This window comes from Gilliamella sp. wkB308 (assembly GCF_001690185.1).
Lineage (GTDB): Bacteria > Pseudomonadota > Gammaproteobacteria > Enterobacterales > Orbaceae > Gilliamella > Gilliamella apicola_I.
The window spans coordinates 230,685-288,355 of sequence record NZ_LZGN01000038.1 but is presented as its reverse complement, the minus strand read 5'-3'; the positions used below and the strand labels follow the sequence as shown (position 1 = coordinate 288,355).

Annotated in this window: 43 protein-coding genes (1 of these 43 only partly in view); 18 read left to right on the top strand and 25 right to left on the bottom strand. The window is 34.2% G+C overall.

Translation table 11 applies throughout. The annotated features are described in order from the left end of the window. Positions 1 to 891, bottom strand: the 5' portion of a protein-coding gene (pmbA, locus tag A9G10_RS09210; RefSeq protein ID WP_065559245.1) for a metalloprotease PmbA. The gene continues 462 nt to the left of window position 1, outside the view; only the first 891 of its 1,353 coding nucleotides appear in the window; its start codon is at positions 889 to 891; its stop codon lies beyond the left edge, outside the window. An 84-nt stretch (positions 892 to 975) separates the two neighbouring features. Between pmbA and yjgA the strand changes: the two genes are divergently transcribed. The 3 genes from yjgA (at position 976) to cspE (ending at position 3,052) form a co-directional block, all read left to right on the top strand. Further along, a complete protein-coding gene (gene yjgA, locus A9G10_RS09205; RefSeq protein ID WP_065559244.1) occupies positions 976 to 1,509 on the top strand; it encodes a ribosome biogenesis factor YjgA in 534 nt (177 codons plus the stop codon). 72 nt (positions 1,510 to 1,581) lie between these two features. Next, a complete protein-coding gene (gene ppa, locus A9G10_RS09200; RefSeq protein WP_065559243.1) occupies positions 1,582 to 2,109 on the top strand; it encodes an inorganic diphosphatase in 528 nt (175 codons plus the stop codon). Between the two features lie 733 nt (positions 2,110 to 2,842). Continuing rightward, entirely contained in the window at positions 2,843 to 3,052 is a 210-nt protein-coding gene (gene cspE / locus A9G10_RS09195) for a transcription antiterminator/RNA stability regulator CspE (protein WP_065559242.1), read from the top strand. A gap of 134 nt (positions 3,053 to 3,186) precedes the next feature. Here cspE and gapA read toward each other — a convergent pair whose 3' ends face one another. The 4 genes from gapA to A9G10_RS09175 form a co-directional block, all read right to left on the bottom strand. Continuing rightward, positions 3,187 to 4,185, bottom strand: a complete 999-nt coding sequence (gapA, locus tag A9G10_RS09190; RefSeq protein WP_065559241.1) for a glyceraldehyde-3-phosphate dehydrogenase — start codon at positions 4,183 to 4,185, stop codon at positions 3,187 to 3,189. 395 nt (positions 4,186 to 4,580) lie between these two features. Next, complete coding sequence (locus A9G10_RS09185; RefSeq protein ID WP_065559240.1) at positions 4,581 to 5,966, bottom strand: hypothetical protein; 1,386 nt, start codon at positions 5,964 to 5,966, stop codon at positions 4,581 to 4,583. 463 nt (positions 5,967 to 6,429) lie between these two features. After that, a complete protein-coding gene (locus A9G10_RS09180) occupies positions 6,430 to 9,051 on the bottom strand; it encodes a DEAD/DEAH box helicase family protein (protein WP_065559239.1) in 2,622 nt (873 codons plus the stop codon). Continuing rightward, positions 9,051 to 11,039: a site-specific DNA-methyltransferase gene (locus tag A9G10_RS09175; RefSeq protein ID WP_065559238.1), complete on the bottom strand. Its 1,989-nt coding sequence runs from the start codon at positions 11,037 to 11,039 to the stop codon at positions 9,051 to 9,053. The genes A9G10_RS09180 and A9G10_RS09175 overlap by 1 nt, the downstream gene beginning before the upstream one ends. 1,007 nt (positions 11,040 to 12,046) lie before the next feature. Between A9G10_RS09175 and mutS the strand changes: the two genes are divergently transcribed. Then, complete coding sequence (gene mutS, locus A9G10_RS09170) at positions 12,047 to 14,605, top strand: DNA mismatch repair protein MutS (RefSeq protein WP_065559237.1); 2,559 nt, start codon at positions 12,047 to 12,049, stop codon at positions 14,603 to 14,605. A 118-nt stretch (positions 14,606 to 14,723) separates the two neighbouring features. Here the strand turns inward: mutS and dld are convergent, their stop codons facing one another. Beyond that, positions 14,724 to 16,421: a D-lactate dehydrogenase gene (dld, locus tag A9G10_RS09165; RefSeq protein ID WP_065559236.1), complete on the bottom strand. Its 1,698-nt coding sequence runs from the start codon at positions 16,419 to 16,421 to the stop codon at positions 14,724 to 14,726. A gap of 374 nt (positions 16,422 to 16,795) precedes the next feature. Further along, entirely contained in the window at positions 16,796 to 17,755 is a 960-nt protein-coding gene (rlmF, locus tag A9G10_RS09160) for a 23S rRNA (adenine(1618)-N(6))-methyltransferase RlmF (protein WP_065559235.1), read from the bottom strand. Between the two features lie 231 nt (positions 17,756 to 17,986). Here rlmF and A9G10_RS09155 point away from each other — a divergent pair, with 231 nt between their 5' ends. Both A9G10_RS09155 and A9G10_RS09150 read left to right on the top strand, forming a co-directional pair. Then, positions 17,987 to 19,408, top strand: a complete 1,422-nt coding sequence (locus A9G10_RS09155; protein WP_065559234.1) for a sodium:proton antiporter — start codon at positions 17,987 to 17,989, stop codon at positions 19,406 to 19,408. Positions 19,409 to 19,932: 524 nt separating this feature from the next. After that, positions 19,933 to 23,391 (top strand): autotransporter outer membrane beta-barrel domain-containing protein, encoded by a 3,459-nt coding sequence (locus A9G10_RS09150; protein WP_065559233.1) that lies wholly within the window; start codon positions 19,933 to 19,935, stop codon positions 23,389 to 23,391. Between the two features lie 371 nt (positions 23,392 to 23,762). Here the strand turns inward: A9G10_RS09150 and A9G10_RS09145 are convergent, their stop codons facing one another. Beyond that, positions 23,763 to 26,309, bottom strand: coding sequence for an autotransporter family protein (locus A9G10_RS09145; protein ID WP_179855828.1), 2,547 nt, complete (start codon positions 26,307 to 26,309; stop codon positions 23,763 to 23,765). Positions 26,310 to 27,202: 893 nt separating this feature from the next. Between A9G10_RS09145 and asd the strand changes: the two genes are divergently transcribed. Together asd and mscM are read left to right on the top strand one after the other, a co-directional pair. Further along, complete coding sequence (gene asd / locus A9G10_RS12620) at positions 27,203 to 28,051, top strand: archaetidylserine decarboxylase (protein WP_065559231.1); 849 nt, start codon at positions 27,203 to 27,205, stop codon at positions 28,049 to 28,051. 4 nt (positions 28,052 to 28,055) lie between these two features. Continuing rightward, positions 28,056 to 30,665: a miniconductance mechanosensitive channel MscM gene (gene mscM, locus A9G10_RS09135; protein ID WP_065559230.1), complete on the top strand. Its 2,610-nt coding sequence runs from the start codon at positions 28,056 to 28,058 to the stop codon at positions 30,663 to 30,665. On the opposite strand, the gene A9G10_RS09130 is transcribed toward mscM, so the two are convergent. Beyond that, entirely contained in the window at positions 30,662 to 31,192 is a 531-nt protein-coding gene (locus tag A9G10_RS09130; RefSeq protein WP_065559490.1) for a DedA family protein, read from the bottom strand. The genes mscM and A9G10_RS09130 overlap by 4 nt on opposite strands. Positions 31,193 to 31,399: 207 nt before the next feature. Here A9G10_RS09130 and fdhD point away from each other — a divergent pair, with 207 nt between their 5' ends. From fdhD to A9G10_RS09110, 4 genes are all read left to right on the top strand, one after another. Continuing rightward, positions 31,400 to 32,206, top strand: a complete 807-nt coding sequence (gene fdhD, locus A9G10_RS09125) for a formate dehydrogenase accessory sulfurtransferase FdhD (RefSeq protein WP_065559229.1) — start codon at positions 31,400 to 31,402, stop codon at positions 32,204 to 32,206. 245 nt (positions 32,207 to 32,451) lie between these two features. Then, positions 32,452 to 33,270, top strand: a complete 819-nt coding sequence (locus A9G10_RS09120) for a purine-nucleoside phosphorylase (protein ID WP_065559228.1) — start codon at positions 32,452 to 32,454, stop codon at positions 33,268 to 33,270. A 55-nt stretch (positions 33,271 to 33,325) separates the two neighbouring features. Then, complete coding sequence (locus A9G10_RS09115) at positions 33,326 to 34,564, top strand: nucleoside permease (protein ID WP_065559227.1); 1,239 nt, start codon at positions 33,326 to 33,328, stop codon at positions 34,562 to 34,564. A gap of 188 nt (positions 34,565 to 34,752) precedes the next feature. Further along, entirely contained in the window at positions 34,753 to 35,658 is a 906-nt protein-coding gene (locus A9G10_RS09110) for an EamA family transporter (RefSeq protein ID WP_065559226.1), read from the top strand. Between the two features lie 64 nt (positions 35,659 to 35,722). Here the strand turns inward: A9G10_RS09110 and dsdC are convergent, their stop codons facing one another. Beyond that, positions 35,723 to 36,658 (bottom strand): DNA-binding transcriptional regulator DsdC, encoded by a 936-nt coding sequence (gene dsdC, locus A9G10_RS09105; protein WP_065559225.1) that lies wholly within the window; start codon positions 36,656 to 36,658, stop codon positions 35,723 to 35,725. Between the two features lie 698 nt (positions 36,659 to 37,356). On the opposite strand from dsdC, the gene A9G10_RS09100 reads away from it, so the two are divergent. After that, positions 37,357 to 37,776: a hypothetical protein gene (locus tag A9G10_RS09100; protein WP_065559224.1), complete on the top strand. Its 420-nt coding sequence runs from the start codon at positions 37,357 to 37,359 to the stop codon at positions 37,774 to 37,776. A 347-nt stretch (positions 37,777 to 38,123) separates the two neighbouring features. Continuing rightward, entirely contained in the window at positions 38,124 to 38,603 is a 480-nt protein-coding gene (locus tag A9G10_RS09095) for a hypothetical protein (protein ID WP_065559223.1), read from the top strand. Positions 38,604 to 38,711: 108 nt separating this feature from the next. Here the strand turns inward: A9G10_RS09095 and amtB are convergent, their stop codons facing one another. From amtB to A9G10_RS09050, 9 genes are all read right to left on the bottom strand, one after another. Further along, positions 38,712 to 39,992, bottom strand: coding sequence for an ammonium transporter AmtB (gene amtB / locus A9G10_RS09090; protein WP_065559222.1), 1,281 nt, complete (start codon positions 39,990 to 39,992; stop codon positions 38,712 to 38,714). A 14-nt stretch (positions 39,993 to 40,006) separates the two neighbouring features. Further along, on the bottom strand, positions 40,007 to 40,345 hold the full coding sequence (glnK, locus tag A9G10_RS09085) for a P-II family nitrogen regulator (protein WP_065559221.1): 339 nt from the start codon (positions 40,343 to 40,345) through the stop codon (positions 40,007 to 40,009). A 263-nt stretch (positions 40,346 to 40,608) separates the two neighbouring features. Next, entirely contained in the window at positions 40,609 to 42,105 is a 1,497-nt protein-coding gene (gene dgt, locus A9G10_RS09080) for a dGTPase (protein ID WP_143425991.1), read from the bottom strand. An 18-nt stretch (positions 42,106 to 42,123) separates the two neighbouring features. Further along, the gene (purK, locus tag A9G10_RS09075) at positions 42,124 to 43,188 is read right to left on the bottom strand and encodes a 5-(carboxyamino)imidazole ribonucleotide synthase (protein WP_065559489.1); all 1,065 of its coding nucleotides are present in this window, start codon (positions 43,186 to 43,188) and stop codon (positions 42,124 to 42,126) included. Between the two features lie 7 nt (positions 43,189 to 43,195). Then, on the bottom strand, positions 43,196 to 43,696 hold the full coding sequence (gene purE, locus A9G10_RS09070) for a 5-(carboxyamino)imidazole ribonucleotide mutase (protein ID WP_065559219.1): 501 nt from the start codon (positions 43,694 to 43,696) through the stop codon (positions 43,196 to 43,198). A 145-nt stretch (positions 43,697 to 43,841) separates the two neighbouring features. After that, a complete protein-coding gene (locus A9G10_RS09065; RefSeq protein WP_065559218.1) occupies positions 43,842 to 44,192 on the bottom strand; it encodes a RidA family protein in 351 nt (116 codons plus the stop codon). Positions 44,193 to 44,217: 25 nt separating this feature from the next. Then, the gene (gene uvrB, locus A9G10_RS09060; RefSeq protein WP_065559217.1) at positions 44,218 to 46,221 is read right to left on the bottom strand and encodes an excinuclease ABC subunit UvrB; all 2,004 of its coding nucleotides are present in this window, start codon (positions 46,219 to 46,221) and stop codon (positions 44,218 to 44,220) included. A 395-nt stretch (positions 46,222 to 46,616) separates the two neighbouring features. Beyond that, on the bottom strand, positions 46,617 to 48,077 hold the full coding sequence (gene modF / locus A9G10_RS09055) for a molybdate ABC transporter ATP-binding protein ModF (protein WP_065559216.1): 1,461 nt from the start codon (positions 48,075 to 48,077) through the stop codon (positions 46,617 to 46,619). A gap of 22 nt (positions 48,078 to 48,099) precedes the next feature. Continuing rightward, positions 48,100 to 48,918, bottom strand: a complete 819-nt coding sequence (locus tag A9G10_RS09050) for a TOBE domain-containing protein (protein WP_143425990.1) — start codon at positions 48,916 to 48,918, stop codon at positions 48,100 to 48,102. Positions 48,919 to 49,212: 294 nt separating this feature from the next. On the opposite strand from A9G10_RS09050, the gene modA reads away from it, so the two are divergent. Genes modA through modC form a run of 3 tightly spaced genes read left to right on the top strand, consistent with a single transcriptional unit; the run spans position 49,213 to position 51,366 of the window. Then, entirely contained in the window at positions 49,213 to 49,977 is a 765-nt protein-coding gene (gene modA, locus A9G10_RS09045; RefSeq protein ID WP_065559215.1) for a molybdate ABC transporter substrate-binding protein, read from the top strand. A gap of 12 nt (positions 49,978 to 49,989) precedes the next feature. Next, on the top strand, positions 49,990 to 50,679 hold the full coding sequence (gene modB / locus A9G10_RS09040) for a molybdate ABC transporter permease subunit (RefSeq protein ID WP_065559214.1): 690 nt from the start codon (positions 49,990 to 49,992) through the stop codon (positions 50,677 to 50,679). A 6-nt stretch (positions 50,680 to 50,685) separates the two neighbouring features. Further along, on the top strand, positions 50,686 to 51,366 hold the full coding sequence (modC, locus tag A9G10_RS09035) for a molybdenum ABC transporter ATP-binding protein (protein WP_065559213.1): 681 nt from the start codon (positions 50,686 to 50,688) through the stop codon (positions 51,364 to 51,366). On the opposite strand, the gene A9G10_RS09030 is transcribed toward modC, so the two are convergent. The 4 genes from A9G10_RS09030 to A9G10_RS09015 form a co-directional block, all read right to left on the bottom strand. Continuing rightward, positions 51,345 to 52,097 (bottom strand): UDP-2,3-diacylglucosamine diphosphatase, encoded by a 753-nt coding sequence (locus A9G10_RS09030; protein ID WP_065559212.1) that lies wholly within the window; start codon positions 52,095 to 52,097, stop codon positions 51,345 to 51,347. The two genes, modC and A9G10_RS09030, sit on opposite strands and share 22 nt — an antisense overlap. After that, positions 52,090 to 52,581 (bottom strand): peptidylprolyl isomerase B, encoded by a 492-nt coding sequence (gene ppiB, locus A9G10_RS09025; protein WP_065559211.1) that lies wholly within the window; start codon positions 52,579 to 52,581, stop codon positions 52,090 to 52,092. The genes A9G10_RS09030 and ppiB overlap by 8 nt, the downstream gene beginning before the upstream one ends. A gap of 75 nt (positions 52,582 to 52,656) precedes the next feature. Next, entirely contained in the window at positions 52,657 to 53,508 is an 852-nt protein-coding gene (gene folD, locus A9G10_RS09020) for a bifunctional methylenetetrahydrofolate dehydrogenase/methenyltetrahydrofolate cyclohydrolase FolD (protein ID WP_065559210.1), read from the bottom strand. Positions 53,509 to 53,577: 69 nt separating this feature from the next. Then, the gene (locus tag A9G10_RS09015) at positions 53,578 to 54,267 is read right to left on the bottom strand and encodes a DUF2884 family protein (protein WP_065559209.1); all 690 of its coding nucleotides are present in this window, start codon (positions 54,265 to 54,267) and stop codon (positions 53,578 to 53,580) included. A gap of 380 nt (positions 54,268 to 54,647) precedes the next feature. On the opposite strand from A9G10_RS09015, the gene A9G10_RS09010 reads away from it, so the two are divergent. Next, positions 54,648 to 54,914, top strand: a complete 267-nt coding sequence (locus A9G10_RS09010) for a GrxA family glutaredoxin (RefSeq protein ID WP_065559208.1) — start codon at positions 54,648 to 54,650, stop codon at positions 54,912 to 54,914. A 60-nt stretch (positions 54,915 to 54,974) separates the two neighbouring features. On the opposite strand, the gene tsaB is transcribed toward A9G10_RS09010, so the two are convergent. Next, positions 54,975 to 55,658, bottom strand: coding sequence for a tRNA (adenosine(37)-N6)-threonylcarbamoyltransferase complex dimerization subunit type 1 TsaB (gene tsaB, locus A9G10_RS09005; RefSeq protein WP_065559207.1), 684 nt, complete (start codon positions 55,656 to 55,658; stop codon positions 54,975 to 54,977). Between the two features lie 30 nt (positions 55,659 to 55,688). Beyond that, a complete protein-coding gene (locus tag A9G10_RS09000; protein ID WP_065559206.1) occupies positions 55,689 to 57,593 on the bottom strand; it encodes an ATP-dependent DNA helicase in 1,905 nt (634 codons plus the stop codon). Between the last annotated feature and the right edge of the window lie 78 nt (positions 57,594 to 57,671).

Here is a 57,671-nt window from a genome sequence, read left to right as displayed (position 1 = left end):
TTTTAAAATATGTGGATCTTCAAAAATAGTTAGCCATGAAGGAAATATCTGTTTACCCACGCTATCAAGTAAAAATGATGATTTGCGATAGATTGCACCACCACTAATTGCACCCACTAAGTGCCTTATTAATCCAACGGCAACTTCTGCACTAAAAAGAACGGGTACTTGCATGGTAGAAATTTGTGTAGCCCCTAGATGAGCAATTGTTCTTTCTGCTGCTTGCTGCCCAACCCAACTAGGGGATTTGAGTGCATTAATATCACGCGATGAAGTGTAAGCATAGTTACGTTCCATTTTTCCTGCCTGTTCAGCAATCGCTGTACAAGACAACGAATGAGAACTTGCACAGTAGCCTTGTAACATACCAAGACTATTGCCATAGACATACACACCATATTTACTACTAAAATAACCGCCGTCACTACTCATAATGTCAGCATTGGCAAGGGCTGCTAGCTCAGCTTGTTTTGCCTGCTCAATAGCCTTATCCACGTCTAAATCACTGGGATAAAAAAGATCTAAATCAGGGGGATTCAATGCCATCTGATCGAAGTCACCTAAGCCAGAGCAAGGATCAGCCGAAGTATATTGCATAATATTAATTGCCATATCGATAGCTTGATTTATTGCATGTGGCGATAGATCATTAGTTGATGCATTTCCTTTGCGTTGATCTTTATATACGGTTATAGATAATGCGCCATCACTATTAAATTCAACATTTTCGGTCTCCCCTTGTCGAGTACTTACCCCAATACCAGTTGCTTGGTTAATTGAAACTTCAACTGAATCGACACGAGGTTTAGCCAGTTCAATAGCTTGAGCAACAATATTTGATAACTTATCTTGTTGTCTTTGGGCATCTTTTTTAATCTGTTCAATACTCATTTTATTATTTTCTACAATTCTGCTAGTGATACGTTATAATAAGCCAGAATTCAATTTTAGTTAACTATTAACAAAAGAAATCCTATGAATAACCCTAAAGATTTAATCATTGACCAAGAATTTGATACTGATATGGATGATGAAATTATTTATGTCAGTAAAAGTGAAATCAAACGAGATGCCGAAATTTTAAAAAAAATGGGCGTAGAATTGGTCAATTTAAGCAAAAATGAACTGACTAAAATCCCCCTTGATGAAGATTTACTTTATGCTATCGAACTTGCTCAAAAAATCAAAAAAGAGGGATATCGAAGACAAATACAATATATTGGCAAATTGCTTCGTAGCCGTAATATCGATCCTATCACGCAAGCATTAGACAAGCTTAAAAACCGTCATAACCAACAAGTTGCCTTATTTCATAAACTTGAAAAGTTACGCGACGAATTGATTGAATCAGGTGATGCAGAAAACATTATCGAACTCTTTCCTATGGCTGACAGACAACAACTACGTACACTTGCTCGTCAGGCTAAAAAAGAACGAGAATCCAACAAACCACCAAAAACAGCCAAACAGATTTTTCAATACTTAAAAGAATTGAGCAACGCCGAATAATCTTTATAATGTTCGCACATTTCTTATCAGAAACAATATTGTAAATTATTAACCAAGATAGAGGATACAAAAATGGGACTTTTAAATGTACCAGCAGGTAAAGAATTACCGGATGATATTTATGTAGTAATTGAAATTCCAGCAAATTCGGATCCAATTAAATATGAAGTAGACAAAGATACAGGTGCAGTTTTTGTTGACCGTTTTATGGCAACAGCAATGTTTTATCCATGTAACTATGGTTATATTAATAACACATTATCGCTTGATGGCGATCCTGTTGACGTTTTAGTTCCAACACCGTATCCCTTACAACCTGGTTCAGTGATTCGTTGCCGACCTGTTGGGGTGCTAAAAATGACTGATGAAGCAGGTCAAGATGCGAAATTGGTTGCCGTGCCACATACTAAATTATCTAAAGAGTATGATCACATTAAAGATGTGGATGATTTACCTGAATTACTAAAATCTCAAATTAAACACTTTTTCGAACAATACAAAGCATTAGAAAAAGGTAAATGGGTAAAAGTTGACGGTTGGGAAAATGCCGATGCAGCTCGCAAAGAAATTATTGAATCTTTTGAGAGAGCTAAAAAATAATTAATATTTGCTATCAATTTTCATAATTATTGTTAATTAAAAGCTATAAGTCTTTACTTATAGCTTTTATTTTTAAATAAAGAATAGCAGAAATCAATTAAATCAATAACAATACCTTTTTAAAAGATGAGATGAAAAATCAGTGATATCCAATTTAGTGCTATTTAGCTTAGATAATTTACGATGGCAATCTTATCTCAATAGGGCAAGTTGCAAGCCATACATGACATAAATGACATAATTAACTACATTGTGATTCCCATTTTTAACAGTAAGTTGTAAACCTACAGATAAAACGTATGTAAACGTTTGATATAAAGAAACGATAAAACTATGTATTTAAAAGAAACCTAAAAGTAATCGTTAATACTAATTTTTAAATTTACATCTTACATGCCTTAATCGGCTTAAATAATCTTTACTTTCGAAATAAATTTAAATCAAAAACCCTTCAATAATTTGCTATTTATCAAATTTAACCATTATATCTAAAAATATTATAAAAAACTTCATCCTAAGATGAAAAAATTGTCATTAATTTCTTGCTTTCGATTATAAATTATGCGGTAATAGTAACAGACTTATGACGCAATATTTTTTTATGAAAACGTTTAACAATTAGGGGGTGTTTTTAACACATCATCTTAGTTTGTCGGTTGATTAATCTGTATTGCGTAAAAGTCTATACGTGCCTTAAAGGCAAAATATTAATTATTGTTAGGATATCTAGTAAATGAATAAGAAAACAGGCCAAGTAAAATGGTTTAACGAGAGTAAAGGTTTTGGATTTATCACACCAACCGATGGGAGCAAAGACGTATTTGTTCACTTTTCAGCTATCTCGGGTGAAGGTTTTAAAACGCTAGCTGAAGGTCAACAAGTCGAATTTGCTATTCAAGATAGCCCTCGCGGACCAGCGGCATCAGAAGTTGTCGTAATCTAATTAATATCGTAGTATATATATTAGTGAAAACGCTCATTTTTAAAAAATGAGCGTTTTTATTTTGTAAAGCTGAAAGATTTTAGCGAAAAAAAAGTGACCACTGGGTCACTTTTTAGAAAACTAAAAATTAGTCATTATTTTTTAGATACAACCGCAATTAAATCTAAAACTTTATTTGAATAACCAACTTCGTTGTCATACCAAGAAACTAATTTAACGAAAGTATCGCTAATTTGGATACCCGCTTTTGCATCAAATACAGAAGTACAAACTTCACCTAAGAAATCAGTTGAAACAACATCATCTTCAGTATAACCAAGAACGCCTTTCATTGGGCCTTCTGAAGCTGCTTTGATCACTTTACAGATATCTTCATATTTAGCAGGTTTTGCTAAACGAGCAGTTAAGTCAACAACAGAAACATCTGGAGTTGGAACGCGGAAAGCCATACCAGTTAATTTACCGTTTAATTCAGGAATAACTTTACCTACTGCTTTAGCTGCACCAGTTGATGAAGGGATGATGTTTTGTGCTGCACCACGACCACCACGCCAATCTTTGTGAGATGGACCATCTACCGTTTTTTGAGTAGCAGTAGTTGCATGAACAGTTGTCATTAAACCTTCAACGATACCGAAATTATCATTGATTACTTTCGCTAAAGGCGCAAGACAGTTAGTGGTACATGATGCGTTAGATACGATATCTTGACCAGCATAATCTTTATCATTAACACCCATAACAAACATAGGTGTGCTATCTTTAGAAGGACCAGTTAAAACAACTTTTTTAGCACCCGCTTGGATGTGTTTACGAGCAGTTGCATCATCTAAGAATAAACCTGTTGCTTCAGCAACAACATCAACACCCACTTCGTTCCATTTTAAGTTTGCAGGATCTCTTTCAGCTGTAACGCGGATTGTTTTACCGTTAACGATTAATTTACCATCTTTAACTTCAACAGTACCGTCAAAACGACCGTGAGTTGAATCATATTTAAGCATGTACGCCATATACTCAACATCTAATAAATCATTGATAGCAACGATTTCAATATCAGAACGTTTTTGTGCAGCACGGAAAACAATACGACCAATACGGCCAAATCCATTAATACCTACTTTGATTGTCATAAAAATTACCTTCTTTATTTGTGTTAAATGATAAAATAACTAACAGTAAACTACCAAATTTTTAAGGTTTATTCAAGCTGATTCAGAATAATTGGCAAGAATAAATTAAAATGAAAATCATCTTAATAATCATAGGATATAGGTTAGTTATATTTTATATAAGACTGTGATTGAATTGAGCAATGACAATGATAATTTTAAACTAAATTGTCAGACTTAAATTGATCATAATTAAGGTGCTCAATATCAGATAATCGCACGATTACATTTAATAAATTAAAAGGTATCAATTAATCCATAGCAAACGTTAAGTTACACTAAAAGACGATTAAAATAAAAAAATCCCACATTATCAATTTTGTGGGATTATATTTTGGGGTGATAATTAACAATTATTATAAAGAACTCATCTTATCAATAAATTGTTTTAAATGGTTTCTGATATCCTCACCTTGCGTATAATGTGCTTCAGATTTTAACGTTGATTTGGATTTCCACTCGCCTGCTTGTGAGTTATGAAATTTACTTGGAACATCGCCCGAATAGATATAATCCGTTTTAGAAGAGATGGCTTCGCTTATCAAACGTTTAGAATTAGTGATTTCTCCTGTTATTTCAATATCAGTAGTAAAAATGTATTTTTTCGAATTAGTGATAGTCTTTAAGTTAAATTTTTGCTCTTTATAAATTGGCACTTTAATTTTATTACCCTTATCATCGGTTTTTTCGCTCATTCTTTCTACATATTTTTCTGTTTTAACTTCATTTTTTTCATACGGTTTCATATGAATATAGTCAGATTTGGCATTAATCTCTATAATGATATTAGCTTGTGAACTATGATTAACAAAGTATATATAATCAGCGTTAAAAACCTGTTTTACCCAGCTAAGATAGTCGGAATCTTTAACATACACATTAACGCGTCCCTTTAATTTACAACGACTCGCTCTAGCGCTGGCATCACGGTATGAACCGAACTGTTCATATGCTGAATTGGCTGCCTCATAATATTTAGCCGCTTCACGATAAGTTTCGCGTTTATAAGCTATTTTTTCAAGTGACGAGGCTTTTTCATAATACTCTTTTGCTAGCGCAGTAACATGTTTCCTTTTATTATCTTCATAGAGTTTAAAACTATCTTTATATTCGCCTATTGGCTTATAAACTTCCCAAGCTTTAAGATATTCTAGGGATGCTTCATGATAACTACCCTGTTGCGAAAATGTTTTACCTAAATCATAGTGGTGTTTTGCTTCAATATCCAGATGTTGCTTTTTAGCATTTTTATATAAAGTAAAAATATCTTTGTATCTATACCGTTCTGAACCTTTTAAATATAAGTCAGCTTTTATTTTGTAACTTTCACTATCCGTACCTTTTATCGAATTACCATAATCGTAATACTCTTTAGCAATAAGTTGATCTAATTTACTCACTGGATATTTATCGTTAAAAAATGCAACAGTTTGACTATAAAAACGATTAACTAACATTAAACTGATTTTTCGAAGCGATTCATAACTATCAATACGTGCTTGATAATCAGTGTTATCACTATTAATAATGATTGTCTCGTAATGTTTCATCACATTACTGACCACCCCCCGTAATTTTTCGGCACTTTCCTCATTAAATTTTGCTTCGCCTTTTTCACCAATTGTAGCCGTTAATAAACTAATACTTTCTACATATTTCCCTTCGTTATAAGCTTGATCAGCCGTACGAACATGGCAAGCAGTTAAACAAAACACTAACAAAATCGCTAAAACTATCCGCATATTACTTCCTTTCTCTATTTATTAATTAATTATCAGACAGTTAGAATAAAAACAGTTTGATTAAGTGATCTTATGAAAAAAATTAACCTTATTTTTTTCATTTAATGCTAAATTTTTAAAACAAAATTATAGGCTAACTTGATATACGATTTTATATCATTTTAGGTAAAGAGATTTCAGATTTTTTATTATATAAAACAATATGTTGGTTTATTTGTAAGGTGTTAGTGAAGTGAGTTAAAAAATTGATCAAGAAAGTTTATACGAGCGTATATTATTGGTGCGTTTGTGTGAATAAATTGATTTTTATATTTTTTTGAAATAAAGTGATTGTAATTTTTTTATAAAATAAAATCATTCATGAAATCTAAAATAGATGAGCTTTAAGTGCGGACATATTTAATTAATTATTTAGATATTAAAGCGTTAATTTAATAACGCTTTTAAAATAAAAAGGAATAGATCAAAGTAATATATTATCTTCTAATGGTTCTCCATCATATAATTTACTTGAAAAGTCATTAATAAACATGTCGCGTTGACTGTCTGCAAAGAACTTAATACCAATTAAGCGTATATTATTTTCGCCTTCTAAATAAATGATATTTTCTGAATTAATCTTTTCAAGCATACCTTCTTTCCATTTATCATCAAGCAATCTATCATCGCCTTTTGGCTCTAAAAATACTTGATAATAAGCATCCTCATTTTTACTTTTCATCAATAAGATAAAATCAGGCATAAAGCCTCTTACGCCATCAAATTCAGTTAGTTTTAATCGTGATGATTTTTCATCATTACGAATCAGATAAATGTCATCATACTTCACCCTTAATTTACTCATAAACTTATCGAGTAAATTTATCAAACGATGCTCCAATTGGTTTACAATCATCTTATCAAATACATACCACGTTTTACCTGTTGAATTTTCAGTTGTGATACGTTGATTAACAATAATTGAAGGGTCAATATATAAACTGTAATCCGTAATAACTTTTTTCAATGGTTGACTGATAAACTCATATGTACCTTTATATTTACGGTAGTTACGGCGAATATTATCTGCAATTTTACTTAATACGTTTTCCAAACAAATAAGTTTTTCTTTACTGGAAAGATTATCAATGCTTAATGATTGTGGTAGTTTAATATCGATGCTGACTTTCCCTAAATAATTATCGCTTAAAATAAACTCTTCCATACTTGTAAGCTTTGGGAAGTAGTATTGAAGATTGTTGAATGTATAAAAATTTTGTCTTGCCATCGCTTTAAAGAAATAGCGTTTATCAAGTTGTAATGACTCAAGTTTAGAAAGAACATTTGAATCATCATCATTTAATGCGCTTAGCGATGTCTCGTTAAAGGTTTTGTACTCTTCTTCAAAATGTGTTTCTAATGAATAAGATTTCCATGAACGCTTTTCACCTGTAATTTCTTCTACCTTATTATAGTAAAGCTTACCATATTGATAGACATGTGATTTTTTGAAGCTTTCTTTAAGTTTTGCGTGCTCAATAATACCATTACCATCTGATTGCGCAATAATATCAGCTTGCTCAAGCGAAGCATGTAAAACTTTTATATAGGATGGCTCATTAATCGTATGGTAATGAAGTTGTTCAAGAATAGATAAATCATGATTGCTAATGTCAAAACGCCGTTTATAACTTTTCTCATCTTGGTAGATAAACGGAAAGTATCGCGCTCCACGACCGATTAACTGCGCTTCACTGTCAGTATTGGTTTTGGTTGTTGATGCTTTTTCACTGATTCGAACGATGTCATACAGGTTTAGTACGTCCCACCCTTCATTTACTTTTGCAACTGCAAATACAGCACGAATAGGATTATCAATTTGTTCAAGCGTATTGAGTAAGACAGGCTGCTCTTCCATTAAATCAGTTTTATTGACATTCAGAATATTCATGTCATTAAAATCATCTTTTATCATATCAATGATAGTGATTAAGTCATCCTTATTATAACGCGCAATAACTTTATGCCATATGCTTGTTGCTGAGCTCAATTGTGACCTTTTATTGGTTAAATGATGAGTTATTGTCTCTGGTGTTAAACTATCAATAATTTGTATAAACTCTTCTTGTTTAGCTTTTGAAGTAGCAATTTGGTTAGATTTAAATAAAATAACAGGTTTAAACCCTGTGATATTATTATCTAACGCAATAAGTTTACGATATTGGCTTAGTAATACCGCATCGAGCATTTTTTCGTTATCGTTTTGATTCGCTTCAAGTAGCATTACACGTTTAGAATAACCATCATTCATAAACTGCTTTAAATCATATTGATAAATAATTTTATTTTTATATTTTTGGTTTATCTCTTTATTATCTAAGTTAATCGTTGCAGTAAATTCAAATAAACGGTTTTTAGGCTGTAACGCAAGCAATTTATCAATTGTTCTTTCCCAGGTTAACTCCTCGTTTTCAGATGAGTTTTTAGCTTTACCTTTTGCTTTGGTTTCAGCATTAAAATGGTGTGCTTCATCACCTAGTAATACTAGCGGAATCTCTTTTAAATCATCATAGGTAACACTGTTTTCTTTGTAGTGATTTAATTCATCATGAATTTTATGAATCGTTGATAATTTAAGATAAATAGTATTTTTGTTCGGTATGTTTGGAAACGTATCAACGGCTTCAATATGGATTTGATTACCTTCTATTTCAATTGATGAGTTAAAAAGGTATTTAGATGATAAACCATTAAGTAAATTCTCTTTAGTTTTTTGAATAATCGCATCGGTATGCACAAAAAAAATGAAATTTTGATAGCCATACTCTTTATACATATAAAGTATTGTTGCTGCCATCACCATTGTTTTACCTGCGCCTGTTGCCATATTAAACAACAAATGTTTATAAAGGCTATTGGCATTAGGATTATGCTGAGCATAGTGTAAATATCGCAGTGATTCTTCTTGATAAGCTCTTAGCGTGTCTTTCAAGTTATTCTTAATATAACTAGGCACTTGATAGGATTCAGAAAAAAGCCCTAATTCATCAACTTTTTTAAACTGATGAAAAAGCAAATCTCTTTGCTGTTTTATTGCTTTTGCCATTATTCACCTTTTCCATAAAAACAACGTGTAAAGGCTTTATCTTGCTCAGATACATTTAGATTTTCATCATTCATATCATCAGCATTTACATAAAGTTGATTTTTATCAAGCAATTCAATTAACAGGCGTTTTTGTTCCTCAAGCGTTAAATCCTTAAACGTCACCAATTCACCAATACCATCAACTTCATAAGCATCACTTAAAATTTTATCGAGTTCAACTTGGTAATTTAAATGCGCCGTTTGTTTCATGACTTCAAATAACTTAGTTAATTCATCATAGCTTTTAGCTGATTGTATCTGATGAATATAAGTGTAATTTAACTCTTTTAGCTCCGCATAAACAAAGCTACCTCCTCCCTGCCAATTAACATTTTTGGATATTCCACCTTGCTCGCATTCAATCACTTTTTGTAATCTATGCACAGTAATATCATTAATATAATCCATCTGCTCAATACCAATATAACGTCTTCCCATTTTATGTGCTACTGCCGCGGTAGTGCCACTACCTAGATGGAAGTCTAAAACAATATCTTTTTTGCTCGAAGATATTTCTATTATTCTCTTCAATAACCGCTCTGGTTTTTTCCCTTGATTTAATATTACCTGCCCTTCATTTGCTATACCTTCCCACGCAATATCAGTCCAAATATTTGTAAGCGGTGAAGATGCTGCTAACTCATTATCGATTTGAACGATATTTTTTGAATAAAATATTATTTGTTGTCCATTTAAAATATACACATCATCGATTCCATTACGAATCAGATGAAAAATTTGATCTTTATTTTTTAAAGATTCTTTTTTTAAAGCTACAATATCAGAACCAGCTTTTTTATCATTAATACTCGCAAGTCTTGTAATTCTATGAGCATTTTTTATGATAAATTTATTAAATGTTTCCAGAGTTTTGTCCGGTCTGATATTTGTTTTATTAGAAGAGCTTTGGTCATAAGCCTCGTATAAAGAACTAAATTTCCAATCTGTAAAATGATCATCTGGGTTAATTATCCAACGGTTATATGCGTAATCAGGATTTCGTTTAACTCTAACTCTATTTTCAGTAAAGTTTTTTTTGTTTTTTGCATACCACAAAATATATTCAGATGCTTTAAATACGCCCGGATTAATAGTACTAAACGCTGACGGAGATCTTGCTTCTATCGTTATTCTATTAATAAAATTTTCTGCTATAAATAAATTATCTAAGATAATTTTTAAATAATCACTTTCATTGTCATCACAATGCACAAAAATAGCACCATCATCACTCAATAATTCCCTTGCTACTTCTAACCTATTTTTCATAAAGGTAAGCCATGTGGAATGATTAAAACGATCATTATATTTAAAGCTATCATTGCCTGTATTATATGGCGGATCGATATAAATAAGTTTTACTTTGCCTGCATAACGTTCTTTTAGTGAATGTAATGCGACTAAATTATTACCTTTAATGATCAGATTATCTTCATTACTAAAGTCCGTAATATTTTCTTCTACGCCGTCGTTACTGTAACGTTTAACATTAGTGAGTACCTTTGGAGAAAATAATCTATCTATCTCATCACGCGCGATAATTTCGTTGTAGTAAACTTCATTTTTACCTTGCTCTTCCCTTGTCATTCCGCCTTCAAGCACGCAATCTTTGAACGGAAAATCAAGCACAACATCACTATTATAATTGAGATATTTACCTTCACTGGTCAGCCCAATACTATTACGGTATTTTGTAAAACTATCCGCCCAATACTCTTTATATTGAAGTAAATTCGTCAAGGCATGAAAATCAAAAATTAATACGCCATCAATTTCTGTACTGTACAATGATTTTATTTTAGCATTGCTAATTAAAGCTTTTATTAAATCAGGTTTTCTTTCTTTAATATCGTGAATGACCTTTGATCTTTGTAAGACTTCGTCGACCCAATACTCAGGAAAAGCTTTTAATACTTGATTAAGCTGCTTAATTAATTCTGTTTGCATAACTTTTAAACGATCTACGTATAATAAGACAATATTTAATTGTACATAAATTTAAATCCTAACACTAAACTTTTTTTAATGTGGCTGTTGAAGGAGTCTGCATTCCAATAAAATAGACAACATAAAATTTTTTAGTAAGACTATATAGTAATATATCTTACTTAATGGGCATTGATTTAGAGCAATATTTTTTATATTTCATTTTAGCTTTAAGAAGAATGTTCCCAGTTAACAGATATATTTAAATTAACTCCATCATGCTCAACAGAACAGTACAAACTCAGATTAATCAATATAGTACTACTTTCTATGCCTTAATTAACATGAGCTAATATTTTATTTCTTTTTTAACTGTTTTGTTTGAGCTTCTGATTAAAAAAGTATGTCTAACTGCGTTTACATTTGAAATGATACAAACCTATCATTTATTGACCTTATTAAAATATACATTAAATAACTGTTCAATTGATAATCTAATTTTTTTTATACGTTTTTTATAATTTTTAAACAACCTTATTGTATTATAAAAATAATATCTTACCTCAAATACTTTTCTTTTTTCTGGTTAAACAAACATACCCTAGTTAAAATATTAAATAGCATCAATAGTAATACTGGTTTATCGTGAACTTTATATCGTAATAACTTCCTTTTTTTTCCTTCAAGCCATTTTTTTATATTACTTACTTTAAATTCATATTTTAAATATCATAAATAGGTTATTCTTAAAATTGTAATTATTACAAACGAAAATCTGCCATTTTAGTCTCAATTTTAAAAACTGAAACATACCTTCTTCTCTATCACCTCATTTTCAATACAGCCTATAAAGTGATACAATCATTTAATATTAAACAATGCCTAATACAATAATAAGTTTCACCGATTTTTAGGGTTTTAAGACAGTTACCTTGTTACTTAAAAGCAAAATTAAAAATTATGCGATAAGTGAGTAAGAGTAGATATATAGTAATTGCCTGAGTTTTAGATAAAAAAGAATTGATAATATGACCGAATACGACAACTTCACCGACCACACGCCAATGATGCGACAATACCTAAAATTGAAAGCAGAAAATCCGGATATTTTACTGTTTTATCGTATGGGTGATTTTTATGAGATGTTTTATGATGATGCTAAACGGGCTTCGCAACTTCTTGATATCTCGTTAACTAAAAGAGGTTCTTCAAATGGTGAACCTATCCCAATGGCAGGTGTGCCTTATCATGCGGTTGAAAGTTATTTAGCAAAACTCATTGCGTTGGGTGAGTCGGTTGCTATTTGTGAGCAGATTGGCGATCCTGCTACCAGTAAAGGGCCTGTTGAGCGTAAGGTTGTTCGTATAGTCACCCCTGGCACAGTAAGTGATGAATTACTTTTAGAAGATCGAAAAGATAATTTGCTGGCTTCTATTTGGCAGCACAAAAATCATTTTGGTTATGCAACTCTTGATATCAGTTCTGGTCGTTTTTTTGTTTTCGAATGCGATAACGTTGAAGCAATGCAAGCAGAACTACAGCGGACAAATCCGGTTGAACTTCTTTATCCTGAAGATTTCGAATCCATGTCATTAATTGACAATCGTAATGGCTTAAGACGACGCCCATTGTGGGACTTCGATCTTGAAACAGCGAAACAACAGCTTAAGTTACAATTTGGCACGAATGATTTAGTCGGGTTTGGGGTTGAGGATTGTTGTTATGCATTGTCTGCCGCAGGTTGTTTGTTACAATATGTTAAAGATACTCAGCGCACAGCTCTTCCCCATATTCGCTCTATCATTAAAGAGTCAGCGTATGATTTTGTTGTTTTAGATGCGGCTACTCGCCGAAACTTAGAAATCACCGAAAATTTGTGTGGTGGCACTGAAAATACGGTTGCCGATATATTAGACAAAACACAAACTGCTATGGGAAGCCGAATGTTAAAACGTTGGTTACATTCGCCTATCCGTAATGTGGTTATTTTGCAAAATAGACAGGAAGCCATTAGTGAATTACAACAAGATCTTGGAGATATACAACCGATCTTAAAGCAAATTGGTGATCTGGAACGCATTTTAGCCAGACTAGCGTTAAGAACGGCACGTCCACGTGATTTTGCTCGTTTACGTGATGCTTATAATGTATTGCCAGAATTACAACAATTTTTAAGTCATCACTCGTCACCTTATTTAATTGCGTTACGAGCTAAAATCAATCAGTTTGATCAGATAGCCGATCTTTTAAATCAAGCTATTGTTGAAGCCCCTCCCGTTATTATTCGTGATGGAGGAGTCATTGCAACTGGCTATAATGCCGAATTAGATGAACTTCGTAATCTTGCTGACGGTGCAACTAATTATCTGGAACAACTCGAGATTCGTGAGCGTGAAACGCTAGGTATCGATACCTTAAAAGTAGGATTTAATGCGGTACATGGTTACTATATTCAAATCAGTCGAGGGCAAAGCCATTTAGCGCCGATTCACTATACCAGACGGCAAACATTGAAGAATGTTGAACGTTATATTATTCCAGAATTAAAAGAATATGAAGATAAAGTGTTAACCTCTAAAGGTCGGGCATTAGCTTTAGAAAAACAACTTTACGATCAACTTTTTGAGTTACTATTGCCTGATTTGGCTAATATGCAAATGAGTGCTGATGCAATAGCTGAACTTGATGTACTAACTAACCTTGCTGAACGTGCTTTAACACTTAACTATCAGCGCCCGACATTATCTAATAGTGCCGGAATTGAAATCAAAGATGGTCGACATGTCGTTATAGAACAAGTATTAAAAACACCATTTATTGCAAACTCGCTTTTGCTATCACCAAACCGAAGAATGCTTATTATTACGGGCCCCAATATGGGCGGGAAAAGCACCTATATGCGTCAAGCCGCATTGATTGTTTTACTGACTTATATTGGTAGTTTTGTTCCTGCTTCTAAAGCGGTAATTGGACCTGTTGATCGCATATTTACGCGAATAGGTGCATCAGACGATTTAGCATCCGGGCGTTCTACTTTTATGGTTGAAATGACCGAAACAGCCAATATTATGCATAACGCAACTGAACAAAGTTTGGTACTTATGGATGAAATTGGTCGAGGCACCTCGACCTATGATGGACTTTCATTGGCTTGGGCATGTGCAGAAAATCTAGCTAATCACATTAAGGCGATGACCCTATTTGCTACTCATTACTTTGAATTAACTCAACTACCTGAACATATGCAAGGCGTCTATAACATCCATTTTGATGCTATTGAACATGATAATACCGTTGCATTTATTCATGAAGTTTCTGAAGGTGCAGCAAGCAAAAGTTTCGGTATCGCCGTTGCGGGTTTAGCTGGTGTGCCTAAAACGGTTTTAAAACGGGCTAAACAGAAATTAAAAGAGCTTGAAATAATTTCAAAACAGACAGCGAACAGCCATGTTGATAGCTCGCAACTTTCGTTTGAAACTGAGCCAGAACCGTCTGAAGTTGAAGAGGCTTTAAAACGTATAGATCCTGATGCATTAACACCGAAACAGGCATTAGAAATGTTATATCAATTAAAAAAATTACTCTGATATACAAATGATTTTCAAGGCGATATATTAATCTATTTATTGAATATTATGATTATTTAGTCCTATAAATATAACACCGCCAGTTTATCAATACTGGCGGTTTTCATTCAAGATCAAATTACTGCCAGTATTTCTTTTTCGATGTTTTACCAATACCCGGATTGAGGCTATTAGTTGGATCTAATTGCTGATAGAATTTTTTCAAATCAGCGTTAGCTTGATATAAATGACCAACATTATGTTCAGCAGGATATTGTGCACCACGCTGATCTAGAATGGTCAACATCTCTTCTTTCACTTTGTGGCAATCTGTTCCTTTTTTGGCGATATAATCTTGGTGAAAAACAGAACAGAAGAAATGCCCATAATATAATTTATGAATAAAATGCTGACTTATATCTTCCGGTAATGTTTCAAACCAATCTTTATCATTACGTCGTAAAGCAATATCAAGTGCAACCAAATCTTCAACCGTATCCGAATGGACACTACGATAAACAGTTGCAGCACCAGCTGTCGCAAAACGATGCAACATCGCCGCTTCTGCTTCTTTCTCATTACAATGAAAATAGTCGCTTTGTTTGTTTTGAAAAAATGTTTGCAAAAAAGCCTGAGCTTCCGCTATGCCATCATCTGCCATTTTTAAAATCAGATGATGTTCGAAACGATCACGATAATCACGAATAGATTTAGGTAAGTGGTTAGGAAGTAATTTACTCACAAACACCGCAAATCGATCTGAAAAATTATTCGGGAAGAATGGAATTTTTGTACTGACACGATCAACGAAATTTTTAAATGCATATAAGCGAGGAATCACATTTGTTCCTAATTTTTGTATGGCTAAATAGATATGTTTACCATATACAGCGGCGATATCAAATGCATCACGATGAATATATTCACCCGATACCGGCAAATTTTTAAAGTGAGCTAAAATATGACGTCGAATTTCATCAAGATCATCAGTATTATTTGTTCCGATATAAAATACAGCACTATTTTTTTCGAGTGGAAACGTATCTAATCGTACAGCAAATACCATTAACCGACCTGCACTGCCCGAAGCTTCGTAATGTCTAGTTGGATCGGCATTAAAACGCGCTGGTGTATCGGCATCAATTTCACGAACATGATCGCAATAGTGATGATCGTGTCCTAAACCTGCATCATGATTAATATCTTTTTCAGTATAAGTATGATTTTGAAGATTTTGCAAGATCGTCTCTGGATCGTCACCTAATTCAATCCCTAAATGGTTAACCAGATGCAGTTGTCCGTGATCATCTAATTGAGCAAATACTGCCATTTGTGTATAGGCAGGTCCATGCTGGATTAAGGCACCACCAGAATTATTACATACCCCACCCATAACGGAGGCGCCGATACAGGATGAACCGATTACCGAATGCGGCCCACGATTATATTTTTTCAACTCTTTTTCAAGTTTAAATAGCGTACTGCCTGGCAAACAAACTACTTGTTCACCATTTTCAATCACTTGAATACCTTCAAGTCGACGAGTACTAACAATCACTACAGGTCTATCATAATCATTACCGTCAGGTGTAGAACCGCCGGTTAATCCTGTATTTGCCGATTGAGTAATCACAATGACATCAGCTTCAACACATGCTTTTAAAACTTGCCACTGTTCAACTAAAGTACCGGGTAACACCACTGCAATAGCATCACCTTCCCCAAAACGAATACCTTTACGGTAAAGTAATGTACGGGAAGGATCAGTTAATGTGTGCTTATTACCCACAATACTTTTTAACTTCTCAATCAGTTCTGCCGTCGTATTCTTACTCATATTATCTTCCTTATACCAAAATGGATATCGCTTCAGTATTGATTATATTATAACCATTACCGTTTATTGCAAAGCGATTTAATTATCGTTAATTTTTTATAAGAAAAATAATAATTTTTAGTTATAACAAAGAATTATATAATTAATCAATACACATTTTTTAATATTAAACATTGATTACATATCATTTTTTATTAATGTAAAAATAGCATGTTGATTAAACATCTGATTACATAAAACAAGAAAAGGTCAATTAACAATAAAAAATTATTAGATGGTATTGGCAAGACAATCAATCATGGCATAGGGTGATTAATCACTTGCTTTTGTAGTACTTAAATAGCTGTCTGCTGTTAGAAACATTTTACTAAACACTAATAATTTGCTAGAAACTGTTGACGTTCCGCTTTATTAAAGTAAGTCCATGCTACAAAACGGCTAATTTTTTGTCCTTGTGACATAGGCACAATTTTTGTCTCAATAGCTTTAGCGTCTTTTAAGTGTTTTCTAATTACTGGTAATGACTCTTTTTTTGAAACTAACGTCGTAAACCATAAACATTGTGTTTTATAATTGGCACTCTCTTTTATCATATTACTGATAAATGTACTTTCACCACCTTGACACCATAACTCCATATGTTGCCCACCAAAATTCAGTACTGCTTTTTGTTTTGAATCACCTAATTTTCCTAGATTTTTGAGTTTTTTCTGGCTACTGGCTAAGGCAGCTTGCGCTGATGCATGAAAAGGAGGATTACAAAGGGTAAGCATATAAAACTCTTTAGGTTGAATAATCCCATCAAAAATCGCCAAGCGATTTTTTTGCAATCGACATTGAACAGATCCCTTGAGTAACAAATTAGCCTTTGTGATCAATGATGCTACTTTGATGGCTGTTGGATTGATATCACTGCCCACAAATGACCAACCATATTCAGCCCGACCAATGATAGGATAGATCATATTGGCTCCCATACCAATATCCAGCACATGAACTTTTTTACCCGTCATCATAATATGTTGATTATCTTCTGCCAGCAAATCGGCTAAATAATGCATATAATCGGCTCGTCCGGGTATTGGTGGACACAAATAATCGCTAGGAATATCCCAATAGGAGAGTTGATAATATGTCAATAACAGTGCTTTATTTAACATTCTGACAGCATCAGGATCAGCAAAATCAATCGATAAATTTCCATATTGATTTCGTTTAACAAAAGCTGAAAATTCTGGCACAGCTTTAATTAATTGTGCAAAGTCATATCCATGGCGATGTTTATTGCGAATATGTAAAGGCGATGCGTTAACAGTTGATGATCGGTTTGGCATGTTTGTTCCAGAAATGTGTACTATTATCTATTATAATAGCGTTTTGCAGTGAGAAAAATACAAACATGATGAATTAGGCATCATTCACATAGATTTCTAGCAAATTGCAACTATTAACATAGCAAATATTCAAACTTTTCAGCACAGTAACGGATACAACAATCAGCAATCATTATTACCTTTGAAATATTTGTTATAATAGATGATAAATAAATAATTAAAATAGATCTAATGAAACCATTGATTAAGATATCACTCACACCACTGCTTATATTAACATTCATCCCTTTCGACTTGTACGCTGATGATTTTAGTGGTCAACATTTATCGCTGATTTGGGGAATTCCATTTGTTGGAATTTTGTTATCGATAGCATTGTTGCCATTATTGACCCCTCAAATCTGGCATCATCATTACGGTAAGATCACCATTTTATGGACGTTGCTTTTTATGGGATCAGCATGTTATTTTTTTGGGTGGCAATCAACTCTTGAGCTAACTACTCATGCAATATTCGCTGAATATCTTCCTTTTATTCTGTTATTGCTAGCGCTGTTTACCGTATCAGGTGGTATTTTAATTAAAAGTGAAATAGTCAGTACTCCAAAATTAAATGTATGCTTATTAGCTGTGGGTACTTTATTAGCTTCCATCATGGGAACAACTGGTGCTGCCATGCTAATGATACGACCACTTATCCGAGCAAATCGCAATCGAAAACAAGCCGTTCACATTATTATTTTCTTCATTTTTTTAGTGGCTAATATAGGAGGAGGATTGACACCACTTGGTGATCCGCCACTATTTATCGGTTTTTTAAAAGGTGTCGATTTTTTCTGGACAATGAGCCATATGTTATTACCGGTATTGTTAACCTCAACATTATTACTCACGATTTTTTATTTCATTGACCGCCACTATTTCCAATTACAGTATGGAAAGCAACATTCAGCCACAATGCCCCAAAATAACAGTTCTATAAAGTTTTATGGATTACATAATGTGTTACTGTTAATCCTGATTATTGCGATGGTTTTATTATCTGGAATATGGCATTCTTCTATAGAGATAACACTATTTGGAACACATCTTAGTTTGCCTAACCTTGTTCGAGATGGCGTTTTTATCATTATCACCCTAATTTCTATTTGCATAACCCCAAAACCCGTTCGCGCAGCTAATGAGTTTAATTGGCAACCTATTATAGAAGTGGCTAAACTATTCATTGGTATATTTATTACAATTGTACCGGTTCTTGCAATTTTGAAAGCTGGCAGTCACGGCGCACTATCCCCACTTGTTTCATTAGTTAATAATCCACAAGCGCAACCCGTTAATAGCATGTACTTTTGGCTTTCCGGGCTCCTATCAGGCTTTTTAGACAATGCACCAACTTACCTCGTCTTTTTTAATTTAGCATCGGGTGATGCAACAACATTAATGATGTCGCTTGAAAAGACCTTATTAGCCGTATCTATGGGTTCTGTTTTTATGGGGGCTTTAAGCTATATTGGTAATGCACCTAACTTTATGGTTAAAAGTATTGCAACTCAAAATCAAATCGAGATGCCTAGTTTTTTTGGGTATATGAAATGGTCAATTAGCATATTAATCCCTGTTTTTATTGTTAATAATTTATTATTTTTTATTTGACAACGTAAAAATGGAATTGGACTAGTCTGTGACATCAGTTGAATTTTGCCTGTTAATAAATCCTAAAAGAACTTTAAATATTTCTTTTTCAACAAGTGAAAACACTTCACTTAATTTTATTTTATCGGGATTAGCATTATTTTTTAATGTTAACCCGATGCTTTATCAGAATAAAATTAACCTCTAATCACGGGTTGAAATGCACACTTACACATTTTAACAAAAGTTTAATTTTTGATTTTGATCACTAATTGTGCTGATCAAATTATGATCATAAAAAGATGATTTTTATATATACATATTAATCAAATAATAATAGAATTAACCGCCTTTAACGAGTTGCTGACAATAAAATCAATTTAGATACATAATTCACATCAAATTATTATTTAAATGTAAATATTGTTAGGATAATTTTTACGTAACCCGTCAAAGACAAGTAATAAGATCTAATTATAACAAAAAACTTTGTTGACATGATTTCTAACAAAGTTGACTAAGAAATACCTTAAAAGGATGAAAATATGAATAAAGTTTACAAAATAGTCTGGCACACATCTAAACGACAATGGGTTGTTGTTTCAGAGCTGGCAAAAAAAGGAAAAACCAAAAGTACAAAACTTTTAGCCGTAACAGCATTGGCATCGCTGTCAGCTAATGTATTAGCTGGTCCTTGTTCAATTAATGCTCAAAACCAAATAAATGTCAATGGTAGTAACTGTGAACTAACTGATGATAGCTATAAGGGCATAGAAACTAAAGGGCAAGATAATAAAGTCATTACTGTTGATAACGGCGGTAACCTGATTTTTAATCCAACTAGCGGTAAAGTTTCCATTACCAGTCAAAACCAAAATCATGCTTTAGTAATTGGGACGACAGAGCCTTATCCTAAACAGAACCCTATAAATAACCGTCCAAATTTAGGCGGAAAAGTAACTGTTAAAGGTGATTTAACAATTAATCTTAACGGTCAAACGTTACCACCCGATGATACGAAAAAACAATACCGACCAAGTAGTATTCTATTAGGGGAAAATAGTGAATTAGTGGTTAATGGTAATTTAAACATCAATCACACCGATTTCTGGCCCGACAAAAATGATCAGTCACAAACAGAATTTGAAACTGGAGCTCCAATTGATGTATCTCTTAATAAAGCCAATTCATCAAAATTGACTGTTAAGGGTGTAACGACTATAAAATCGAATGGTGACGGTATTCGTAATGGTTCTGAATTGAATAGTACTCAATTGGGCGGAATCCTTAATTTTGAGAAAAACGTCGATATTCAAGCAAATTATGTCGGTTTAAAAAACAGTGCAGGTACGACAACTTTTCATGAAAATTTAAATATTGATGTAAAAGAAGGAAAAGGTATAGCTCAAACTTCTGGTTCGATTTTTATCAAAGGTGATTTGGATGTCGTATCAAACAAATTGGGGAATACTGGCCATAATTCCATAGATATCTATGGTGGCGAGATGAAAGTTGATGGTATAACGAAGATTGAATCCTATGGTACAGGAAATCAACGCTATGCATCTGCAACCTCATTATATGTATCTGGACAAGGGAAAGTGTCTTTGGGTTCTGAACTTATTGCAACAACCAATAGTACCAATGCCAATAATACGGATACAGGTAATGGTGATGTCATAAAACTACAAGATCAGGGTGAAATTAATCTAGCGGACAAAACAACACTTACTGCAAAAGACTCTGGTAATGGTATAACCATGGGGGGGCAAGGTAAATTAAACCTAAACCGAGAAACCACTATTTTCACCGAAAAGGGCGATGGTATCAACATTAATGGTGGCACAATCAATAGTGATAAAGCCGTTCAATTAACCATCAGCTCTAATGCTAATAATGGTAATTTAATTAAAGTCCGAAGCGGTAATGTCAGCTTAGCCAAAAATACTACACTTAATGCTAAACATTCTACTCACGGCATAAATGTAGAAGACGGTACAGTTAATCTGAATAAGCAAACAACTATCACTACACAATCGGGCAACGGTATTTATCTTAGCGGAGGTAACATCATTGCCGCAGATGATTCACAATTAGACATAACCACGACAGGAGCAAGCGCCATTTATCAAACAGGTGGAAATTTAATATTAAAAAATACAAATATTAAATCCCCGCAAGGTTATAACGCTATTATTCTTGATGGTGGTTCACTATCTAATTTAGGTAAATTGACTATTGAATCAGTGACGGATACGGCAGCGTTACATAGTACTGTCGAATCTGGCAAAAAAGCGGTATTTAATAATGCAGGAACATTAGATACCAGTAAAATTGATAACATTCAATCTATTGTTAGTCATGATAAAACAGGTACGTTAGAAATTAACAATGCGAAAACGGGTGTATTAAATGCTAACAATGGTAATCTTTTTACCAACACATCTACGGGAACTATCGTCGTTAATAATGCAGGTAATTTATATGGCAAGATAGAAACCGGAAATGGTAGCATTAATTTAAATAACTCAGGGCTTTGGGAAATCACTGAACATTCTACTCTCACCAATGTCAAAAATGCCGGAACCATTCACTTCAAACACCCAACATCTCTTAACCGCAGCGCAAACGAATTCTATTCTATTGATATTGCCGGTGATTATGTTGGTGATCAAGGTACAGTGAAAATGCATACTGTATGGAATGCTTCAGACGACCAAAATGATAGTAGCAACAAGTCAGATGTTTTAAATATTAGTGGAACAGCCAAAGGGACAACGACCATCGTTCCATTATCTGCTGATGGTACAGAACGCATTATTGATGGTAATGTGAAGCAAATTGAAAAAAGTTTGAATAGTGTCATAGTTGTAAATGTCGCTAATAGCGGATCAGAAGTTGCCTTTACCGGTAAAGCTCAAACGACCGGATTGACAGAAGTTCAGTTAGCTAAACGTACCGTCGATAATCATGATGAATACTTTTGGACGATGAAAGCAAGAACCAAGTCACTTGTCGAAACCAATAAAACTATTTATGCCGATCCAATTGCGGCTTATGCACTTATGCCAAGTGTCAACTTTGAACAAGGATACACAACGTTAGCTAATTTAAGGGAGCGTCGTGGAGATATCTATTGCCTGGACTGTGCTACTGACGATAGTCAAAATACTTGGGTTCGAATTTTTGGTAAACATCAAAAACAAGATGGTGAACATCGCCTCAATTTTGAGACTAATATCTATGGTTTTCAAATTGGGCACGACTTCGCCATCACATCGTTGGAAAATAATGGTCTGAATTTATTTGGTGGTTATCTGTCTTACAACAGAGCTAAAACTGATTTTTCTGATAAATATCGGACTAAAGACGGTATTCTTATCAGTAACAAAAAAACAGGGAAAGGCGAATCAGACAACTTCAGCTTGGGTATTACTAATACCTACTATACCGGTACTGGCACTTATATTGACTTAGTTGGACAATTATCTTATCTACGCAACAAATATAATGCTCGCACAGGTAAAAATCCATCCACCCAAGATGGTTGGGGTGTAGCGCTATCGGCTGAAGCAGGTCATTCAATTCCATTAAGTGGAACGAATTGGTCTATTGAACCTCAAGCACAATTGACATATCAATATTTGAAACTTGACAGTTTTAATGATCATATTCGCCATGTCGATCAAAATAATCCTGATACATTACGTGGTCGTGTTGGTGTCATGTTTGCTTATAATGCAACAGATACAGAAAGCCAAAAAACGTCAGTTTATGGTATCGTAAATATCTTGCATGATTTCTTTAACCCTGATGATGTGAAAATTGGACGTGATAAGCTTAGCGAGAAGTTCAATAAAACTTGGGGAGAAATTGGTTTAGGTTTAAGTATTCCAATCACTACCCAAAGTGAACTTTATGGTGATGTCCGCTACGAACACAATTTTGGTGGTAGTAAACATCAAAGTTTTCGTGGTAACATCGGTTTAAAAATAAACTGGTAATCATCATCAATCTATTCTGCCATATAAAAGTCATGTTGAATTTATGTGGCAGAATATTCAACACTTAATTTTCTATAATTAATTGAACCAAGATTAGCCTTAAAAATGGCTTAGTGACGTCATCAAAATTGGTTAACAATAACCAATAATGACAGACAAAACGATGTGATATTAAAAATAGTCGATTTAACCTAATTCATAGGCTATACAATCGGTAAGAGTAATCTATTTATACTGTTGCTTAGGATATAAAGGGAAAAAGACAAATTTAGCGGTGTTAGATCGTTTTGAATTTTACTTTACAGGATCGTACAACATTATAAAACCAATGATGTACGATCCTTTTTATTATTAACCGTTAATATTCAATTCTACCAACGGATCATCATTCCAACATTCCCTGATAGACCTTGACGATGAGTGCTACCAAAGTTATGTTCATATCGAACATCACTATACAGATTCATGTTGGTCACTATAGGTAACTGCATACCGATACCCATTTCTCCCCAAGTTCGTGCAAACTTTTCGTTGATATGATTACGACCGATATTGGTTTTTTCTGGATTTACGAAATCATGCCATAAATTTCCGATAACATAAAAAGATTTGCGTTGACTAAATTGGTTATCATCATGATAGGATAACTTTAAGCCTAAACGACTACGTAAACCGTCTTGTCCATTTTGATCAACATGACGAATACCATCTTTAAATTTTCTTAAATTGATATGTTGGTAAATCAATTGTGCTTGTGGTTCTATTGACCAATTTTTATCAAACACTGAAATAGCGTGCCCAACTTCAGCAGAAACGGCAGCAGCCCAACCATGTTGACTATCTGGGTTATGGCTATTTTTAGCATGATACTTATTTGTTAAATAAGATAATTGACCCACTAAATCTAAGTAACTCCCACCTTGAGTATAGTAAGTATTAGTTAAACCTAAACTAAAACTTTCTGATTTACCATTACCTGTTTTTTTATCATGCGTGATAACGCCATCTTTTGCATGATATTTATCTGAAAAATCAGTATTGGCATTACTATAAGCAAAATAAGCACCCAACATCATGACATCTTGACTATCTGTCTGTTTAACAAAAAAATCATGACCAATTTGTAGACCATAAATATTTGTATCAAGATTTAAACGTTGTTTACCATCTTGTTTATGATGTTTTCCAAAAAAACGTCCCCAAGAATGATTTCCATTGACTTCACTACAATCATAACAAGTTATGTCACCTCGACGTTCTCTGAAGCTGGCAATACTTGAATACCCTTGTTCTAAATTGACACGTGGCATCAATGTATAACCTGACACCGGATTTGCGTAAATTAACTTATCAAATTTAGCATTTCGAGCATCTTTGCTTGATTTCGAATTAGCAGCCATAGTCCAAAAGTATTCATCACCACTCTCTGTTGTGCGTTTGGCTAATTGAAACTCAACAACGCCATTCGTTTTTGCTGTGCCGCTAAAGGCTTTTTCGTTATTACTTTCGGCAACATAAATGACAGGCGTTGTATTTATCACTTTAGTGATTGATTTTATATCACCATCAATAATATTTTCTTTACCATCATTAGAAACAGGAACAACAACGGTATGCCCTTTAGCTGAACCGGCAATTTTTATTGTATCAGATTGAATATTCTTATCGCTTTCATTATCAGCAGCGCCCCATACAGTATGCATTTTCACGATACCATTATTTCCAACATAATCACCCTTCACATCCATAATATGAAATTCAGTTGGCGATTTATGAACAAATGAAATGAGACCTGAATTAATGACATTATTTAAATTTGAGTCGCCATTAATATACCATTGACCACTATTATCAAGATTAATAATACCTACATTCGCATCCATTGTTCCGCTAAGTTTACCTGCATTATTAATATTAATCGTACCTGGCGTGATATTTTTAAATAATGAACCTTTATCAAAAGAAAGATCCCCATTATTGCTGTTATTCACAATAAACGTTCCTGTTCCTTCATGAATAAACATATGTTCAATTGATGTCGAATCGGGATCTGCTTTAAGTGTTCCATTATTGTTGAATGTTGTCGTATCATCACCCATGACAGCTGCATGGACTATTGATACATCATTATTTGAATTTAAGGTGATAATACCATTATTCGTTAAGGTTCCGTACCATAAATGAATACCCTTTCCTGCGGTTGTAATTGTCGTATTTTTATTTAATGTTAGATTGCCAGAATATTTTTCATTTCCATCTTTGTTGCCTAGGCTGATTCCAATACCACTAACTTGACTGTTATTAATGATTAAATCATTATTAAAGGTGATATTTCCCCCATTACGTATCGCATCTGCTCCATCAGTGTTAAACGTTGCAACACCATTGACCGTTACCACATTGTTATCTTTTACAACTTCCAGTGGTGCGCCAGTCGGGGTTTTTTTAGTTATCGTTAAATCACCTTTAACTAATAGAGTACCTTTATTGTACATATAAATACCACGAGAAACCTTATTACCCGTAATAATTTCCAAATCACCATTAAATATTGTTGTCCCGCCTTCTACTTGAGGTCCGCCATTACCGCCACCTATCGCTAGCGTGTGATTACTTGAATAAGAAGGGCTTATCATTTTTACCTTATCAGCAGTAAATATTGCTGTTGTATTTTCACCCTCAATGCGTGATAAATTAGTACCATAGTAATCACCATTTGAAAATTCACATGTTGAACCTTGGTTAGCATACGCTTTGTTACCAGCATAGCAATCAGCATAAGAAAAATAGGGAGTACCCATTAATGCTGTTAATACTAATATTTTTTTAAATTTTGATTTTCCATGTCGTAATACTTCCGAAGTCATAATCCAACGTTGTAGTGCAACATTCCATTTTAATCTATATTTTTGATCCATATTTAAAACAACTCTCATTTAATCCCATCAATTAATTTTATGTAAAACACAAAATTTCCATCTTGCCTTAAGCTTATTTATATATCGGTCAGAACACTTAAATTCTTTATGTTTTTTTTCAACTTACCCCTTAAAATTATAACCATTTGACTGATTTTGATTTTTTAATTTTCACTGAATAATACATTACCTATTTTTACTTATATGATAATTTTAACTCCAATAAAAATTTAATTAATATTGTGAAAAATGAATTATTAATTAATGACAACTTAATATCCAAATTTTATATGCTATAAAAAATATTTACTTTTTTTATAAATAGAATTTAATATCAAACTTCAATAATTGTAAATAATTATTTATTTATGTTTAGATTGTGTTAATTCATTAACAATTATCGAATTTAGATATTCACAAAAATTTCCAAAAATCATTTTATAAAAGATGAGTTGTTTATATTGAGGCATGTCAAAATGAGGTTGCAGTTGAGTTTATAATAAAAATTGCAGTCTTTTTTATTACTAAACTATGAACGCAAAAAAAGGCGTTTTTAAAAGCATCAACTAAATTAACATGAATATTTTAACCTTTTAACTTTTAACTATTTCATCAATAACTGTTTTAAATTGATAGCGAATTTATCCAAAATTCCTAAACATTCATTAGCAAATTTTTATTTAAATGCATAATAGTTCGTCCTGCTTGAGGCTTTAAATAAAACATCTGTTTAAGTCAATTATGTTTTCTTAATCCATTCAAAAACGATCATTTTATTACTCATAATAAAGCGAATAAACGATCATGCATCAGTTTTGGTTTTAGTTCGTTTTATACTTTCCTAATAATTATTGTTATAATGACCTATTTTTACAATAATTTGAGAGTGACTTATGTTAAATCAGCTTAAAGCAATTATTCAGTATCTTCTTCCAAAACAGTTTTTAACAATTATCTTTGGATGGTTAGCCAAAAAACAGTTAGGAAAAGTCACAACATGGATGATCAAAGGCTTTTGTAAGTTATATCGAGTCGACTTAAGTGAAGCAAAGCTCACTAATGCAGCAGACTATAAAACATTTAATGATTTTTTTGCGCGGAAATTAAAAGAAGATGCTCGCGAAATTGATACGGCTGATAATTCAATTATTATGCCTGCCGATGGTGTGTTAAGCCAATTTGGTACAATTCAAGATAGCCAATTATTACAAGCAAAAGGACATTTTTATTCACTGGAATCCTTGGTTGCTTGTCATCCTGATATGATTAAGTACTTCCAAAATGGATCTTATGCCACCACCTATCTATCGCCAAAAAATTACCACCGTTTTCATATGCCATGTGACGGTACATTACGCGAGATGATCTATGTGCCTGGTTCACTTTTTTCAGTCAGTAAAGCCACAACAGAAAGCATTCCGAATATTTTCGCGCGTAATGAACGTGTTATATGCCTTTTTGAAACAGAATTGGGGCCAATGGCACAAATATTAGTTGGTGCTACGATCGTTGGAAGTATTGAAGTAGATTGGGCTGGAATAATCACACCACCACGTGAAGGGATCATGAAACGTTGGACATATTCTGATGAAATTAAACTTAGCAAAGGTCAAGACATGGGATGTTTTAAATTAGGTTCAACCGTTATTACATTATTTGCTTCAAATGCGATTGAATTTTCAAACGATCTTAAAGTTGGTGATATAACACGTGTAGGTCAAAAATTAGCTGAAAGGATTTAATAATATGTGGATGCGTGGATTGTTTTGTTTTTTATTAATGGTTTTTTCTTCAACCATATTCGCTGAAGAAAAAATAACGACTATTGATGATGTTCAACAACTTACTGAAATCGTTGATAAATTAAACGAAACTAATGAAGATCTTCGCCAAAATATGGAAAGCCAAAAGATTCATTTAACCAGTATAATTAATGAACAGACAAATATATCAACGCAAATCTCCCATGTTCAAAATACACTAGCTACTCTCGATGAACAAGGAGAGTGGCTAAGCTTTTCAACGGCACTAGGTGAAACATTACGTCAACAATTATTACGTTTACCTGAAAAACCAAAATCTTTAGCGCTTGACGCAGAAATAGCCAAAGCAAAAGTTCAACAACTCAATTATAGTAATGTTCTTAAAAATTTGGATAATTATCCAAACTTATCAAATCAAATTAACGCTGGAAAACAAGGCTCGCAATATCGCCGTCTATTACGAGAACAAAGCGAGTTACTTAAAACGTTAATTGCGGGTACAGATACCACTATTTTAGAATTAACCAAATTAAAAATTGCCAATAAGCAATTAATTAATGCTATTGACGAAGTGAATGATGCTGCTCATCGATATTTTTTCTGGGTTGCTGATGTGAATCCCGTATCACTAAGTTTTCCGTTACAATTAGCTAAAGACGTCAATTATGTTATATTTTCGATCGACTCGCTTTCACAATTATATAAAGCGGGAATCCAAATACTGACTACCCCGAAAACACTTTTTTTACTTATTTTATCGATATTATTTGTCGTTGTGCATTTTAAAATGCGTAAAAAATATTATGCATTTTTGAATAAATCTGCATCCCGTGTAGGTAAAGTAACTCAAGATAATTTTTCATTAACTTTAGAAGTCGTCATATATTCTTTAATAATGGCTTTACCGGTTCCTATTTTATGGGCAGTCTTCGGCTATGCGTTACAACTTAACTGGGATTATCCTGTTGCCGTTGCTTTAGGATACGGTGTTAATGCTGCTGCTCCAATTTTATGGGTATTTATTATTACAGCACATCTGGCATCACAAAACGGCTTATTTATTAGTCATTTTGGTTGGTCATCTAAAAAAGTCCGTGCAGCCATGAAATATTATCAATTATCGGTATGGCTTGTCATACCATTGGTAATGGTTGTCATGAGCTTTGATCAGTTCAGTAATCGTCAATTTGCCGCAACCATAGGACGTATTGCGTTTATCATTCTTTGCTTTGCGTTAGTGTTTATGACTAACTCTATTCACCGAGCAGGTGTCCCACTGTATATTGATAAAAAAGGATCGGGTGAAAATTTATTAAGCCGTATCGTTTGGTTAATACTTCTTAGTGCACCATGGCTTGCCATTTTTGCTGCTTGTTTGGGTTATTTATCAACGGCACAAGTTTTATTAGGTCGTCTTGAAGCATCGGTCGTGATTTGGTGTGGGCTTCTCGTTATCTATTTTATGATTCGTCGCTGGATGTGGATACAAAAACGGCGTATCGAATTTGAACGAACTAAGCAACGCCGTCTTGAACGTCTGCAACGCGCTAAAACACCCGAAGAAGATCTGGCTGACAACGTCGATGAGCCTGTTATCGATTTAGATGCGATTAGTGCACAATCTCTACAACTTGTGCGTTCTATCATCATGTTAATTGCCTTAATTAGCATGATTTTACTTTGGTCTGAATTACATTCAGCATTCGCATTTATGAATAATATCAAACTTTGGGGAACTACCACGATCATCAATGGTACTGAAGTTGAGCAATATATTACTTTAGGCGCTGTATGTATTGCCATTTTGGTGATGACAATTACCGTCCAATTAGTTAAAAATCTTCCTGCATTACTGGAATTGGGAATATTGCAACACTTAGATTTAGCGCCGGGCACTAGTTATGCAATATCAACCTTATCAAAATATATCATTTTAATGATTGGCTCAATGATGGCCTTTTCATTTATTGGGATAGATTGGTCGAAAATACAATGGCTTATAGCAGCACTTGGTGTTGGTTTAGGTTTTGGTTTACAAGAAATATTTGCAAATTTCATTTCGGGATTAATCATTCTTTTCGAAAAACCAGTCCGAATAGGCGATACCGTAACAATCAGAGATCTAACGGGTAATATCACCAAAATTAACACTCGAGCCATCACTATTGTTGATTGGGATCGAAAAGAGATTGTGATGCCGAATAAAGCCTTTATTACCGAACAACTGGTTAACTGGTCATTGTCAGATTCTATTACACGAATTGTACTCACTATACCGGCTACAATTGATGCTAATAGCGATCTGGTTATTGAATTACTTCAAAAAGCCTCGGATAAATGTGAATATGTGCTTAAAGATCCAGAACCGCAAGTTTTTTTAGTGGATATTCAAGAAGGTATTCAATTATTTGAACTGCGTGTTTTTGCTGCTGAAATGGGGCATCGCATGGTGTTACGAAGTGCAATCCATAAATTAATCTTAGAAGCCTACCGTGAAAACGGTCTGACACTACCTTTCCCACCCTTACAAACCAATTTAGAGGCACTGGGTCGCAAAAGTGGGCGTCGTAGTTATACTGTAGGAACCATTTAACCAAAAAGTGTCTCTAACCAACGCACACCGAAGGCGCCTGGCGCTAACAAGACAAACGCCCATATTGGTGCTGACGTAATGTTAGCTAAATTAAACTTAGTTGTTGGCATATGCATTGCGCCAGCAACTAACGGCACTACGGCTCTTAACGGACCAAAAAAACGCCCGATAAAAACTCCTAACGCGCCATAACGTTGAAAAAATTGCTCTGCTCGAAAAACCAGTTTGGGATACTTTTTAAGTGGCCAAGAATGGATAACTTGATGATGATAATGTTTACCTAACCAATATGAAATTAAATCCCCCATAATGGCACCTAGCGAAGCAGCAATCAAGACAGGTGCGAAAGAAAGTGTACCTGTTCCAATTAATGCGCCTACACCTAATAATATAGCCGTTGCTGGAACCACTAAAGAAATAATGGCAAGCGATTCACCAAATGCTAATAAAAATATAATGGGCAAAGCCCAGATTTGATGATTTTCAATAAATTGCATTATTGTGTGTGTAATTTCATTTAAAGACATAATTGCATCACAAATTTTCAATTGATTATGGTGATCTATTTTATCATAATAAGCCAATATTAGCGTTAAGTTATCAGTGCATTATGAATTATCTTACAACTATTTTTAAGAATGCTAATACCCTATTTTCAACAAATCCAGATAGCGTATAATAGCTATCCACTTAGCCATAACGTTTTATAAAAAACAGATAGCCAGAGAAAGTCTATGACAATCGGTTTAGAACATATTACCGTTGAAAAATTTAACAGTAATCAACCCATCCATTCGGAACATGATGTTTTAGCTTTAGAAACCGCTGTTGCATTGGTTTATAACGGCATTTCACATGTTGTCATGATGGCAACCCCTAAAGATCTCAACTATTTTGCTATCGGCTTTTCATTAACAGAAGGTATTATTCAATCCATAGATGATATCTACAGCATTGACATTATTAAAGTGACAAATGGTTTTGAAGTTCACCTTGAACTATCATCACGACGATTTTTTGAGCTTAAACAAAAGCGCCGGAACTTAACAGGTCGAACAGGTTGTGGTATTTGTGGCACTGAACAGATAGAACAAGTCTGTAACATCTTGCCTACCTTGCCTTCCACTCATTTCATTGAGTTACCCAATTTTAATCAAGCATTGTCAGCCTTAAAACGTGTCCAAACCGTTGGTGAACAAACGGGTTGTACCCATGCTGCAATATTACTAGATTTAGAGGGTAATTTTATTGCCGGTTTCGAAGATATAGGTCGACATGTCGCACTGGATAAATTATTAGGCTTTCGAGCGACACAACTTAAAAAAAATCCGACCTTTTCTCAAGGTGTTATTGTCGTTTCAAGTCGAGCCAGTTATGAAATGGTACAAAAAACCATTCATTGTGGAATTGAAATATTAATGGCGGTGTCTGCTGCAACCTCGATGGCAGTCGATATGGCAAAGAAAAGTAATCTCACCTTAATCGGTTTTTTCAAAAATGATAAAGGTGTGATTTATTCAGCTAGTCACCGTATACGTTAAAAGGTGAACAATGCGAGTTTAACGATGAGTTTTTATGTGATCTTTTTCGCGTTTTAAAAAAAAGATGATTAATTATTTTTTTAAATATGACATACTACGGCGATTTTAAGAATGTGCCAAAAATAACAACACCATCTCACATTCTCAAAATAAATTTATTAATAATACATTAATCTTGAAAAGATGAATTAGCTTCATCAAAATTTATTCTTACAAACATCTACAGACAATTTAAGGATACATCCATGCATCAAACATCTGATATTCAACAAGCGGTCAGCTATATTCAACAAAAAACCAATAAAAAACCAACTATTGGTATTATATTAGGTTCAGGATTAGGCCCTTTTGCCGATACGCTTGAAGATGCAATTCATATTCCTTATGACACAATCCCTCATTTTGCAAAATCAGCCGCTGTAGGACATTCTAATGAGTTAGTTATTGGTCAAAGCGGTGATAAAACAGTAGTTGCCATGAAAGGACGTTTTCATTACTACGAAGGGTTTTCGTTAGATCAAGTTACCTTTCCGGTGCGAGTCATGAAAATGTTGGGCGTTGAAAAACTGATTATTACCAATGCTTGTGGTGCCGTTAATACCAGTTTTAACCCTGGTGATTTAATGCTGATTACTGATCATATCAACTTAACGGCAAATAATCCTTTAATTGGTCCGAATAACGATGAACTAGGCGTACGTTTTTTAGATGTCAGTGAACTTTATAATAAACAATTACGTGCAACAGTTTTAGACGTTGCCAAAGAACTCAATATTACCTTACGCCAAGGCGTTTATGCTTGGTGGACAGGGCCAACTTATGAGACGCCTGCAGAAATCAGAATGATTCGCGTATTAGGTGCTGATGCTGTCGGTATGTCCACTGTACCTGAAGCCATTATTGCTCATCATTCGGGAATTAAAACGATAGGTATATCCTGTTTAACAAATATGGCTTGTGGTATTTTGGATCAACCATTAGGGCATGAAGAAGTGATTGAAACAGCAGAACGGGTAAAATCAACGTTTTTACAATTAATTACTAAAACGATAGCACGCTTTTAATCACCGTTTTATTGTGTTGATGTTGTATTTAGGGTTTACTTTGTAGGTATCTGTAATGAACATAAGCAATAGATTGAAAATAATGTTGTTTTTCCAATACTTTATTTGGGGAAGCTGGCTAGTTACCTTTGGCTCTTATATGAGTCATACTCTACATTTTTCAGGGACTGAAATAGGGTTAGTGTTTAGTTCAAAGGGACTTGCCGCATTAATTATGCCATGTATTATCGGCATTATTGCAGATAAATTTTTACAACCTAAATACCTTTTCATGCTATGTCATACAATCTGTGCCATTGCTCTTTTTTATGCAGCATCAATCACTCAACCTAATCCATTATTTTGGGTAATGTTAGCGAATGCTTTAGCATTTATGCCAACTATCGCTTTATCGAATTCGATCAGCTATCACTGTTTAGACAACAATAATATTGATTCATTAAAAGCTTTTCCTAAAATAAGGGTTTTTGGTACCGTAGGCTTTATTATTGCAATGTGGGTAATTAGCCTACTTAAATTAGAACAGAGTCATGCACAACTCTATGTAGCCAGTATCGCATCAATCATACTTGTCATTTACAGTTCAACACTACCAAAAATAACGATTCAAAAAAAAATAAAACAGTCATGGCATTCTCGATTAGGATTAGACGCATTTGTACTTTTTAAAAACCCGACGATGGCGGTGTTTTTTTTATTTTCGGTATTAGTAGGTGCTATTTTGCAAATCACCAATACTTTTGGTACTACCTTTTTACGTGATTTTAATAAGATTCCGCAATTTGAAGATAGTCTAATTACACAGTACCCGGCTATTTTATCTTCAGTTTCACAAATGGCAGAGGTTGCCTTTATCTTGACTATCCCATTTTTTCTCAAAAAATTAGGGATAAAAAAGGTCATAATGATAAGCTTAATCGCTTGGACTTTAAGATTTGGACTATTTGCATTTGGTGATCCAACACCTTTTGGTTTTGTTTTACTCATGTTATCCATGATTGTTTATGGTTGTGCATTTGATTTCTTTAATATTTCCGGTTCAATTTTTATTGAAAAAGAGGTTAATGCCAGTATACGAGCCAGCGCACAAGGTTTATTTATGACTATGGTAAACGGTGTCGGTGCTTATTTAGGTTCAATTATCAGTGGTTTAGTTGTCGATATGTGTACCCATAATAATGTAAAAGATTGGCATGCAATATGGTTAATTTTTGCATCTTATGCACTCATTTTAGCTATTGTGTTTTACTTTAGTTTTCATGATGTCCATACAAACAATAAACAGGTCAAATAATAGGATAATCAACTCATATAATGGATTATAACAACATGTTTATCTTCTAAATCCAATCAATTCGTATTCATTATCATCACTCATTTAATGAACTTGAATAAACTACAGGGCTAATCACCCTGTGAGTATGTTTTACATCGAAAATTATCGATGAGGTTTTTTTGTTACAAAAGTATTGAGATTCAAATATGAAAGAAAAATTTTTAGGCAGTTTTCTAGTTTTTTTAGGGGCATGTAGTTTTGGTGTCCTCTCTTCTATTGTGAAAACCGCTTATCAAGCTGGATATACATTAGGTGAAGTTACCGGTGTGCAATGTTTTTTGGGTATGCTGATACTATGGGGCAGTCACCTAATCGTTAAGGGCTTAAATAAACCCAAAGCAACCCCTGTTAAACATTCTCCTTCAACCCCAAAATGGAAAGTATGCGTTGTTGGAATTTTTCCCGGCTTAGTTGGTATCTGCTACTATCAGTGTGTTCAATTAGTTCCTGCTTCAATAGCCATTATTTTACTGATGCAATATTTATGGATTAGTATCATTATTGATTTTGTTATATTTAAAAATAAACCGAGCACCTTTCAACTCTTGACAGTAGCCATTATCATCGTCGGTAGTTGCTTGGCAGCAGGCGTGCTTAATCAAAACATTCATTTAAATTTTTCAGGTTGTTTATTTGGATTTTTAGCCGCTTTAATGTATTCCCTTTTTATCACTACCAGTAGTAATGTGGGTAACGATTTACCAAAACTTGAAAAAAGTGCCTTAATGATAACTGGTGCATGTATTATTACGTTTTTAATTTTTCCACCGTTATTCTTTTTTAAATACAGTATTTCAGAACCACTTTATGTATTAGGATTCTTATTAGCGTTATTAGGTACCGTCTTACCACCCTTTTTATTTTCAGTTGGTATGCCAAAAATTGGCATTTCATTCAGTGCAATATTATCGGCAGCAGAACTTCCGATAGCCGTGACCTGTTCATATTTCTATTTGAAAGAATCTGTCCTGTTAACGCAGTGGATTGGTGTCATCATTATTCTAATAGCCATTGCATTGTTAAATCTGAAAAACCTTAAGAAAGGCTCATAATGGCGTTATAGTTTACGAATAAAACTAATGCGTTATTCATATATACACATTCTGACATCACGGCTTAAACATAGCGTTTGAGCCACTTAATAAAAATATCCGCTTTTGGATTATATTTGGTTTGTGGTCTTAAAATGTAATAACGCTGTTTACATAATAATTCCATATCAGGAAAAGGCATAACCAACTCTTTCGTTTCCAAATACTTACTAATTAACTGTTTGCGTCCCATGGCAATACCGGTATGATTAATAGCGGCAATAATAGCTAAATCAGAACGATCAAAGATGATTTTGGGAATATCATTAAGTTCAAAAGGTATTGAAAAATTATTTGCCCATGATTTCCACTCTTCTAAATTGGAGTCATGCCCCCAAGCTTGTCCGTCATGCAACAATGTACAATTGATCAATTTATCCACATTTCCATATAAATCCTGTTTAAGTGCATAAGCGTGACTACAGACTGGAATAATGGTTTCATTCATCAAATGGTCATAACGAACTTCTTCATAACGTAGCGCATCAAAGTAGATGGCTAGGTCAATATGATGACGATTAAAATTACTCACTTCATTACCGGACAAAATATTCAAACTGATATATGGATATTGACGAGTAAATTCAGCGAGTTTAGGGACTAACCAACATTGAGTAAATGACGGTTTTGCATAGACCGTTAATGTTCCGGCCGCCTCTTGATTCGTTATTTCCAGAATTTCTTGATTCAAATTACGAAGTGAATTTTTTACCGCACTAAAAAGATTTTTACCATTATAAGTTAATTCAATACGACGATGAAAACGCTGGAATAACTTAAATCCTAGCTCATCTTCTAATTTATTGATTTGATGACTGACAGCACTTGGGCTAATACAAAGCTCTTCTGCGGCTAAAGCAAATGATAAATGACGGGCTGCTGATTCAAAAGTATGTAGTTTAGCTAATTGATAACGATTAACGATACGGCTTTGTGCCAAATATTTATTTTCATCATACATCTGTAATTCTCCTGTACTTCGACGGTCAAACTTCAGTTAACTGTTTTTCAACTTTCATCTTTACATTTACAAACAATAATATGTAGGACAAGTATTGAAAAGAAGGACTTGCTGGTTTTAAATTACTTTTTTAGATGAATCCAGTTCATGTTAAGTTGTTTATTTATCATTTGTCAAATATTAATCAAAAACATCTAATAATAACAGTATTTAACAGCTTAAAAAGACGGCATTTTGAATTCAAAATTTATAATTTTTGCTAAATTAATCATTAGTATAACGTAGATTGAAATTTTTGTCGTTAATTGTTATTCATTCATCTGGTCTTATTAGCCTATTCAGTGAGTTAAATCGGCCTAAAAGAATGGTGATTGATAAAATTGAGATGAATGCAATAAGTTTGTTGTAGTCAATATTGGTTAGACAACTTAGCCGTTAAATTAAGATACTGCTATATAGTCATCCTAATATTTTAATAAGAATGTGAGAGCGAATAAGATCGAATAAATATTAAATTTAAATGCGGTTTTGCAAAATGTCTTATCCATTTTTTATGTTTAATTTAGACATATTCCTCCACAATCTTTATTGCAATGAACAATTTCTATGCTTTTGTAACCTTAATAGTTTGATTTGTTATACTTGTTTCTACATTTTTATTTTTTTAAATCAATGAAATAATATAGAGGAATAGGATTATGATGTTTCAAGACCTTGAAAAACGTCTACTAAGCCACCATTTAGTGATTAGCCTTGTTAAATTGGCAATATTTTCTTGGTCTAAACGAAAAATAACCGTTTTAACTCAAAAATTATTTTTTCAAGTATTAACAAAAATAGGCGTAATGGAATGTGATCAACAACCAGTAAGAAGTACTTCTTATCACGATAAATCATCTCCAAAAACGGCTGTAACAAAAGGAATTATTAAGCCAAATAAAATTATCATATCGAACACAACATTATTTCCAGAAAAACACTATCATTTTGAAAGTTTAAGTAATTATTTGCTTAACAATATAGTTATTTTCTTAGGAAAGCTTATACCTATGTCGATATTATCTCAATATGGAAAGCAAGCTAAATTTGATTTAAAGAGTGATATGAAAACGAGTTAGCCGAACAGAATTGGTAATTTTATTGGTATTTTTATTCGAAATTAGTGTTAAGTTCTTGGTTAGTTTTATCCGTTATAAAGTGTATTCGTAATGACAGGAGGCATTAAAATTTAATTTTGGTCTTGTAAAAATAAAGTAAATAATAATTTTTAAACTTGATTTATTAATTGTTGAATAGCATTTAATCGACTTGTTATAAGGAAATTACAAAAAAACTGGAAGTTAGTTATTTTATACTGATGTAGCACCGTAACAAGAAGTATCTTAAGAAAACAAGTAACAATCGTTTTTTTCATTGTCCGACACATTGTTATATTATTGTCCTGAAATAGAAAGGAAGTTATAGAATGAAGACACATAAAAAACCATTATTTACCTTAGTACAAAACAGTGAATCAGTAACAAAACAAAATACTTTAAGCTATTTAGACTCTAAACTAAATTATCCGGATTGCGTAGATGAAATCATTGCATTACGTATCAAGGAGCTTAAATTACATCATACTGAGTATAAAGAAAAAGAGTACAACGAAAAAAATACTTTTCGTAACAATAAAGAGTTTTCATTTATATTTGGGGAAGTATTTGAATCCGAACACCATGAGAAACAAATCGGTATGCTAAAAGATGAGATAGCTTTGGCTAAAGAGTCCAATAAAGTGAAGGAATTACTTGGTACTCGATTAAAAGAGATGGCTAAAGTATACCCAGATGTTGAACTTGATCTAAGTGATGTTGATGTGATCCCAACACAAATAAAAGAACATTTGTTTGCTCCACCTTTAATCCTAACTGAAGATAATGCCATTATGCTTTGGGATGATTAAAAAAATAGTTTTAACAATAATTAATACTAGGTCTAATAAATTACAGGGTATAAGCCCTGTAATTTATTTAATCGGTTTGTTAGGATAAATTACTACCATTTATCGATGTTAACTATTAAAGGCACTTTCACCATGGCTGTTAATATCTAATCCCTCACGTTCATGCTCTTCTGATACCCGTAATCCAACTGACAAATCGGCAATTTTATAAGCAATCAACGCGATAATAGCTGTCCAAACAACACAGGTAATCACACTCAATAATTGAATACCCACTTGGCTTAGCATATTCATGCCTTGGGCATAACCAATGCCGCCTAACGATTCTGCTGTAAATATACCTGTTAGCAGACAACCTACAATACCACAGACGCCATGTACCCCAAACACATCACAGGTATCATCAATTTTTAACATTTTTTTAAGAGAAGATACGCCCCAAACACCGGCAAAACCACAAATCAAACCAATTAACATTGCGCCACCAACACCAACAAATCCTGCGGCTGGCGTTATGCCAACTAATCCAGCAATGACCCCTGAAGCAGCACCTAAACACGATGGTTTACCTCGTAATACCCATTCGGCAATTGTCCACGCTAAAACGGCGGCTGCCGTTGCTGCAACCGTATTAATAAAAGCCAGACTGGCGATCTCGTCTGCTTGTGTTGCCGATCCCGCATTGAAGCCAAACCAGCCTATATAAAGAATTGCTGCCCCTAAGTACACATAAGGTAAATTAAAAGGTTTTAGAGGCTCACGATTATAACCGATACGATTTTTGAGCAGATAGGCGCCAATTAATCCGGCAACTGAAGCATTAATATGAACCACCGTACCACCAGCAAAATCTAATGACCCTTCATCTCCTAATATGCCACCACCCCAAACCATATGAGCCATCGGTATATAGGCGAACGTAAACCAAATTACCATAAAAATTAATACTGCTGAAAAGCGAATACGTTCAGCAAAAGCCCCCAGTATTAAACAGCAGGTAATGCAGGCGAAAGAACCTTGAAAAGCGATCCAAATCAACTCATAAATCGTTCCCGACAAGTCCGTTATCTTTACGCCAATTAATAAAAAATTGTCGAAATTACCAAAAAACCAATTTCCTTGACCAAAGGATAAGGTATAGCCATACATTATCCAAAGTACGGTGATTAATGAAAAAGTAACCAATACTTGTGACAACATGGATAACACGTTTTTAGATCGTAATAATCCACCATAAAAAAGTGCGATACCCGGTACGGACATAAATAGTACCAGTGCAGTACAAATCATCATAAAACCATTATCCGCTTTATCAGCAATAGGAATTTCATTTGCCAATACTGAACCAGAAACCAATAATCCAAACACTAAACTTATTTTTTTCAACATAATATTATCCCTATTTATAGTGCTAACTCATCGGTTTCACCTGTTCGGATCCGAACGACGTGCGTCAATGGCGTAACAAAAATTTTTCCGTCGCCAATTTTTCCAGTATGTGCCGCCTGACAAATTGTGGTAATAGCTTCATCGAGTTGATCATCGCTAATCGCTAACTCTATTTTTACTTTAGGTAAAAAATTAACAGTGTATTCTGCACCCCGATAAAGTTCGGCATGACCTTTTTGCCGTCCAAACCCTTTTACTTCTGTAACAGTTAATCCAGTGATACCAATATTTGAAAGTGATTCTCTGACCTCTTCTAATTTGAACGGTTTAATCACAACAGTCACTAATTTCATCTGTGTAACTCCTCATTTTTTACTCTGGGTAATCAACATAATGCAAAGGTTATGCCAGTTTTAATAGAGATAAATTTGTTGTGATTTTAGATAAACAATGATGAAGCGTTATCATGCAGGTATAAAAACATGAATTGAATAACAAATGATTGAACCAATAAGCTCTATTAGGTTATCAAGAAGATTTGACTTGATAGCGTTTGATGCACTAATCTGGTGCTATTGCGTTTTTGTAGTGCCTCTTTATCTATTCATTAATTTAATTAAAAGGTCACCATTAATTTGCGGTATTCATCATAAGCAAAGTGATCAGTCATGCCACTGATATAATCTTGCAACAAACGACAACGATAATAGAATTCCCAACTTTGAAAACTGTCTTCCGTTACATCATGATGATTAATGGCTTGTTGATAAGCATCCCGATGTTTGGCGGAAAGTTTATGATAAAGCCGTGTTTCAATTGGGTATTCTTTATGATTACCGTCCTTGACTAATTTCAAAAAATCATGGGTTGGCATATCGAGTAAAGGACTATAAATATCTAATAATCCACTAATAATTCGGTGACCTTGTAATTCAATATTTTCAACAGATTCATGATTAAATACATATTTGATCCCAACCGTTTTAAAAATATTTAATAATTTATATTCAGCTCCTTTACCTTCCAACAGCGCATTATTAAATGAACCATGGTATATCTCCTCGATATTTTCAATAAAGCGCTCAGCAGCATGAGAGACAAGCTTAGTTATCGTCTTGACCCGTAAATTTATAAAAAATTGCCCGATAGCTATCGCTCTAAATTGATTTTGTCCTAAATATTCATCGTATGAACGCTTAACAACTTTATCAAAAAGATCACCTGATTTGATTGGTCCCCAAGCATCTTCTAAATAGTTATAAAGTTGTTGTACAGAAAATAATTTTTTTTCAACTGCATCTTCAAGATCAGCAATACAGTAAGAGATATCATCTGCCGCTTCCATAATATAAGTGAGTGGATAACGGTGGAAAGGTTGAATATCAAGTTGTTCAGATAACTCTTTGATAAAAAGCTCTTCAGATAAGTAATAACCTGGTTTTTTCATCAAATAGGAAAATTTAGCCGGTATTTCTTGCAACCAATAGGCTGGTTTGGAATATTTTAAAATTGATGCAATTTGCGAATAGGTAAGGTTTAATCGCAAAATGGTATGAACTAATCGAATGGCTTGTGCATTACCTTCAAAATTGCATAAGTCTTGACGGATTTTATTTTTCAATTCCTGAAGCTCGGTATTATCCGTTTCTTTTATTTCAAGCACGGGATAATAAGACGATGCATGAATTTTTAATCGTGAACCAAACCATTGATTAATTGCTTTTTCACCAAAGTGTCCAAAAGGAGGATTTCCAATATCATGCATTAAACAAGCCATTTCAACCAGACTTTCAATCGGCATAATAACTTGTTCTAATTTCAATTGCGCCAATTTTCCGGCATTGCTAAGACGATGAATGATCTCTTTAACAATATAACGCCCTACTTGTTGTACTTCCATGGAGTGGGTTAAGCGCGTTCTGACAACAGAATTACGCTCTAATGGAAAAACTTGAGTTTTTTGCTGTAAACGACGAATCGCAGCAGAGTTAAGGATCCTTCCTCGATCGCTTTCAAAACAACCAATAATAGAGTAGGGATCGGTTATCTTTTCTCGTTTATTTCTTTCGCTACGTTGATAATTAATTTTTTTATTGAAGTCGATCATGCCCAATCCCTTGTATCAGTAGTGTTATAATTTCTGTTTTGCCCATTCAATAGCCGATTGATATTCTACAGGTAAAAACGATATCAAATTAGCTAATGTTTGCTTTAATTTATCTGGATTATCATGCGTTAAATTGATATGCCCTACTTTACGCCCAACTCGAACTTCTTTTTCGTACCAATGCAGATGCACTAAATCTATCGATAACCATTTTTTATTGAGTTCTGTACCGATTAAATTCACCATAATTGAAGGGGCAAAGACATCAGGCTTAGGTAATGGCAACCCCAATAAAGCCCTTAAATGCAGTTCAAATTGACTAATTGAAGCGCCATTTTGTGTCCAATGTCCACTATTATGCACACGGGGCGCCAGTTCGTTAATGAGCAAATCATTACCCATCACAAAACACTCCATCGCCATGACACCCACATAATTTAATTTATCCATAATAGCCGATAACATTTGTTCAGCTTTTGACTGTAATGTTTTGTATTCATCGGGTAAGACGACACTCATTTTTAGAATACCGTCTTGATGTAAATTGTTAGTCAACGGATAAAAAACCTTGTCCCCATTGGCATTACGAGCCCCAATTAATGAAACTTCTTTTTCAAATTTAATGGCTTGCTCAACGATCGCATGACCATAAACTTCATCCGGTATATTGACGTTGTTCTGATCGTTAATCCGCCATTGACCACGACCGTCATATCCGCCTGTTCGACGTTTGACAATCAAACTTTGTCCTAGCTGAGCAAACAGATTTGACCACTGTTGTTGATGTTCAAGTGAGTACCATTTCGCTGTTGGTAGACCAAGTTCATCGAGTAACTGTTTTTGCGTTAAACGATCTGCAATAATAGGGAAAACATGGCGATTAACAAAATGTGGATGGTTAGCTAAAAGCTTGGTAAAAGGCGTATCAGGCCAACGTTCAATTTCAGCAGTAATCACCGACTGTTGATAAGGAATTGAATCGGGTTCAACATCTATGCCAACAGGATAGACTTTTATACCCAAAGGCTCACCCGCTTGTCTTAACATTCGCCCTAATTGCCCGTTACCAAGAACACATACCGTTTTCATTGTCATGTTAATCTTCAACTCGCGGATCGGGATGATTAAGGACATCATCCGTTTGACTTAATCGCCAAAGGGATAATCGTTGGAAAATATCGGCATCATGCAGGGCAAGAATTTGCGCCGCAAGTAAAGCGGCATTTGCGGCCCCAGCTTTACCAATCGCTAGCGTACCAACAGGAATGCCTTTAGGCATTTGCACAATTGAATAAAGACTATCTACCCCACTTAAAGCTGCGGTTTGAACAGGTACACCCAGTACAGGGACAAGCGTTTTAGCCGCTAACATACCCGGTAAGTGAGCTGCACCGCCAGCACCAGCAATAATCACATCAATGCCCTTTTGCTTTGCGTCCTGAGCAAATTGAAACAGTTTATCGGGAGTACGATGAGCAGATACGACTTCAACATGATAAGGAAGACTGAGTGTATCAAGCACATCAGCAGCATGTTGCATCGTTGCCCAATCACTTTTGGAGCCCATAACAATAGCAATTTTAGGTTGAATACGCATAGAAAATTGTATGAATATTTAAAAGATTAAGTAGATAAAGTATACACTAAAATTTTATGAATGGGGATAAAAAAAGGATCGTTAAGGATATACACCATGCCACCATTGTCTGCATAACAAAGGTAGCATGTGCATCAATTTGAATTTACGCTTTAACCGCAGCAATAACTTTTATTTCAACCAAATATGCGTCCACCATCAGCGCAGAATGAACCGTACAACGAACGGGCGCACTGCCTTTTGCTACCCATTCATCCCATGCTTTATTCATTGCAGTAAAATCACTTTTGTTGGCAAGAAAAATGGTGACATCTAAAAGCTGTGTTTTATCACTATTTGCTCTGGCTAACATATTATCTATTTCAGCCAGTGCACTTTTAGTTTGAGCATAAGCATCATCGATTAAATTAGTCGGTACACTGGTATAATAAATTACATCATTGTGTATTACCGCTTCAGACCAACGATCTGCTGGATCAATTCGTGTTATTGTCATCATTTATTCCTTATTAGATGATTAATTAAGAAACTTTAATAAAATCAGCACGTAATTTTTTTATCTCATCACGCAACACACCCGCCTTTTCAAATTCAAGATTTTGTGCTGCTTCATACATCATTGCTTCAAGCTCTTTCACCCTGGCTTGAACCTCTTTGACAGAGACATAATGATAAGGTTTACCTGGTTCAAAAGCTTGGACTTTCGCCGTTGATTTTTTAGTGCTTAATCCTGCTTCTAAAATATCTTTAATCTCTTTACGTACTGATTTTGGTGTAATGCCATGTGCAGTATTAAAATCTTCCTGTTTTTTTCGACGTCGAGCGGTTTCGTCAATGGTTTTTTGCATTGCTGGCGTAATTTTATCAGCATACAAAATCGCTTTACCATTCACATTACGCGCTGCACGTCCTACTGTCTGAATTAAAGAACTTTCAGAACGTAAAAAGCCCTCTCGGTCAGCATCTAAAATTGCAATGAGCGAAACTTCAGGAATATCTAATCCCTCACGCAATAAGTTAATTCCAACAAGCACATCGACCTTACCTAACCGTAAATCCCGAATAATCTCCATGCGTTCTACCGTATTAATATCAGAATGCAAATACTTCACTTTTACATTATGCTCCGATAAATAATCGGTTAAATTTTCTGCCATTTTTTTGGTTAAGGTGGTAACTAATACCCGCTCTTCATTTTGCATACGGATTTCAATTTCAGAAAGTAAGTCATCAACTTGCGTTGCCACCGGTCTTATTTCAATAATAGGATCTAACAAGCCCGTTGGTCTAACCACTTGTTCGATGATTTCACCACCCGATTTTTCGATTTCATATTTTGCCGGTGTTGCCGATACATAAATCGTTTGCGGCATAATATTTTCAAATTCAGAAAATTTTAATGGACGGTTATCCAATGCTGACGGTAAACGAAAACCATATTCAACCAAATTAAGTTTACGTGAACGGTCGCCATTATACATTGCACCTAGTTGTGGAATAGCAACATGGGATTCATCAATAAATAATAATCCATCAGCCGGTAGATAATCAAATAACGTTGCCGGCGGATCGCCCGGTTTACGCTGTGATAAAAACCGTGAATAGTTTTCGATGCCCGAACAGTAGCCTAATTCGGTCATCATCTCAATATCAAATAACGTACGTTGCGTTAAACGCTGTTCTTCTAACAGCCGTTGATTATCAAGTAATACTTTCTGACGCTCTTTAAGTTCGAGCTTAATTTGAGCAATCGCATTTTCCATAATGTTTCTTGGTGTAACATAGTGGGTTTTTGGATAGATAGTAATACGTGACACCTCATTAACACTATTACCTGTCAATGGGTCAAATAATGTAATTCGATCAACTTCATCATCAAATAGTTCTACTCGTACCGCAAGTTCATCCGAATCAGCCAGAAAAATATCGATGACATCACCACGAACTCGAAAAGTACCACGACTAAATCCAAGATCATTACGCGTATATTGTAATTCAGCCAAACGAGTTAATATCGAGCGCTGATCAGTAATCGTACCTTTAGTTAAATGCAGAATCATTGACATATAAGTTTCTGGCGCACCTAAACCATAAATCGCCGAAACTGACGCGACAATCACGACATCACGACGTTCCAATAAAGATTTTGTTGCCGAAAGTCGCATTTGTTCGATATGTTCATTGATCGATGCATCTTTTTCAATAAATGTATCGGTTGATGGTACATAAGATTCAGGCTGATAGTAATCATAGTAAGAAACAAAGTACTCAACAGCATTTTCAGGAAAAAAAGCTTTCATCTCGCCATATAATTGTGCAGCAAGTGTTTTATTTGGCGCTAGAATAATCGTTGGTCGATTATGTTTAGCAATGACATTTGCCATCGTAAACGTTTTACCTGAGCCAGTCACGCCTAATAATGTTTGATGTGCTATTCCGTCATCAAGATTTTGATTAATCCTTTTAATCGCTTCTGGCTGGTCGCCGGCAGGTTTAAAATCGGAACACAATTTGAATTTTTTCATTACGTCGTAACCTAAAATTTTACCTATTAATAAAAATTATCCCCAAAAGGGCTTGACCTTTTAAAATGTTATATTTTTTGTTCAGTTAACATAAATTCAATTAATCACCACTTATAAATAACAACTTGATTTATGATAACTTATTGATATTATTCAATTCAATCCATTGCGCTTACAATCTAAACAGTTCAATACAAAACCTTATAGAAACTGAGTTTTTTACTGTTTTGAATAAACTACTCACAGAGTTATCCACAGGGTTGGGGGATAACTCCATAAGTATAGTCTTTTTAAAATTTTTTCAAATTTCAACAAAAAATTTAGGGATTAAATCACATTTATTTAATTGTTTTTTTCTATTTTTAAATAGTTTTCAATAGCAAAAAACTAACAAACTAATTAATCTCTTCAACCTGATATTGATAGTTAACATCAGTTGTAGGCACAAAAGTTAATCGATGAGTGATGCATTTAGGTGCATCCTCAGCATGATGAGACACAAATAACAATTGTGTACGCCCATCAACAATTAAGCAATCTATCCAACGTTTGACTAATTCTCGATTCAAATAATCGAGTCCTTGCAAGGGTTCATCCAGTATTAATAATGTAGGATGTTTAACCAATGCTCTGGCAATCAAAACTAAGCGCTGTTGCCCCCAAGAAAGTGATTGAAACGGTTTATTAACCTGAGAATGTAAACCAAGTAGTTGTAGCCATTTATCCGCTAGCTTATTTTGTTTATCACTGGCTGTTCGATAAACTCCAATAGAATCAAAATAACCGGACAAAAGAACATTTTTAACGCTGGTACTCACTCGATAGTCTAAATGGAAGCTACTACTAACATAGCCTATATGACGTTTTATATCCCAAATGGTTTCACCAGAGCCACGTTTACGACCAAAAAGTGTCAAATCATTGCTGTAACCTTGGGGATGATCGCCCGTGATTAAACTTAATAGTGTCGATTTACCGGCACCATTAGGCCCAATAATTTGCCAATTTTGATGCGCTTTAACCTGCCAAGTTAATCCATTAATCACCGCTTTATCGTCATAATAAACATATCCGTTATTTAAAATGATACGATCTAAGTGATCGGCAAGTTCAATAGGTGATTCATCTGCTTCAGGTAATGATATCTCAGGCAGATTTTCCAAATTTACCAGCTGCTGGATTGTTTCACCCTTTAATATTGTATCTTTTTTACCCATTTTCAAGAGTTGACAATCGGCTAATAGCCCAATATTTTCAATAAATGGGGGAATATCATTAAATCGATTTAAAACCAATATGATAGTGATACCTTGTTTGACTAACTCCGCAAGGATTTGAGATAAGTTTTCACGTGATTGCACATCCAATCCGTCAAAGGGTTCATCTAGAATCAGTAAATCAGGTTTTACCATTAACGTTCGACAAATCAATGCTTTGCGGGTTTCACCCGTTGACAGATATTTAAATCGACGGCTTAAAAGTTCACTAATACCAAATTGTTGCGCTAATTGCTGACACAAAGATTCATTTGAATGGACTTGTTGAATAATTAGTGATGTCGTTAACCCGGTATCATGCTCACCTTCACTTAACATATCAGTATTGTTTCGCTTCCATTCATCATCTATCAATTTTTGCAGTTGCTCAAACGAGATACGGGCAATGGATTTAAATTGGTTAACAATTATACCAGATAATAGGGGTAACTCTCCAGCGATAGCTTTCACAAAAACAGATTTACCGCTGCCGTTACAACCAATACATGCTAAACTACTGCCTGAGTTTAGTGTCAAAGATTCAATATTAAATACACGATAATCACTAATCTTATAAACCGCATTTTCAATTCGTAACATGAATACCTCTATTTATTTAATATTATATTAAGGTTGCAATAATAATCTGCTGTGGATCAATAGACAGCATAATTTGCTTGTCTTGGGTTATTGCCATTTTTTCTATTTCTTGGGTTAATTTGGTAGCATAAATGGCAAGCCCTGAAGGCAATAATAATTGAATTTCACTCCAATGTTCATCGCTTTTAATTTGTACCACTTTTGCCGATAAGCAATTTTCATTGAGATGATTAAATTCAATTGAAGGGGCTTTAATGAGTAACATTACAGTCTTATTGGGACTCAATTTTAATCGTTGCACGCTTGATTGAGTAATGTTAACTTTCAATTCAGTTTGATTATCGCTTAATAGAACGGTGACATAGCCAGCGACCTCATTAATCTCTAATTGCTTAACACTTCCATATAATTGATTACGTGCACTGGTCTGCAAAGATAACTTTGCGGTCGTTTTTAAAATATCATCGAGCGGAACTTTATCATCACTCAATATATTAAAAGCATTTTGCTGTAATTGTGTGAGCAACTCATAAAGCTGAATAAATCTTACTGCATAAGGACTAAGCATTGTTCCACCGCCCTTCTTGCCACCGATTGAGGTAATAAAAAAAGGAGTCGGGGCTAGCGAATTCATTTCATTAATAGCATCCCAGGCAGTTTTGTAACTCATGCCGACTTGTTTTGCTGCCTGACTTAATGAGCCTGTTTGTTCAATAGCTTTAAGTAAAGCTATTCGACGAGGATCGACAAACCGGTGTTGATTCAGATTTAATGTTAATAAAATTTCAGGAGAAAACATGATTTCAGCCATTATTGCGCTTATTTCAAAGCGACCAGTCACCAAAAGATTTCTGTTATTGTAAACGCTTTTTAGCTATCCACCAAAAAATGAATCGATTTCACTAATTGATTGATTAGCAATAAAAAGACTCAACAATTTCACTATACTGTTAAACACTCGTTAGAGTGTCGAATCAATCCTAAATATCAAAAAGTTTAATTGTACTTTATAAACGAATTTTGATAGCATCGCTATATAATATTTTATATAACGATTAGTTATCTGTTATGACATGTTTAGTTAAACCAATATGATAGGTCATATTAAAACAGCCTATATCGAGCGAGGAAGAGGATGAACAAATACATAAAAACGTTGCTAGCCGTAACACTGTTAACAACAACCACCCTATTTAGCATTTCAGTATCAGCCATTGAAAAGATAACTGTTTTTGCTGCGGCTTCACTGACGAACGCTTTGCAAGATATTGCAAATGCATATCAAACCGATCATAAAAATGTAGAAATTGTGTTTTCGTTTGCGTCAACATCTGTGTTAGCCAAACAGATTGAACAAGGTGCTCCGGCTGATATTTTTATGTCTGCTGATCAAAAATGGATGACTTATTTGATCGATCATCATCTTGTTGACCATAAAGATAACTTACTCAAAAATGCTTTAGTGCTTATTGCACCAAAACAGTCTTCGATTGATAAAGTAGAGATTAATTCAACAACAAATTGGAATGCTATTTTGCCTAAAAATGAAAAACTGGCTATTGGCGATCCTGATCATGTTCCAGCAGGACTTTATGCTAAAGAGTCATTAACAAATTTAGGGGTATATGATCAATTAGCCCCACAATTTGCACCTGCAAGTAATGTTCGTGATGCTTTGATGTTGGTTGAACGCAACGAAGCCGTACTTGGGATTGTCTACAGCACCGATGCTAAAGTAAGTAATAAAGTGAAAATAGTGGGGACGTTTCCTGCCAATACATTTACCTCGATTGAGTACCCTATTGCGTTATTGAAACCTGAAGCACAAGATTTCTATCAATATTTGCAATCACCCAATGCTAAAATAATTTTTGAAAAATATGGATTTATTACGCAATAACAACTTATCATTATGCTACTGACAGACTTTGAATGGCAAACCTTATTGCTAAGTTTAAAAATTGCAGGCGTAGCCATTGCTTGCAGTTTACCCATCGGTATTTTCATCGCATGGATTTTGGCTAGATGCCAATTTTGGGGAAAATCTTGTTTAGATAGTATTGTTCATCTACCTTTAGTTTTACCACCCGTTGTGTTGGGGTACTTGTTACTGTTGACCATGGGCAAACAGGGAATAATCGGTAAATGGCTTTATCATTATTTAGATATTAGTTTTAGTTTCAATTGGCAAGGTGCAGCGTTAGCATCAGCCGTAGTTGCTTTTCCCTTAATGGTACGTTCAATTCGCTTGGCGATAGAATCAATTGATGGTCGCCTTGAACAAGTTGCTCGCACGTTAGGTGCAAAATCGTTACGAGTGTTTATTACCATAACATTGCCATTAGCCTTTCCCGGTATTTTAATGGGTATAATTCTTGGTTTTGCTCGCTGTTTAGGTGAATTTGGTGCAACGATTACCTTTGTTTCCAATATACAAGGTGAAACCCGTACATTGCCTTTAGCCATGTATACTCTATTGCAAATACCAAATGGTGAATTCGCTGCTCTCCGGCTTTGTATTATCTCCATTATCTTATCGTTAGTGGCGTTATTCTTATCTGAAATGTTAAACCGCTGGCATAAAAAGAAGATAGCAGGTTGATAAATTATGTTAAATCTTGATGTAAAAAAACAACTTTCCCGTTTTTTATTTGAATTTAAACTTCAAATTCCTTGTCAAAGTGTGACTGCCGTGTTGGGGGTATCGGGTGCGGGTAAATCGACACTAATTAATGTAATTAATGGGTTAAGTAAACCTGACCGAGGCTTTATCCATCTTAATGGCACAATCTTATATGATGGTGAACAAAAAATTTTTGTTTTGCCTGAAAAAAGAGATATTGGCACCGTTTTTCAAGATCCTTTGCTCTTTCCCCACTACCGAGTCATAAAAAATTTAACCTATGGTGCCAAAAAAATCACAATGTCACGATTTGATGAAATCGTCGATGTACTCAATATTCGACCCTTATTATTACGCTATCCAGCCATGTTGTCCGGAGGTGAAAAGCAACGAGTCGCTATTGGTCGAGCACTATTAACCCATCCTAAACTCTTATTAATGGATGAACCTTTATCAGCATTAGATATGCCGCGCAAAAAAGAGATGTTAAGCTACATCGAAAAATTGGTTAATGAACTAAATATTCCAATAATTTATGTTACTCATAATATAAACGAAGTCAAACGTATCGCTCACGATGTGGTTATTTTGGAACAAGGAAAATTGTTAGATTATGGAAAAACCGATTCTATTTTGCAAAGCGCTTATTTACAAGAGTGGTTATAAAGATTTAATTGATCACTATCTTTTTCTTGTTTAATGTACGAAATACCATCATGCCATGCACCTAGTACGAGCCTTTTTACAGGTTTATTGTCCACTATAAAATCATGGACAGCAGGTTTATGTGTATGACCATGTACCATGATATCTGCATGATAATGCTTCATCATACTTACAACAGTTTGTTGATTAACATCCATAATATACGCTGATTTAACTTGATTACGTTCACGGCTTTGTTGTCTTAATTTTCCAGCAATTTTCAAACGGATGAATAATGGCATCATTAAAAAGAGTTTTTGTAACCATTGATTATGCATCACTTTACGAAACTTTTGATATTGATGATCATCTGTACAGAGCAAATCGCCATGTAAAAAAACAATTTTTCCGTTCTGTTTTGCTAAGCAATTTATATCCGATAATAAAATCATATCACAAGAATCAGCGAATCTTTTACCTAATAAAAAATCACGATTACCATGAACAAAATATTTTTTTATGTGACGTTGAGAGAGTAATTTTAATGCATCTGCGACTTGATTTTGTAATTTTGAATTAACATCATCACCCACCCAATAATCAAATAAATCACCTAAAATGTAAAGTTCACTGTATTTAGGTAATGTTTCAAGAAACGAGAAAAAGCCTGCGCTGATATTAAATGAATCAGCCACAGGCTCACTATCTGATAAATGGATATCAGCGATAAAATAACGGACAGGATTATTCAACCGTGACACTCGTAATAATTACGTCTTCAACAGGAACATCGGAATGCATACCATTACGCCCCGTTTTAACCGCTTTGATCTTATCAACGACATCAAGTCCATCAACCACTTCGGCAAAAACACAATAGCCAAACCCGTTAACATCCGCTGAACGATAATTTAAATAATCATTATCAACCACGTTGATAAAAAATTGTGCTGTAGCTGAATGCGGATCTGATGTACGTGCCATCGCCAATGTACCACGATTGTTTTTTAATCCATTTGCGGCTTCATTCTGAATCGGTGCTTTCGTCTTTTTTTGTTTCATACCCGGTTCAAAACCACCACCTTGAATCATAAAATTATTAATAACACGATGAAAAATAGTGTTATTATAAAACCCCTCTTTACAATACTCGACAAAGTTTTTAACCGTTTCCGGTGCTTTATCATCAAAAGTATTAATTTTTATATCACCATATGTAGTGTGAAATACGATCATAAATGTTCCTTATTTTCATTTTTATTTAATGTAAATCTAACAAATAAACCTTAAATGAGTTTCGATTAATTAAACTCAATTACTTAATTTTTCACAAGCTTGAAGTGTATTGCTCATTAACATAGCGACCGTCATTGGTCCTACACCACCGGGAACAGGTGTTATCCAACCTGCGCGTTTTACGGCAGTATCAAATTCTACATCGCCAACAAGCTTACCGTCAGGTAAACGATTAATACCGACATCAATGACAATAGCGCCAGGTTTAATCCATTCGCCTTTCACATAATTGGCAATTCCGACCCCAGCGATAACAATATCAGCATTACTGACATGCTTTGCTAAATCGACCGTTCTGCTATGTGTAATTGTTGTTGTACAACCCAATAAAAGCAGTTCTAACGCCATAGGACGACCAACAATACTTGAAGCGCCAACTACAGTGGCATTTAATCCAGATAAATTGATACCGGTCGATTCAAGCATTTTAACCACACCATAGGGTGTACATGGACGTAAAAGGGGATCACGCTGTAACAAATGACCAATATTATACGGATGAAAACCATCAACATCTTTATTCGGATCGATTCGTTCAAGCACTTTAGTTTTATCAATATTTTCAGGGAGAGGAAGTTGCACTAATATACCATGCACATCAGATCGCTGATTTAATTCATCAATCAATGCTAATAATGATTCAGTCGTAGATGTGGGAAAATCATAAGCAAATGAAGCAAAACCAACATCATCACAAGCTTTTTGCTTATTGTTTACGTAGATTTTTGATGCAGGATCTGAACCGACTTGAATAACAGCAAGCCCAGGAATAGATAACCCATTTTCAACCCGAACTTTTACTTTATTAGCAATTTCGTTTCGTATTTGTTGTGCTAACGCTTTACCATTAATTATTTGTGCAGTCATGAGCTTCTATACTTACTTATCTTAAACACTAAAGTCTTTATTTTCGCAAAAGTTGTTATTAATGTCTATTCACTTATCGTTTGCTTGACTAAGTTCATATAATAACTGTTGATATTGTGTATCAACATTCGTAATTACCGAACAAATTTTACTATCAAAGGCTTTGAGTTTTGGCTTTTGAGTTTTCCACTCATTTTTCGATATTTGTTTAATTCCCCCATAATTTTTGAACAGGCGAAAATGCAAAATACTGTTACCGACAATATTATAAAAAATTCGTTGCCCAATCTGTTCACCATCTTTTTTTAAATTATTAAAATTTTTATAATAAAAATGGGTTTCATTATTTTCAGTGATAATCGATTGGTGTAATAAGTTTACTAATCGTTTATATAATTTTTTGAGTTGTTCATGTAATCCGCTATCATCATCCAATTTTGTAATAATGGCTTTTTTAAAGGTCGTATTAACTTCATCTAACAAATTCAATGCTTGTTGCTCTAATTCTGGCAGTTGTTGACGTAAAGCACGCTGAAATTTTAATGCATTTTGCTTCAATTGAGGGGAAGGCGAAACAGACCGATTATTGAAAATAATCTTTCCTGTTGGTGAAATCAATAAATCATTTTTATCATTAAAAATATGGACATTCTGTTTACTTATTACAATATCATAGCTGGGTTTTACTGCACATTCTTGGTTAGCAGCAAAAACAGTGAATGAATTAAACAATAATAAAAATAATAGTTTTTTTAACATATCAACTTTTATATATTAAGATTAGTTAAATTATAACCAGACTTTAAATAAAAAACATAACAAAATTTTTATTTGCCAGAATAAAATGACAAATTGCATGAGATAAAAAAACGCCATTAACAAAATCATATTTAGCATAATAACAACGAAACTTATCTTTACAAACAATATTAGTTTAAAACTGGGTAAACACATTTTTTAATAATTAAACTTTGTTAGAAATAATTAGTTTAAAATCAGACGTATTCATTAATTTTAACAGCTAATAATAAATTATTAATAGGTTTGAACTATAAAATTAAATATGATTTAGTGCTTTTTTTTCTAGAAAAGTTAAGTATAGTAACTATTATTAAATAACATATAAACCGAGGTGACCAATGTTTACTGTAATTTTTGGACGTTCAGGCTGTCCTTATTGTGTACGAGCAAAAGAATTAGCTGAAAAACTTTCTCAAGAGCGAGATGATTTTTCTTATCGTTATGTCGATATCAATGAAGAAGGTATCACTAAAGAAGATTTATCAAAAAGTATTGGCAAACCTGTTGAAACAGTACCTCAAATCTTTATTGATGAAAAACCGATTGGCGGTTGTACTGATTTTGAAGCTTATGCTAAAGCACACTTAGGATTATTTAAAGAGTAGTTTCAACACTTTTCCTTGATTGGTTATTAATACTATGCCACCATTTCAGTGGCATTTTTTTTAACGCCCTGGCAACTTCTTCCAAGTAACTTCGTTACGCAAATAAGTTGGTTCGACATCTTCAACATTCACTAACTCTTGTCTTTGCCATTTTTGGTTGGCAATAACGATCAAATCTTGTGCATGAGGTAACAAAAGATCGCTGCTTTTAATATCTGTTAACATTTCAGGATAAGTTTGCCAACCAGTACCAGCGCTAAAATAGTCATCTATACATTTTCGATTGACTCTATCAGCAACCTTTTCTGGGGCTATCACGCATTCATCGATCATCGCTTGCCATTGATCATTCACATATTGATACTGTCCTAAATAAACTTCGTTCATTCTGGCATCGATTGCGGCAATTACGTTTTTGGCTTGATTCAAACGTAGTGCGCCTTGAGCTAACGTCATCAATGTCGAGACACCAATCATCGGTCTGTCAATACCTAACGCTAATCCTTGAGCTACGCCAATACCTATTCTTACACCCGTAAAACTACCGGGTCCTTGTCCAAAAGCGATAGCATCAACTTGTGATAATAGGCAATCGGATTGTTTTAATATTTTATCCACCATAGGCAGTATTTGCTTGGTATGATCTCGAGCAGAAACAAGAAAATCATGCGTGATTTCATTTTGATATAATAGCGCAACTGAACACGCTTCAGTTGAGGTATCAATGGCTAAAATAGTACTCATATTTTTTCCAAAATAGTCCGTTTTTATCAGCTAGTGTTTAGCTAGCAAAAAATCAATAACCTTGTTCAGATCACGTGTTCGTGGCGATGGAGGCAAGCTATTAAGAAATATTGCGCCATAAGGTCTCATCACTAAACGGTTATCACAAATAATGATTGCCCCTCGATCATCATGATGACGAATCAATCGCCCTACCCCTTGTTTTAGCGTGATCACCGCTTCAGGTAATTGCACATCATTAAAAGCATCGCCACCTTGTAATTGGCAATCTTCCATGCGAGCTTTAATCAAGGGATCATCTGGTGACGTAAAAGGTAATTTATCTATAATAACACAAGAAAGCGTATCCCCTCTAACATCAATTCCTTCCCAAAAGCTACTGGTTGCAATCAATAGCGCATTGCCACTATTAATAAATTGTTCTAGAAGTTTAACTTTACTGGTTTCCCCTTGAACTAATACCGGTAACGCTGTCAGCTCCCGAAACCGTTTGGCTAACGCATTCATCATCGCATAGGATGTACACAGAAAGAAACAACGCCCATTATTCGCCTCAATCACTGGTAACAGTAGCTCTACCAATTTTTCTGCAATGCCATGTTCATTGGGTGAAGGCATATAACGAGGAACGCACATTATTGTTTGATGCAAATAATCAAATGGACTTTCTAATATTAACGAATCCGCATTGGTTAACCCTAAACGCTGGGTAAAATAGTCAAGTTGATTATTTACAGACAAGGTTGCTGACGTAAATATCCAGCTCCCTTTGCGTTCTGTTAATAATTCGGTAAATTTATCCGAGACAGATAATGGTGTTAAAGCAAAAACAAAATGATTAAAACTAGTCTCATACCAATAACTAAAGCCGGTTACATGTGTTTCTGTTAGTCTATCAAGCAACATTTTATATTGATTAACACGATCAAAACAATTATCTAAGGCTGATGAACGACCAACCGCTAATAACAAAACTTCATGACAAAAATTCAAGGTATCATAAAGATAAGCTATCTCTTTTTTGACTGATTCTTGATTGAATAAAAACCGCAGATTTCCTTTGGGTGCTTGTTGATTAATCGCAAGACGTAAATCTTGCGTGCATTTTTGCAATTTATCGGCACACTGCTGCAACTGCGACATATCTTTAACTTCAGTTCGATAGGTAAGATTAATCTCTTTAGCTAAATCAAAAAGCTGTCGACTGGTTAGTTGTTGCCCAAAATAGTGACAAGCAAGATCGGGTAATTGATGCGCTTCATCGAAGATCATCACTTCCGCTTTAGGAATTAACTCACCAAAACCAGTATCTTTCACAACAACATCGGCTAGAAATAGATGATGATTCACAACGACAATATCAGCATTCATGGCTCTTTTACGCGCTTTAACTACATAACAATCGTTATAATGTTCACAATCACTACCTAAACAACTATCATTGGTACTGGTCAATATAGGCCATATCGCATTGTCTTCTGTTACTGTCGTACATTTACTAATATCGCCATCTTTGGTTTTGATTGACCAATTTTTAACGCGTGCTAAATCAACCCGTAATCCTTTATCAAGGTCACCGGCTGCCGCATACTGATGATATAATCGTTCCAAACAAAGATAATTTGCTCGACCTTTTAATAACGAAATTTTACCAGTAAAGTCTAACGCTTTTTTGATAATAGGCAGGTCTTTACTAAATAACTGTTCTTGAAGATTTTTCGAACCGGTTGAGATGATAACTTTTTTATCACTCCGTAGTGCAGGGACTAAATAAGCAAATGTTTTTCCGGTACCCGTTCCCGCCTCAACAACTAATGATGTTTGATTTTTTATAGATTCTGAGATTTTACGTGCCATATTTTGTTGTGGCTCTCTTGCCACAAAGCCTTGAATAGTTTGAGCAAGCAAACCATTTTCAGAAAAATCATCAATCACTTAAATGCACCTAATTTAAAAAGATAATTTAGTTTATATGTTAACGCTAGAAAGTTTATTTAAGGAATAATTCAATAT

Bases quoted from the DNA above. Each gene is read 5' to 3' on its own strand.
- purE (WP_065559219.1), bottom strand. From the start codon at position 43,696: ATGCGTATTCAACCTAAAATTGCTATTGTTATGGGCTCCAAAAGTGAT.
- amtB (WP_065559222.1), bottom strand. From the start codon at position 39,992: ATGTTGAAAAAAATAAGTTTAGTGTTTGGATTATTGGTTTCTGGTTCA.
- A9G10_RS09180 (WP_065559239.1), bottom strand. From the start codon at position 9,051: ATGGCAAAAGCAATAAAACAGCAAAGAGATTTGCTTTTTCATCAGTTT.
- A9G10_RS09155 (WP_065559234.1), top strand. From the start codon at position 17,987: ATGAAACCATTGATTAAGATATCACTCACACCACTGCTTATATTAACA.
- A9G10_RS09065 (WP_065559218.1), bottom strand. From the start codon at position 44,192: ATGACAATAACACGAATTGATCCAGCAGATCGTTGGTCTGAAGCGGTA.
- gapA (WP_065559241.1), bottom strand. From the start codon at position 4,185: ATGACAATCAAAGTAGGTATTAATGGATTTGGCCGTATTGGTCGTATT.
- A9G10_RS09150 (WP_065559233.1), top strand. From the start codon at position 19,933: ATGAATAAAGTTTACAAAATAGTCTGGCACACATCTAAACGACAATGG.
- cspE (WP_065559242.1), top strand. From the start codon at position 2,843: ATGAATAAGAAAACAGGCCAAGTAAAATGGTTTAACGAGAGTAAAGGT.
- modB (WP_065559214.1), top strand. From the start codon at position 49,990: ATGCTACTGACAGACTTTGAATGGCAAACCTTATTGCTAAGTTTAAAA.
- dsdC (WP_065559225.1), bottom strand. From the start codon at position 36,658: ATGTATGATGAAAATAAATATTTGGCACAAAGCCGTATCGTTAATCGT.
- A9G10_RS09115 (WP_065559227.1), top strand. From the start codon at position 33,326: ATGAACATAAGCAATAGATTGAAAATAATGTTGTTTTTCCAATACTTT.
- ppiB (WP_065559211.1), bottom strand. From the start codon at position 52,581: ATGATCGTATTTCACACTACATATGGTGATATAAAAATTAATACTTTT.
- glnK (WP_065559221.1), bottom strand. From the start codon at position 40,345: ATGAAATTAGTGACTGTTGTGATTAAACCGTTCAAATTAGAAGAGGTC.
- A9G10_RS09100 (WP_065559224.1), top strand. From the start codon at position 37,357: ATGATGTTTCAAGACCTTGAAAAACGTCTACTAAGCCACCATTTAGTG.
- asd (WP_065559231.1), top strand. From the start codon at position 27,203: ATGTTAAATCAGCTTAAAGCAATTATTCAGTATCTTCTTCCAAAACAG.
- A9G10_RS09130 (WP_065559490.1), bottom strand. From the start codon at position 31,192: ATGTCTTTAAATGAAATTACACACACAATAATGCAATTTATTGAAAAT.
- mutS (WP_065559237.1), top strand. From the start codon at position 12,047: ATGACCGAATACGACAACTTCACCGACCACACGCCAATGATGCGACAA.
- modF (WP_065559216.1), bottom strand. From the start codon at position 48,077: ATGTTACGAATTGAAAATGCGGTTTATAAGATTAGTGATTATCGTGTA.
- A9G10_RS09010 (WP_065559208.1), top strand. From the start codon at position 54,648: ATGTTTACTGTAATTTTTGGACGTTCAGGCTGTCCTTATTGTGTACGA.
- uvrB (WP_065559217.1), bottom strand. From the start codon at position 46,221: ATGAAAAAATTCAAATTGTGTTCCGATTTTAAACCTGCCGGCGACCAG.
- modA (WP_065559215.1), top strand. From the start codon at position 49,213: ATGAACAAATACATAAAAACGTTGCTAGCCGTAACACTGTTAACAACA.
- A9G10_RS09120 (WP_065559228.1), top strand. From the start codon at position 32,452: ATGCATCAAACATCTGATATTCAACAAGCGGTCAGCTATATTCAACAA.
- rlmF (WP_065559235.1), bottom strand. From the start codon at position 17,755: ATGCCAAACCGATCATCAACTGTTAACGCATCGCCTTTACATATTCGC.
- yjgA (WP_065559244.1), top strand. From the start codon at position 976: ATGAATAACCCTAAAGATTTAATCATTGACCAAGAATTTGATACTGAT.
- A9G10_RS09110 (WP_065559226.1), top strand. From the start codon at position 34,753: ATGAAAGAAAAATTTTTAGGCAGTTTTCTAGTTTTTTTAGGGGCATGT.
- A9G10_RS09185 (WP_065559240.1), bottom strand. From the start codon at position 5,966: ATGCGGATAGTTTTAGCGATTTTGTTAGTGTTTTGTTTAACTGCTTGC.
- A9G10_RS09015 (WP_065559209.1), bottom strand. From the start codon at position 54,267: ATGTTAAAAAAACTATTATTTTTATTATTGTTTAATTCATTCACTGTT.
- modC (WP_065559213.1), top strand. From the start codon at position 50,686: ATGTTAAATCTTGATGTAAAAAAACAACTTTCCCGTTTTTTATTTGAA.
- purK (WP_065559489.1), bottom strand. From the start codon at position 43,188: ATGAAAACGGTATGTGTTCTTGGTAACGGGCAATTAGGGCGAATGTTA.
- mscM (WP_065559230.1), top strand. From the start codon at position 28,056: ATGTGGATGCGTGGATTGTTTTGTTTTTTATTAATGGTTTTTTCTTCA.
- ppa (WP_065559243.1), top strand. From the start codon at position 1,582: ATGGGACTTTTAAATGTACCAGCAGGTAAAGAATTACCGGATGATATT.
- dld (WP_065559236.1), bottom strand. From the start codon at position 16,421: ATGAGTAAGAATACGACGGCAGAACTGATTGAGAAGTTAAAAAGTATT.
- A9G10_RS09145 (WP_179855828.1), bottom strand. From the start codon at position 26,309: ATGGATCAAAAATATAGATTAAAATGGAATGTTGCACTACAACGTTGG.
- fdhD (WP_065559229.1), top strand. From the start codon at position 31,400: ATGACAATCGGTTTAGAACATATTACCGTTGAAAAATTTAACAGTAAT.
- A9G10_RS09175 (WP_065559238.1), bottom strand. From the start codon at position 11,039: ATGCAAACAGAATTAATTAAGCAGCTTAATCAAGTATTAAAAGCTTTT.
- folD (WP_065559210.1), bottom strand. From the start codon at position 53,508: ATGACTGCACAAATAATTAATGGTAAAGCGTTAGCACAACAAATACGA.
- tsaB (WP_065559207.1), bottom strand. From the start codon at position 55,658: ATGAGTACTATTTTAGCCATTGATACCTCAACTGAAGCGTGTTCAGTT.
- A9G10_RS09095 (WP_065559223.1), top strand. From the start codon at position 38,124: ATGAAGACACATAAAAAACCATTATTTACCTTAGTACAAAACAGTGAA.